Source organism: Mesorhizobium silamurunense (assembly GCF_014843905.1).
In the GTDB taxonomy this organism is placed as follows: domain Bacteria; phylum Pseudomonadota; class Alphaproteobacteria; order Rhizobiales; family Rhizobiaceae; genus Mesorhizobium; species Mesorhizobium silamurunense.
Genome location: NZ_LPVS01000102.1, coordinates 1 through 55,111 on the forward strand (window position 1 = coordinate 1; position 55,111 = coordinate 55,111).

General features: G+C 63.6%; 56 protein-coding genes and 3 pseudogenes (1 of these 59 cut by a window edge). 34 read left to right on the forward strand and 25 right to left on the reverse strand.

Features of this window, described 5'->3' with window-relative positions; all coding sequences use genetic code 11:
- The first annotated feature begins 288 nt into the window (after window positions 1–288).
- The gene (locus tag AU465_RS29950; RefSeq protein WP_059186884.1) at window positions 289–501 is read left to right on the forward strand and encodes a cold-shock protein; all 213 of its coding nucleotides are present in this window, start codon (window positions 289–291) and stop codon (window positions 499–501) included.
- A 239-nt stretch (window positions 502–740) separates the two neighbouring features.
- On the forward strand, window positions 741–941 hold the full coding sequence (locus tag AU465_RS29955) for a hypothetical protein (protein ID WP_192256114.1): 201 nt from the start codon (window positions 741–743) through the stop codon (window positions 939–941).
- A gap of 19 nt (window positions 942–960) precedes the next feature.
- Here AU465_RS29955 and AU465_RS29960 read toward each other — a convergent pair whose 3' ends face one another.
- From AU465_RS29960 to AU465_RS29970, 3 genes are all read right to left on the reverse strand, one after another.
- A complete protein-coding gene (locus tag AU465_RS29960; protein WP_192256116.1) occupies window positions 961–1,569 on the reverse strand; it encodes a glutathione S-transferase family protein in 609 nt (202 codons plus the stop codon).
- 87 nt (window positions 1,570–1,656) lie between these two features.
- Entirely contained in the window at window positions 1,657–2,517 is an 861-nt protein-coding gene (locus AU465_RS29965) for an EAL domain-containing protein (protein ID WP_192256118.1), read from the reverse strand.
- Window positions 2,514–3,413, reverse strand: coding sequence for an EAL domain-containing protein (locus tag AU465_RS29970; RefSeq protein WP_192256120.1), 900 nt, complete (start codon window positions 3,411–3,413; stop codon window positions 2,514–2,516). The genes AU465_RS29965 and AU465_RS29970 overlap by 4 nt, the downstream gene beginning before the upstream one ends.
- Window positions 3,414–3,618: 205 nt before the next feature.
- On the opposite strand from AU465_RS29970, the gene AU465_RS29975 reads away from it, so the two are divergent.
- The gene (locus tag AU465_RS29975; RefSeq protein WP_192256122.1) at window positions 3,619–4,821 is read left to right on the forward strand and encodes a pyridoxal phosphate-dependent aminotransferase; all 1,203 of its coding nucleotides are present in this window, start codon (window positions 3,619–3,621) and stop codon (window positions 4,819–4,821) included.
- A 60-nt stretch (window positions 4,822–4,881) separates the two neighbouring features.
- Here the strand turns inward: AU465_RS29975 and AU465_RS29980 are convergent, their stop codons facing one another.
- Window positions 4,882–5,277 carry a (R)-mandelonitrile lyase gene (locus tag AU465_RS29980; protein ID WP_192256124.1) on the reverse strand — a complete coding sequence of 132 codons (396 nt, stop codon included), beginning with the start codon at window positions 5,275–5,277 and terminating at the stop codon, window positions 4,882–4,884.
- Window positions 5,278–5,584: 307 nt separating this feature from the next.
- Between AU465_RS29980 and AU465_RS37250 the strand changes: the two are divergent.
- The 3 genes and pseudogenes from AU465_RS37250 (at window position 5,585) to AU465_RS29995 (ending at window position 10,563) form a co-directional block, all read left to right on the forward strand.
- A pseudogene (locus tag AU465_RS37250) lies at window positions 5,585–7,124 on the forward strand (putative bifunctional diguanylate cyclase/phosphodiesterase).
- 221 nt (window positions 7,125–7,345) lie between these two features.
- Window positions 7,346–9,397, forward strand: a complete 2,052-nt coding sequence (locus AU465_RS29990; RefSeq protein WP_192256126.1) for an elongation factor G — start codon at window positions 7,346–7,348, stop codon at window positions 9,395–9,397.
- A 668-nt stretch (window positions 9,398–10,065) separates the two neighbouring features.
- Complete coding sequence (locus AU465_RS29995; RefSeq protein WP_192256129.1) at window positions 10,066–10,563, forward strand: methyltransferase family protein; 498 nt, start codon at window positions 10,066–10,068, stop codon at window positions 10,561–10,563.
- Window positions 10,564–10,750: 187 nt separating this feature from the next.
- On the opposite strand, the gene AU465_RS30000 is transcribed toward AU465_RS29995, so the two are convergent.
- Entirely contained in the window at window positions 10,751–11,647 is an 897-nt protein-coding gene (locus AU465_RS30000; protein WP_192256131.1) for a LysR family transcriptional regulator, read from the reverse strand.
- 72 nt (window positions 11,648–11,719) lie between these two features.
- Window positions 11,720–12,694, reverse strand: coding sequence for a thioredoxin-disulfide reductase (gene trxB, locus AU465_RS30005; protein ID WP_192256133.1), 975 nt, complete (start codon window positions 12,692–12,694; stop codon window positions 11,720–11,722).
- Window positions 12,695–12,917: 223 nt separating this feature from the next.
- On the opposite strand from trxB, the gene AU465_RS30010 reads away from it, so the two are divergent.
- A complete protein-coding gene (locus tag AU465_RS30010) occupies window positions 12,918–13,400 on the forward strand; it encodes an Lrp/AsnC family transcriptional regulator (RefSeq protein ID WP_192256135.1) in 483 nt (160 codons plus the stop codon).
- Here AU465_RS30010 and AU465_RS30015 read toward each other — a convergent pair.
- The 4 genes from AU465_RS30015 to AU465_RS30030 form a co-directional block, all read right to left on the reverse strand.
- Entirely contained in the window at window positions 13,397–14,047 is a 651-nt protein-coding gene (locus tag AU465_RS30015; RefSeq protein ID WP_192256137.1) for an HAD-IIIA family hydrolase, read from the reverse strand. The genes AU465_RS30010 and AU465_RS30015 overlap by 4 nt on opposite strands.
- Window positions 14,040–14,612 (reverse strand): D-sedoheptulose-7-phosphate isomerase, encoded by a 573-nt coding sequence (locus tag AU465_RS30020; protein ID WP_192256139.1) that lies wholly within the window; start codon window positions 14,610–14,612, stop codon window positions 14,040–14,042. Before AU465_RS30020 ends, AU465_RS30015 begins: the two co-directional genes overlap by 8 nt.
- An 8-nt stretch (window positions 14,613–14,620) precedes the next feature.
- Entirely contained in the window at window positions 14,621–16,111 is a 1,491-nt protein-coding gene (rfaE1, locus tag AU465_RS30025; protein ID WP_192256141.1) for a D-glycero-beta-D-manno-heptose-7-phosphate kinase, read from the reverse strand.
- A 149-nt stretch (window positions 16,112–16,260) separates the two neighbouring features.
- Window positions 16,261–16,893 carry a LysE family translocator gene (locus AU465_RS30030; RefSeq protein WP_192256142.1) on the reverse strand — a complete coding sequence of 211 codons (633 nt, stop codon included), beginning with the start codon at window positions 16,891–16,893 and terminating at the stop codon, window positions 16,261–16,263.
- 192 nt (window positions 16,894–17,085) lie between these two features.
- Here AU465_RS30030 and rfaD point away from each other — a divergent pair, with 192 nt between their 5' ends.
- The 3 genes from rfaD to waaC are packed head-to-tail and all read left to right on the forward strand — an operon-like array spanning window position 17,086 to window position 19,987.
- Window positions 17,086–18,036 carry an ADP-glyceromanno-heptose 6-epimerase gene (gene rfaD, locus AU465_RS30035; protein WP_192256143.1) on the forward strand — a complete coding sequence of 317 codons (951 nt, stop codon included), beginning with the start codon at window positions 17,086–17,088 and terminating at the stop codon, window positions 18,034–18,036.
- Window positions 18,009–19,016: a lipopolysaccharide heptosyltransferase II gene (gene waaF / locus AU465_RS30040; protein ID WP_192256145.1), complete on the forward strand. Its 1,008-nt coding sequence runs from the start codon at window positions 18,009–18,011 to the stop codon at window positions 19,014–19,016. Before rfaD ends, waaF begins: the two co-directional genes overlap by 28 nt.
- Entirely contained in the window at window positions 19,013–19,987 is a 975-nt protein-coding gene (waaC, locus tag AU465_RS30045; protein WP_192256147.1) for a lipopolysaccharide heptosyltransferase I, read from the forward strand. Before waaF ends, waaC begins: the two co-directional genes overlap by 4 nt.
- 2 nt (window positions 19,988–19,989) lie before the next feature.
- On the opposite strand, the gene greA is transcribed toward waaC, so the two are convergent.
- Together greA and AU465_RS30055 are read right to left on the reverse strand one after the other, a co-directional pair.
- Window positions 19,990–20,463, reverse strand: coding sequence for a transcription elongation factor GreA (gene greA / locus AU465_RS30050; RefSeq protein ID WP_040970906.1), 474 nt, complete (start codon window positions 20,461–20,463; stop codon window positions 19,990–19,992).
- Window positions 20,464–20,732: 269 nt separating this feature from the next.
- Window positions 20,733–21,266: a tetratricopeptide repeat protein gene (locus tag AU465_RS30055; protein WP_192256149.1), complete on the reverse strand. Its 534-nt coding sequence runs from the start codon at window positions 21,264–21,266 to the stop codon at window positions 20,733–20,735.
- A 182-nt stretch (window positions 21,267–21,448) separates the two neighbouring features.
- Here AU465_RS30055 and AU465_RS30060 point away from each other — a divergent pair, with 182 nt between their 5' ends.
- The 5 genes from AU465_RS30060 (at window position 21,449) to AU465_RS30080 (ending at window position 26,052) form a co-directional block, all read left to right on the forward strand.
- Window positions 21,449–21,874: a DUF3775 domain-containing protein gene (locus AU465_RS30060; protein ID WP_192256151.1), complete on the forward strand. Its 426-nt coding sequence runs from the start codon at window positions 21,449–21,451 to the stop codon at window positions 21,872–21,874.
- A gap of 124 nt (window positions 21,875–21,998) precedes the next feature.
- Window positions 21,999–22,871, forward strand: a complete 873-nt coding sequence (locus AU465_RS30065) for an extensin-like domain-containing protein (protein WP_376774920.1) — start codon at window positions 21,999–22,001, stop codon at window positions 22,869–22,871.
- Window positions 22,872–22,973: 102 nt separating this feature from the next.
- Entirely contained in the window at window positions 22,974–23,798 is an 825-nt protein-coding gene (locus AU465_RS30070) for an extensin-like domain-containing protein (protein WP_192256155.1), read from the forward strand.
- 71 nt (window positions 23,799–23,869) lie between these two features.
- Window positions 23,870–24,577, forward strand: a complete 708-nt coding sequence (locus tag AU465_RS30075) for an LssY C-terminal domain-containing protein (RefSeq protein WP_192256157.1) — start codon at window positions 23,870–23,872, stop codon at window positions 24,575–24,577.
- 161 nt (window positions 24,578–24,738) lie between these two features.
- Complete coding sequence (locus tag AU465_RS30080; protein WP_192256159.1) at window positions 24,739–26,052, forward strand: hemolysin family protein; 1,314 nt, start codon at window positions 24,739–24,741, stop codon at window positions 26,050–26,052.
- A 9-nt stretch (window positions 26,053–26,061) separates the two neighbouring features.
- On the opposite strand, the gene AU465_RS30085 is transcribed toward AU465_RS30080, so the two are convergent.
- A complete protein-coding gene (locus AU465_RS30085; protein WP_192256162.1) occupies window positions 26,062–27,039 on the reverse strand; it encodes a quinone oxidoreductase family protein in 978 nt (325 codons plus the stop codon).
- On the opposite strand from AU465_RS30085, the gene AU465_RS30090 reads away from it, so the two are divergent.
- Window positions 27,038–27,529 (forward strand): winged helix-turn-helix transcriptional regulator, encoded by a 492-nt coding sequence (locus tag AU465_RS30090; protein WP_376774921.1) that lies wholly within the window; start codon window positions 27,038–27,040, stop codon window positions 27,527–27,529. The genes AU465_RS30085 and AU465_RS30090 overlap by 2 nt on opposite strands.
- A gap of 117 nt (window positions 27,530–27,646) precedes the next feature.
- On the opposite strand, the gene AU465_RS30095 is transcribed toward AU465_RS30090, so the two are convergent.
- On the reverse strand, window positions 27,647–28,252 hold the full coding sequence (locus AU465_RS30095) for an NADPH-dependent FMN reductase (RefSeq protein ID WP_192256166.1): 606 nt from the start codon (window positions 28,250–28,252) through the stop codon (window positions 27,647–27,649).
- A gap of 90 nt (window positions 28,253–28,342) precedes the next feature.
- Here AU465_RS30095 and AU465_RS30100 point away from each other — a divergent pair, with 90 nt between their 5' ends.
- Window positions 28,343–28,711 carry a winged helix-turn-helix transcriptional regulator gene (locus AU465_RS30100; RefSeq protein WP_192256168.1) on the forward strand — a complete coding sequence of 123 codons (369 nt, stop codon included), beginning with the start codon at window positions 28,343–28,345 and terminating at the stop codon, window positions 28,709–28,711.
- A gap of 170 nt (window positions 28,712–28,881) precedes the next feature.
- On the opposite strand, the gene AU465_RS30105 is transcribed toward AU465_RS30100, so the two are convergent.
- On the reverse strand, window positions 28,882–29,085 hold the full coding sequence (locus tag AU465_RS30105) for a hypothetical protein (RefSeq protein ID WP_192256298.1): 204 nt from the start codon (window positions 29,083–29,085) through the stop codon (window positions 28,882–28,884).
- Window positions 29,086–29,201: 116 nt separating this feature from the next.
- Window positions 29,202–29,597, reverse strand: coding sequence for an acyl-CoA thioesterase (locus AU465_RS30110; RefSeq protein WP_192256292.1), 396 nt, complete (start codon window positions 29,595–29,597; stop codon window positions 29,202–29,204).
- A gap of 192 nt (window positions 29,598–29,789) precedes the next feature.
- Between AU465_RS30110 and AU465_RS30115 the strand changes: the two genes are divergently transcribed.
- The 3 genes from AU465_RS30115 to AU465_RS30125 are packed head-to-tail and all read left to right on the forward strand — an operon-like array spanning window position 29,790 to window position 33,534.
- Complete coding sequence (locus tag AU465_RS30115; protein WP_192256170.1) at window positions 29,790–31,406, forward strand: GMC family oxidoreductase; 1,617 nt, start codon at window positions 29,790–29,792, stop codon at window positions 31,404–31,406.
- Window positions 31,403–32,614 carry a mandelate racemase/muconate lactonizing enzyme family protein gene (locus AU465_RS30120; RefSeq protein ID WP_192256172.1) on the forward strand — a complete coding sequence of 404 codons (1,212 nt, stop codon included), beginning with the start codon at window positions 31,403–31,405 and terminating at the stop codon, window positions 32,612–32,614. Before AU465_RS30115 ends, AU465_RS30120 begins: the two co-directional genes overlap by 4 nt.
- The gene (locus tag AU465_RS30125) at window positions 32,611–33,534 is read left to right on the forward strand and encodes an NAD(P)-dependent oxidoreductase (protein ID WP_192256174.1); all 924 of its coding nucleotides are present in this window, start codon (window positions 32,611–32,613) and stop codon (window positions 33,532–33,534) included. Before AU465_RS30120 ends, AU465_RS30125 begins: the two co-directional genes overlap by 4 nt.
- 71 nt (window positions 33,535–33,605) lie before the next feature.
- On the opposite strand, the gene AU465_RS30130 is transcribed toward AU465_RS30125, so the two are convergent.
- Window positions 33,606–34,544, reverse strand: coding sequence for a diacylglycerol/lipid kinase family protein (locus AU465_RS30130; RefSeq protein WP_192256176.1), 939 nt, complete (start codon window positions 34,542–34,544; stop codon window positions 33,606–33,608).
- 849 nt (window positions 34,545–35,393) lie between these two features.
- On the opposite strand from AU465_RS30130, the gene AU465_RS30135 reads away from it, so the two are divergent.
- Window positions 35,394–35,915, forward strand: coding sequence for a hypothetical protein (locus AU465_RS30135; protein ID WP_192256178.1), 522 nt, complete (start codon window positions 35,394–35,396; stop codon window positions 35,913–35,915).
- 33 nt (window positions 35,916–35,948) lie between these two features.
- A pseudogene (locus tag AU465_RS30140) lies at window positions 35,949–36,185 on the forward strand (DUF2314 domain-containing protein); the annotation flags it as partial.
- Window positions 36,186–36,292: 107 nt separating this feature from the next.
- Here the strand turns inward: AU465_RS30140 and AU465_RS30145 are convergent.
- Complete coding sequence (locus AU465_RS30145; RefSeq protein ID WP_192256180.1) at window positions 36,293–37,264, reverse strand: DUF3137 domain-containing protein; 972 nt, start codon at window positions 37,262–37,264, stop codon at window positions 36,293–36,295.
- Between the two features lie 82 nt (window positions 37,265–37,346).
- Window positions 37,347–38,390 (reverse strand): CapA family protein, encoded by a 1,044-nt coding sequence (locus AU465_RS30150; RefSeq protein ID WP_192256182.1) that lies wholly within the window; start codon window positions 38,388–38,390, stop codon window positions 37,347–37,349.
- Window positions 38,391–38,555: 165 nt separating this feature from the next.
- Here AU465_RS30150 and AU465_RS30155 point away from each other — a divergent pair, with 165 nt between their 5' ends.
- The 5 genes from AU465_RS30155 (at window position 38,556) to AU465_RS30175 (ending at window position 45,731) form a co-directional block, all read left to right on the forward strand.
- Window positions 38,556–39,812, forward strand: coding sequence for a hypothetical protein (locus tag AU465_RS30155; RefSeq protein WP_192256293.1), 1,257 nt, complete (start codon window positions 38,556–38,558; stop codon window positions 39,810–39,812).
- Between the two features lie 115 nt (window positions 39,813–39,927).
- Window positions 39,928–43,191, forward strand: coding sequence for an excinuclease ABC subunit UvrB (uvrB, locus tag AU465_RS30160; RefSeq protein ID WP_246506555.1), 3,264 nt, complete (start codon window positions 39,928–39,930; stop codon window positions 43,189–43,191).
- A 99-nt stretch (window positions 43,192–43,290) separates the two neighbouring features.
- A complete protein-coding gene (locus AU465_RS30165) occupies window positions 43,291–43,569 on the forward strand; it encodes a hypothetical protein (protein WP_192256184.1) in 279 nt (92 codons plus the stop codon).
- 339 nt (window positions 43,570–43,908) lie between these two features.
- Window positions 43,909–45,435: an ABC-F family ATP-binding cassette domain-containing protein gene (locus AU465_RS30170; RefSeq protein ID WP_192256186.1), complete on the forward strand. Its 1,527-nt coding sequence runs from the start codon at window positions 43,909–43,911 to the stop codon at window positions 45,433–45,435.
- 137 nt (window positions 45,436–45,572) lie between these two features.
- The gene (locus AU465_RS30175; protein WP_192256188.1) at window positions 45,573–45,731 is read left to right on the forward strand and encodes a hypothetical protein; all 159 of its coding nucleotides are present in this window, start codon (window positions 45,573–45,575) and stop codon (window positions 45,729–45,731) included.
- 66 nt (window positions 45,732–45,797) lie between these two features.
- Here the strand turns inward: AU465_RS30175 and AU465_RS30180 are convergent.
- A pseudogene (locus tag AU465_RS30180) lies at window positions 45,798–46,384 on the reverse strand (glutathione S-transferase).
- A 226-nt stretch (window positions 46,385–46,610) separates the two neighbouring features.
- Between AU465_RS30180 and AU465_RS30185 the strand changes: the two are divergent.
- Together AU465_RS30185 and AU465_RS30190 are read left to right on the forward strand one after the other, a co-directional pair.
- Window positions 46,611–47,027: a VOC family protein gene (locus tag AU465_RS30185; protein WP_192256190.1), complete on the forward strand. Its 417-nt coding sequence runs from the start codon at window positions 46,611–46,613 to the stop codon at window positions 47,025–47,027.
- Window positions 47,028–47,110: 83 nt separating this feature from the next.
- On the forward strand, window positions 47,111–47,464 hold the full coding sequence (locus AU465_RS30190; protein ID WP_192256192.1) for a DUF1428 domain-containing protein: 354 nt from the start codon (window positions 47,111–47,113) through the stop codon (window positions 47,462–47,464).
- Window positions 47,465–47,703: 239 nt separating this feature from the next.
- Here the strand turns inward: AU465_RS30190 and AU465_RS30195 are convergent, their stop codons facing one another.
- Together AU465_RS30195 and AU465_RS30200 are read right to left on the reverse strand one after the other, a co-directional pair.
- Entirely contained in the window at window positions 47,704–49,338 is a 1,635-nt protein-coding gene (locus AU465_RS30195; RefSeq protein WP_192256194.1) for a tetratricopeptide repeat-containing sulfotransferase family protein, read from the reverse strand.
- 188 nt (window positions 49,339–49,526) lie between these two features.
- Window positions 49,527–49,928 carry a Kazal-type serine protease inhibitor domain-containing protein gene (locus AU465_RS30200; protein WP_192256195.1) on the reverse strand — a complete coding sequence of 134 codons (402 nt, stop codon included), beginning with the start codon at window positions 49,926–49,928 and terminating at the stop codon, window positions 49,527–49,529.
- 461 nt (window positions 49,929–50,389) lie between these two features.
- Between AU465_RS30200 and AU465_RS30205 the strand changes: the two genes are divergently transcribed.
- The 3 genes from AU465_RS30205 (at window position 50,390) to AU465_RS30215 (ending at window position 51,658) form a co-directional block, all read left to right on the forward strand.
- Window positions 50,390–50,602, forward strand: coding sequence for a cold-shock protein (locus AU465_RS30205; RefSeq protein WP_006202520.1), 213 nt, complete (start codon window positions 50,390–50,392; stop codon window positions 50,600–50,602).
- Between the two features lie 238 nt (window positions 50,603–50,840).
- Window positions 50,841–51,053, forward strand: coding sequence for a cold-shock protein (locus AU465_RS30210; RefSeq protein ID WP_006202521.1), 213 nt, complete (start codon window positions 50,841–50,843; stop codon window positions 51,051–51,053).
- 194 nt (window positions 51,054–51,247) lie between these two features.
- A complete protein-coding gene (locus AU465_RS30215; RefSeq protein WP_192256196.1) occupies window positions 51,248–51,658 on the forward strand; it encodes a BA14K family protein in 411 nt (136 codons plus the stop codon).
- 67 nt (window positions 51,659–51,725) lie between these two features.
- On the opposite strand, the gene AU465_RS30220 is transcribed toward AU465_RS30215, so the two are convergent.
- From AU465_RS30220 to AU465_RS30230, 3 genes are all read right to left on the reverse strand, one after another.
- Window positions 51,726–52,367 carry an MBL fold metallo-hydrolase gene (locus AU465_RS30220; RefSeq protein WP_192256197.1) on the reverse strand — a complete coding sequence of 214 codons (642 nt, stop codon included), beginning with the start codon at window positions 52,365–52,367 and terminating at the stop codon, window positions 51,726–51,728.
- 170 nt (window positions 52,368–52,537) lie between these two features.
- Window positions 52,538–52,855, reverse strand: coding sequence for a hypothetical protein (locus AU465_RS30225; RefSeq protein ID WP_126081674.1), 318 nt, complete (start codon window positions 52,853–52,855; stop codon window positions 52,538–52,540).
- A 146-nt stretch (window positions 52,856–53,001) separates the two neighbouring features.
- On the reverse strand, window positions 53,002–53,895 hold the full coding sequence (locus tag AU465_RS30230) for a branched-chain amino acid aminotransferase (RefSeq protein ID WP_192256198.1): 894 nt from the start codon (window positions 53,893–53,895) through the stop codon (window positions 53,002–53,004).
- A gap of 262 nt (window positions 53,896–54,157) precedes the next feature.
- On the opposite strand from AU465_RS30230, the gene AU465_RS30235 reads away from it, so the two are divergent.
- Both AU465_RS30235 and AU465_RS30240 read left to right on the forward strand, forming a co-directional pair.
- The gene (locus AU465_RS30235) at window positions 54,158–54,691 is read left to right on the forward strand and encodes a MarR family winged helix-turn-helix transcriptional regulator (RefSeq protein ID WP_192256199.1); all 534 of its coding nucleotides are present in this window, start codon (window positions 54,158–54,160) and stop codon (window positions 54,689–54,691) included.
- On the forward strand, window positions 54,678–55,111 hold the 5' portion of the coding sequence (locus AU465_RS30240; RefSeq protein ID WP_059188911.1) for a response regulator. 286 nt of this gene lie beyond the right edge of the window; 434 of the gene's 720 nt are visible here — the first part of the coding sequence; its start codon is at window positions 54,678–54,680; the stop codon falls past the right edge of the window. The genes AU465_RS30235 and AU465_RS30240 overlap by 14 nt, the downstream gene beginning before the upstream one ends.

Consider the following 55,111-nt stretch of genomic DNA (forward strand, 5'->3'; position numbering starts at 1 on the left):
ATGGGCCAGAACGAACTTCAAACCGGATTAGATCAAAGGGGCAAGGTCACCTAGAACGCACGCCTGGCCGCAAAACTTCCACGCGGATTGGGGCCGTTGCACGCTATCGCGGCACATGCCGGTAACGCCATCTTGTTTTCGTCCGCGAACCATACTATATCCGACGCATTGAATTTGGCCGATCGATCGGGCCTCGCGATCTTCGCGTTTGCTGACGTCTCCAAAATTTCGATACCGCCGGCCGGGCTTTGGTCCGGTCAAACGAAGCAAATGTGAAGGATATTCTAAATGGCAACTGGTACGGTCAAGTGGTTCAACGCCACCAAGGGCTTCGGCTTCATCCAGCCCGACAGTGGCGGCGCGGACGTTTTCGTCCACATCTCCGCCGTCGAGCGCGCTGGCATGACCACCCTCGTTGAAGGCCAGAAAATCAACTTCGAGATCGAGCAGGACCGCCGCACCGGCAAGTCCGCTGCTGGATCTCTGAGCAAGGCAGCCTGATTTTTGCGAATGGCGCGCGCCGGACGAAGGTTCGGGGCGCACGGCAAGTCACGGATGTACTGACGGTCGCGCGATAAGCGCGCCGGAGCGGAAGGATCCGACAAGCCGAAGCAGCAGATTGCTGCCGGCCCGGCTCCGACGTTCCCGATCAGGCTACCGGCATAGGAAGGCGGGCATTGTCCCGCCTTTTTTGTTGTCTGTCTTTGGCAGCGCTCTCCCGCGCATGTTAGAGTCGCCACATGACCAAGCTCGAGCAAATCCAAGCACTCGTCACCGATCTTGATCCAGGGGAATTCAAGGCGTTTGCTGCCTGGTTCGAGGCGCTTCAAGCTGACTTATGGGATAAGCAGATCGAAGCCGACGCCAAGGCCGGTCGGCTGGATAAGCTTGCCGAGCAGGCGTTGGCTGAAATTCGGGCCGGAAAGCTTCGACCTCTTTAGTTTCAGCCGCGAGACCTGCTCAGGCCTGCCACTCGATCGGCACATGCCCCTTATCCGCCTCGACGCGATTCAGCCACTCCACCACGGCCGGATAGGCGTCAAGCTGGAAGCCGCCCTTCTCGGCGGTATGGGTATAAGCATAGAGCGCGATGTCGGCGACGCTATAAGTGCTGCCTGCGAAAAAGGCGTTCTGCTCCAGATGCTTGTTCATCACGTCGAGCGCCTTGTTGCCGCGCTCCAGCGTCAGGGCGAGCCGTTCAGGCGTCGCATCCTTCGCCCTTTCCGGAAATGTGCGCAGCGCCTTGCGCACCGCGATATAGGGCTCGTGGCTGTACTGCTCGAAGAACAGCCATTGATAGGCCAGCCCGCGCTCGTATCTGTCGGCAGGCAGGAAACGCGTGCCTTCGGCGAGATAGAGCAGGATGGCGTTGGATTCGGCGATGCGCCGGCCGTCGTCGAGCTCGAGCAGCGGCACCATCGCGTTTGGGTTCTTGGCGACATAGTCGGCCTTGCGCGTCTCGCCGGTATGTGAGCTGACCTCGACACGGCTGAAGGGAATGCCGAGCTTTGCCATCAACAGACGCGGCTTGTAGCAATTGCCGCTGTCGATCATGTCATAAAGTATCATGGCCCTCTCCTCGAGCATCGAGCGATCGAGAAGCCTCTAACCCGCTTGCGCGAGTCTCATCCAGTGATTTGTTTTTGGGTCAAAACATCAGCGGCGCTGATGCAATTGCACGACCTTGTTGTCCGTGGCGAGCAGCGCATCGATCGAAAGCGGCTCTTCGTTGAAGATCGTGCCGGCGAGCGCCGGGCGGGCGAGGTGGAACCCTTGCAGAAGGTCGACGCCGCCGTCGAGCGCGACGCGCAGATGCGTGGCCTGCTCGATGCCTTCGACCAGCACCTTGGCGCCGCGGTCGTGCAGCATCGAGACCAGCGGCCGGAAGAACCGCTCGGCAGCGGCATGGCGGCAGAACTCGGCGAACCAGCCGCCGTCGATCTTGACGATGTCCGGCAAAAGCAGGCTCATGCGCGTTTCGGTCGAATGTCCAGTGCCGAAATCGTCGATGGCGATGCGGATGCCGTCACGCCTCATCTCGCGCACGATGCCGGCGAGCCGATGCTCGTCGGCCGCCTGTTCGGTGATCTCGCAGACCAGCCTGGTCGGCTCGAGGCCGAAATCGCCGAGATGCCTGGTCATGAGGCGGATCTCGGCCAGCGCCCGCCCGAGGTGATCGTTGATCATCGGGTTGTAGTTGAAGAACAGGGTAAGCCCATCGACGCCGATGTTGCGGTAGTTGCCGAGATGCAGCATCCGGCACATCGTCTCGACGAACAGGCGATCCGATGCCGGCACACCGTCGAAGAACACCGGCGGCGCCACGGGCCTCGCCGCGCGGCGCGGCTCGATCAGGGCTTCGACGGCGACAGCTTTCAGCGTCCTGCCCTGCGGCGCGAAGATCGGCTGGTAGGCGCTCCACAGCCGGAACTCGCCATAGACGCCGAACTGGAGGCCGATCTCGTCGGCGAAGATTGCCTCGGCGGCATTGCGCCGCCTCTCGGGCCCCGCGGTCATGGCCTCCCCTTGCGCCCGAACACCCTCGGCGGTCGCGACGGCGGCACGGGAGCGGAATTGGTTGCGACCGAAGTCTTGCTCTCTTCAGCTTCGGACACCCGCGTAGTCTTGCCGAAGACGCGAAAACTGGTCGGCGCCAGTTCCGGCCGGGCGAGCACATAGCCTTGCACCATGGAGGCCCCGGATTTCTCGGCGAGCTCGAGCTGCCAGCCTTCCTCGATGCCTTCGAAGACCGTGCGGATGCCCTGGCTTTCGAAACTCTTCACCATCGCGGTAAGCAGCGCGAATCCGGCCCCGGACTCCATCAGCTGCGTGATCCAGTGGGCATCGAACTTGACGATGTCGGGCTTGAGCTCCTTGATGCGGTTGATGTCGGACTCGTCGGCGCCGTAATCGTCCACGGCGATGCGGAAGCCGTTGCCCCTCAGCGCTTCGACAAAGCTGTAGAGCGTCTCCTGCGAAGCCGATTTCTGCTCGGTCACCTCGCAGACGATGCGGCGCGGATCGATGCCGGCCTCGTGCAGCACCAGGCGCATGTCGCGCAGCGCCTTGTCGACAATGGCGCGATCAGTGAACACAGACGGATCGAAATTGATGAAGATGGATGCCTCTTCCGGCAGGCAGGCACCGGCGTTGAGCAGATGCAGCGTCCTGGTCAGCGCCTCGATATGCAGCCGGTCGCCCGCCGGGCAGGTGCCGAAGAAACTCATCGGCGACTGCGGCTCACCATCGCGGAACGGCCGGATCAGGCCCTCGAAGGCGACGAGCGAAAGCTTGCCTTCATTGAAGGCGAAGATCGGCTGGAAGGCGCTCTGCAGCGTGTAGATGCCCCAGACACCGCTCGAGGTGCCGTCATCATGACGGATGATATGGGCAAGCCCGATGCTGCGCGACAAAGGTCCCTCGCTCCGCGAAATCAGCGGAATTCAATCAGCCATCCTGCCAGCCAAGGGTTTACCGGTCGTTGATGAATTTATAGTTGCCGGTCACACCACCTTGACCGCTGGATCATCCGACAATGCTTGCGCTTGGGCCGATCATGCGACATGAGAGGCGCCGCGGCCGCTCCTGGCCGCGCCATTCTCTTGGAGACGCTCTGTCATGGCCTTTCTTGCCGACGCCCTTTCCCGCGTGAAGCCTTCCGCGACCATCGCGGTGACGCAGAAAGCGCGCGAGCTGAAAAATGCCGGCCGTGACGTCATCGGCCTCGGCGCCGGCGAACCTGATTTCGACACGCCCGACAACATCAAGAACGCGGCGATCGACGCGATCCGCCGCGGCGAGACCAAGTATCCGCCGGTTTCCGGCATCGCGCCGCTGCGCGAGGCGATCGCGAAAAAGTTCAAGCGCGAGAACAATCTCGATTACCGGCCGGAGCAGACCATCGTCGGCACCGGCGGCAAGCAGATCCTGTTCAACGCCTTCATGGCGACGCTGAACCCCGGCGACGAGGTCATCATCCCCCGCCCCTATTGGGTGAGCTACCCGGAGATGGTGGCGATCTGCGGCGGCACGTCGGTTTTTGCCGATACCTCGATCGACAACGGCTTCAAGCTGACGGCCGAGGTGCTGGAAAGGGCGATCACGCCGAAGACGAAATGGCTGCTGATGAACTCGCCGTCCAACCCGTCCGGCGCCGCCTACACCGAAGCCGAGCTTCGCGCTCTGGCCGACGTGCTGCTCAAGCACCCGCATGTCTGGACATTGACCGACGACATGTACGAGCACCTGACCTATGGCGACTTCGTCTTCAAGACCATCGCCGAGGTCGAGCCGAGCCTCTACGAGCGCACGCTGACCATGAACGGCGTGTCGAAAGCCTATGCCATGACCGGCTGGCGCATCGGCTACGCCGCCGGCCCGGTGCCGCTGATCAAGGCGATGGACATGATCCAGGGCCAGCAGACTTCGGGCGCCTGCACCATCGCGCAATGGGCTTCCGTCGAGGCGCTCAATGGCCCGCAGGACTTCATCGCGAAGAACAAGGCGATCTTCCAGGGCCGGCGCGATCTTGTCGTCTCGATGCTCAACCAGGCGCGCGGCATCACTTGCCCGTCGCCGGAAGGCGCCTTCTATGTCTATCCGTCTTGCGCTGAGCTGATCGGAAAGAAAACGAAGAGCGGCAAAGTCATCGACAGCGACGAGGCCTTCTGCTCGGAACTGCTCGACGTCGAAGGCGTCGCGGTGGTGTTCGGCTCGGCCTTCGGCCTCGGCCCGAACTTCCGCATCTCTTACGCCACCTCAGAGGCGCTGCTGGAAGAAGCCTGCACCCGCATCCAGCGCTTCACCGCATCGCTGACCTGACCGGCAACGCGGCCGGCCGATGAGAAAAACCCGGCTTCGCGCCGGGTTTTTTTGGACTTCTCAGCCGCCATATTGCTCGTCGGAGACCGCCTCCAGCCACTCGGCGTGGACGCCGTCCAGCGCTTCCTGCATGGCAACATGCGTCATGGTGGTTTTCGGTCCAGCGCCGTGCCAGTGCTTCTCGCCCGGCGCGAAGGAGACGACGTCGCCCGCCCTGATCGCCTCGATCGGCCCGCCCCATGTCTGCGCAAGCCCGGCGCCCGAGGTGACATAGAGCGTCTGGCCGAGCGGGTGCGAGTGCCAATGGGTGCGGGCGCCCGGTTCGAAGCTGACCAGCGTCGCCCTCAGCCGCGCCGGCGCCTCCTTCTCGATGATCGGCGTCTGCAGCACCTTGCCGGTGAAATACTTTTCAGGCGCGATGACCGTCGGCACGCTACCGCACGCAATGATCTTCATCGTAGAAATCCTCAATCGTTGACGAACCGGCAAATCGCTAGCGCGGCATCTCGCAGTCTAGTTTCACCCCGGCACGGGGCCAGTGCAACCGGCCTTTCCGATTGTCGACCTCGACGGCACCGAAACATGCTTCGGCGCTGCTTCAACTCATTTTATTAGCCATTTAAAATACTGTCATAAATTGTTGCTTTTTAACCATAAAATGAGGCGCCGGGCCGCGCGCCTGGGAACCGGGCAAGGCAGCGGCCATGCTCAATGTCTTTTTAACGGCTGGGCTCTAGCCATGGCCGTGCTGTGGGGCACGGACATGAGCATCTCAGCGACAATCGAGGGTCATAGCGGCAGGATTTACCGCGGCATTCAGGCGCTGCTTGTGGCGAGCATCGCCGCCACCGCTACTGCCGTCTTTGGCCTGACCGAAAATGCCTCCCGCGCCACCGCTCTTACGATGGCCGCGACATCGACCAGCCTGGCGCTCCTGGTGCTGATGTAGCTGATGTATATGCGCTCGAGCATCGTCCAGCGCCTGCAGTCGGCGGCGGACGCTGAAGCCGAGAAGCACCGCTTTCTCAGCATCGACGCCATGACCGGCGCCATGACCCGACGCTATTTCCTCGAGGCGCTGAACGACAGGCTAGGCGCCTTGCGCAACGGGCGGCAGGCGAGCCTTGTGCTGATCGACCTCGACCATTTCAAGCAGCTCAACGACACTTTCGGCCACCAGTTCGGCGACCTTGCCCTCGCCTATCTGGTCAAGGAGGCGGAGCGCATCTTTGCCGATAGCATTGTCGGACGGCTGGGCGGCGACGAGTTCGGCGTCATTATCCCGCATGGCGACGCGGCCGCGCTCGACAAGGATGTGCGCCGGCTGCTCGACGCGATGCGGGCCGGAAAGCGGCATGAAGGCAAGATCATTCCGCTGTCGATCTCGCTGGGGGTTGCGCTTGCGCCGCTGCACGCCTCCAACCCCACCGAGCTGATGTTGCTTGCCGATCTCGCGCTCTACGAAAGCAAGGCGGCAGGCCGGGGTCGTGTCACCGTCTTCGACGAGGAGATGCTGTCGGACAAGCGATACCGCCGCCTCGTGGAGCGCGAGTTGCGCGCCGCCGTCTATCTTGGCGAGCTGGAGCTCCACTACCAGCCGATCGTCGGCGCCGAGGGCTCCATCGACGCGCTCGAAGGCTTGATCCGCTGGCGCCATCCCGTCCGCGGGCTGATCTCGCCGGCCGAATTCATCCCGATTGCCGAGCGTTCTGCCCTCATCGACATGATCGGCGAGTGGGTCTTCAAGCGCGCCTGCGCCGATATCGGTCACTTTCCAGGGCGGCGCATCTCGATCAACGTCTCGGGCGAGCAGCTGAAGCAACGACGAGATCGTGACGATGTGCGAGCGCATTCTGCGCGAGACCGGCCGGTCGGCATCCTCGTTCATCATCGAGATCACCGAGACGGTTGCGACCGCCGCGACGCCGGAAATCCTCAGGCGCCTGGAAGCCTTGCGCGGGCTCGGCTTCCATATCGCGCTTGACGACTTCGGCACGGGTCACTGCGGCTTCAACTATCTGAAGACCTTGCCCATCGACAGCGTCAAAATCGACCGATCCTACATCCGCAGCCTCGCCCACGATCAGGTGGCGCAGATCTTCGTTTCCGCGCTCGCCCAGATCGCGCGCATCCAGGACATCACCATCGTCGCCGAAGGCGTCGAAACGTCGGAGGAGTTCACCTTTGCCCGCACCGCCGGCTGCAGCCGCTTCCAGGGCTATTTCTTCGGCAAGCCGGCGCCGCGCGACAAGGCGAGCGTGCTCTGCGCTGCCGATAGCAAGCCACTGGCGCTCAGCGCCTGACAAACTGGGCGCCTGACAGACCAAAGCCGGCGCACTTCCTATTTCTCTTGCCCTCTCCGCGAACCCGTGTGACGATGGCCTTGGGCAGGTGGTGAGCAACAGCCCCGTCCGCGACGGCCGAACAGGCCGGCCGCCGCTCTTCACAGAGTGCGATCGGACGCAAAACCGGTTTCCACTTTTGCTGATCGCTCTCTTGGGAAACGCCTGAGTGGAGGTCAGCCATGGGTACTCGCGCCGGAGGACGACGCACGGGACCGAAATGCATTGCCATAGTCGGTCCCTTCGCAAGCGGTAAGACGACACTTCTCGAAGCAATCCTGGCCCGCACGGGCGCCATCCCCCGCCAGAATCCCGTCTCATCGGGCAACACTGTTTCTGATCATTCGCCAGAAGCCCGTGCCCACGCCATGAGCGTCGAGGCGACTTTCGCCACCACGGAGTTCATGGGCGAGCAGTTCACCTTCGTCGACTGCCCCGGCTCCATCGAATTCGCCTTCGAGGCTGAGCCGGTGCTTGCAGCCTGCGATGTCGCAGTTGTCGTCGCCGAAGCGGACGAAAAGAAGATCCCGGCGCTCCAGCTCATCATGCGCAAGCTCGACGATCTCGGCGTGCCGCGCATCCTGTTCCTTAATAAAGTGGACAAGGCCATCGCCGGCGTGCGCGAGACGCTCAAGATGCTGCAGCCGGCAAGCTCCGTGCCGCTGCTGCTGCGCCAGATTCCGCTGCGCAAGGACGGCGTCGTCATCGGCTCGATCGATCTGGCGCTCGAGCGCGCCTATGTCTACCGCGAATATGCCGAAAGCCAGGTCGCCGAGATTCCGGACGACGACAGGGCGCGCGAGCTCGAGGCCCGCTTCTCGATGCTGGAGACGCTGGCCGACCATGACGACCAGCTGATGGAGCAGTTGCTCGATGAGATCGAGCCGCCGAAGGATGCGGTCTTCGACGATCTTGCCGCCGACCTCCGCGCCGGCACAGTGACGCCGGTGCTGATCGGCACCGCCGAGAAAGGCAATGGCGTGCTGCGCCTGTTGAAGACGATCCGCCACGATGCGCCGGACGTCGAGGCGACCCGCAAGCGCCTTGGCGCGCCAGACGGCAACCAGACGGTCGTGCAGGTGATGAAGACCATCCACACCGCGCATGGCGGCAAGCTGTCGGTGTCACGCGTGCTTTCCGGGCAGTTGGCCGATGCGGCCGAGCTCTTCCTCTCCAGCGGCGACACGACGAAGGTCTCCGGCATCTACAAGATGCTTGGCAAGGACCAATTGAAGCTGTCATCGGCCAAAGCCGGCGACACCATCGCGCTCGGCAAGCTCGACAATGTCAGGACCGGCCAGACGCTGAGTTCCGCAAAGGGCGGCATCAGCCCGCTGCTCGCACTGGAGCCGCCACAGCCGGTATTCGCCTTCGCGCTTCGCCCCAAGGAACGCAAGGACGAGGTCAAGATGTCGGCGGCGATCCAGAGGCTTGCCGAGGAAGACCCCTCGCTCAGCCTGCACCACAACCAGGACTCCGCGGAGACCGTGCTGTCGGGGCATGGCGAAATGCACCTGCGCGTGGTGCGCGAACGCCTGGAAGGCAAGAACCAGATCCCGATCGAAGGCCACTCGCCGGCGGTGCCCTATCGCGAGACGATCCGCAAATCCGCACAGCAGCGCGGCCGCCACAAGAAGCAGTCCGGCGGCCATGGCCAGTTCGGCGACGTGGTGATCGAGATCAAGCCGCTGCCGCGCGGCTCGGGCTTCCAGTTCACCGACTCCATCACCGGCGGCGTCGTGCCCAAGACCTACATCCAGTCGGTGGAGACGGGCATTCGCGACTATCTGAAGAACGGCCCGCTCGGCTTCCCGGTTGTCGATGTCGCCGTCAACCTGTCGGACGGCTCCTACCATGCGGTCGACTCTTCCGACATGGCCTTCCAGATGGCGGCGAAGCTGGCGATGAAGGAAGGCATGGCGGCCTGTTCGCCGGTCCTGCTGGAGCCGATCATGAAGGTCGAGATCGTCACGCCCTCGGATGCAACCTCGAAGATCATCGCTCTGATCCCGCAGCGGCGCGGCCAGATCCTCGGCTATGACGCGCGGCCCGACTGGCCGGGCTGGGACGTGGTCGAGGCGACCATGCCCCAGGCCGAGATCGGCGACCTGATCATCGAGTTGCGGTCGGCGACGGCAGGCGTCGCCAGCTACAAGGCCGCTTTCGACCATATGGCCGAACTGACCGGCCGCCTGGCCGACGAGGCGATGAACGCCAACGGCAAGGCTGCCTGACCGATTTTGGCTGAAGATGCGAAAACGGCGCCCGGATCATCCGGACGCCGTTTCTTATTGCGGACCGTCTTCCTGGAAGGCAACGGCAGGTCCGCCGCATCAGGAAATGGTTCGGACGCGGTAGCTGCCTGAGCCCGGCCTGTCCGGGTGATGCCCCCATCTCCCGAACCGACCAACCGCGTCCTATGATTTACTTAATCGATAGAGTGCGTCTGCGACATGTTACCCGATGTTACATGTCACTGTTACGTGGCTCCCGTGCACGCATTTCCGCTACCGGCGTGACCCCAGCGCAACAAAAAAGCCGGATCAATAAAGATCCGGCTGAGTTTGATTGGAAGTGCCGATTAGGGCTAACCTCCAGAGGGGAACACTCGAGGGCGCTAATGGGAGGAGAACGCGCCCTGGAGATGAACTATATATGTGCTCATCATGCCCAAGAAACAAGCATCTATTTTGCAACACACGCATGCAAAAAGACGCAGGCTGTGGTCTAACCCTTTCCGAGTACCGATAGGACCAGAAAAAATCGCCGAATCCGGAGCCGTTCCGGACTGAAAGCGATCGCTGATATGCAAATCGGGTCAGATTCCGGCCGCGAAATACGCTAAATTCAAAATGATGCGAACTCGGGCAGGTCGCGTTTATTTTTGCGGCAGGAGAGCCTGATGCGAACTTTTTCGGCAATTGCCGGCAGCGCCGTGTTCTTTGTTGCCGCCCCCGGCGTCGTCGCCGGGCTGCTCCCCTGGTTGCTGAGCGACCGCTATCGCATGCCGCAGTCCACCGTGCCGGGTTTTGTGCCGGCTGGCTGGATCCTCGTCGTCGGCGCCGCGGCGGTCCTGCTTCATTCCTTCGCGCGCTTCGCGCTTGAGGGCCTGGGCACGCCGGCCCCTGTCGCACCGACCGAGAAACTCGTTGTCGGCGGTGTCTATCGCCATGTGCGCAACCCCATGTATGTGGCGGTGCTGTCGATCATCCTCGGCCAGGTGCTCATCTTTTCGAGCTGGGCGACGCTCGTCTACGGCCTGATCGCCGCGTCGGCGATGATCTCCTTCGTCAAATTCTACGAAGAGCCGACGCTCGCCCGCCGCTATGGCGCCGAATACGAAACCTATCGCCGCGCCGTTCCTGGCTGGCTGCCGCGCATCACACCGTGGCGCGGGTGACCCGCCCTTCCTCAGGGAGCGCCAATATTCAGGTCAGGCTGAGTCGAGAACGGTAGGTTCCGAGAACCGGAACGGAGCGACTTCAACTACGTGAGTACCGGCCTACGCCGGCCGTAGCCTTAACTGCACGGCGATACATGAGTGCTTCGGCCGGCGAAGGCCGGAAGCGCAGGAACCCGCCGTTCGCCTAGTAGGACCAGCTACGGGCCTTGGCGATGATAAAGTCGCGGAACACATGTAGCTTCGCCTGGTTCTTCATTGCGTCGGGATAGGCGAAATAGGTGTCGAAGGACGGCACCTCGGTCTCAGGCAGCAACTGAACCAGGTTCGAGTCCTTGTTGATGACGTAGTCGGGCAGCATGGCGATGCCGGCGCCGCCCTGGACCGCGCGCTTGATCGACAGGATGTCGTTGATCTGCAGCGTCGGCACTCGTTGCCCGCCTTCGAAATCGCCGACCGTTTCCAGCCAGTTCAGTTCCGACAGATGCGAGGGCACCGGCACGCCGAAAGTGACGATCCGGTGGTTCCTGAGCTCGGCGATCGAGGCAGGCTTGCCGAATTTCGCTACATAGGAAGGCGCCGCGTAGAGATGGAAGTGCACGGTGAACAGCCGGCGCTGGATGAGATCCGGCTGCTGCGGCTGCCTGAGGCGGATGGCGCAGTCGGCCTGGCGCATGGTGAGGTCGAGCTCCTCATTGGCAAGGATGAGCTGCAGGCTGATCTCGGGATAGAGCTCGATGAATTCCTGCACGCGCTCGGTCAGCCAGCCGGCGCCCAACCCTACCGTGGTCGTCACCCTCAGCACGCCGGATGGGCGATCCTTGGTCTCGGTCAGCCGCGACTTGATCGTCTCCAGCTTCATCAGCACGTCATGCGCCGTGCGGAACAGCATCTCGCCCTGCTCGGTCAGCACGAGGCCGCGCGCGTGGCGATGAAACAGCGCCACGCCGACATCATGCTCCAGCGCGCTGACCTGCCGCGAAATCGCCGATTGCGACAGATGCAATGTCTCGGCGGCATGGGTGAACGACCCAGCCTCCGCCGCAGCGTGAAACACGCGTAGCTTGTCCCAGTCCAGCGCCATGATTCCCCTCGTGTTGTCTTTGGCGTCTGAATGAAAAATCAGGCTTTTAAACGGCTTCTCGCAGCCGATAGCTTATTCCGCCGCTTCGCGCTGAACTTCGATCCCCGCCAGATATTTCTCCGCCTCGAGCGCGGCCATGCAACCCAGTCCCGCCGCCGTCACCGCCTGCCGGTAGACGTCGTCGGTGACATCGCCGGCGGCAAACACGCCGGGAACGTCGGTGCGGCTAGAATCGGGCGCCGTCCACAGATAGCCGTTCGGCTTCTGTTTGAGCTTGCCGACGAAGAGCTCGACCGCCGGCGCGTGGCCGATCGCGACGAAGACACCATCGACCTTCAGCCGCGACACTTCTCCTGTCACCACGTTGCGCAACTTCAGCCCGTCGACCGAAGGCGGCAGCGGCGCCTTGCCCGGCTGCCCGGTGATCTCGTCGACGACAGTGTCCCAGATGACGCGGACATTGTCCTTCTTGAACAGCCGCTCGCGCAGGATGCGCTCGGCGCGGAAATCGGCGCGCCGGTGAATGACGGTGACACTCTTTGCAAGATTGGCAAGGTAGAGCGCCTCCTCGACCGCCGAATTGCCGCCTCCGACCACCGCGACATCCTTGCCGCGGTAGAAGAAGCCGTCGCAGGTGGCGCAGGCCGACACGCCGAAGCCCATGAAGGTCTGTTCCGATGGGATGCCCAGCCACTTGGCCTGCGCGCCGGTCGCGATGATCAGCGCATCTGCCGTATAGACAGTGCCGGAATCGCCGGTGGCGCGGAATGGCCGCACATTGAGGTCGACCTCGGTGATGATGTCGTTGACGATCTCGGTGCCTACATGCTCGGCCTGTTTGAGCATTTGCTCCATCAACCAGGGGCCCTGGATCGGATCGGCGAAGCCCGGATAGTTTTCGACATCGGTGGTGATCATCAACTGGCCGCCCTGCTGCAGTCCGGCGACGAGCATCGGCTTCAGCATGGCGCGGGCGGCGTAGATCGCCGCCGTGTAGCCGGCCGGACCGGAGCCGATGATGAGAACGGGCGCGTGTTTGGTGTTCATGAAAAAAGTCCCCTGCGGCACGAGGCCGTGGTTTGTCGCCGGTAATGTAAGTGTTGCCCGGCAAGCCAGCAAGGCAGCTTGGCCTTCGTCCCCGGAAAGCTTCGAGGCACGGCATACAGGACCATATCCTCACCTTGAAGCAGAAAAATCATCGCAAAGGGGATGGCCTCCCGCACGAAACCAAATTACAAAATCGCGAAAGATTCTTGCGCGAAAGCCATTCATGCCGCTCAAAGCCGATCTCGACGCCATCGACTGGAAGATCCTGCGCGAATTGCAGAACGACGGCCGCATGACCAATGTTGAGCTGTCCAACCGCGTCGGCATCTCGGCGCCGCCTTGCCTGCGCCGCGTCCGGCGGCTGGAAGAGGCCGGCATCATCCGCGGCTATCGCGCGCTCCTCAACGCGCCGGCGCTCGGCATGGATGTCGTTGCCTTCTGCCTGATCGGCCTGCATCACCAGGCCGATGCCGAGCTAAAATCCTTCGCCGAGCGCACGCGCGGCTGGCCGATCGTGCGCGACGCCTGGATGGTGTCGGGCGAGTCCGATTTCCTGCTGCACTGCGTGGCGAGCGATCTCGGCACCTTCCAGACCTTCGTCATCGAGGAGCTCGCCTCTGCCCCCAACGTCGACACCGTGCGCACCGCGCTGACCATCCGCCGCGTCAAGGACGAGGGGTTGGTGGCATTCGAGGGGAAGTCCTAACCCCTGCCAAGCCCGGCGATAAAATCGCAAAGCCTCCGATGGTCGTTGCCTGTTGTCAGCTTGCGCGCGATGAAGGCGCCGTCGCCAAGTTTTCGGTTGACCCGGCTTCCGACTTGCCAGCCTTCCACCAGCCCGCCCCGCCGCCCCGCCTCCATGTCGTCGGCCTTGTCGCCAACGATGATCGAGCGACCCGTGTCCAAGTTCAAAAGATCGCAGGCGCGCAAGAGCATTCCCGGATTGGGCTTGCGCATCGGATGATCGCCTACCGCTAGAACACCCGTGCCGCTTGAATGATAGGCACAGGCTAGCACTAGATCGATCTTGCATTCTTCCGCTTCGAGAAGCTCCAGGAGTCGGCCATTGACTGCCGCGAATTCCGACCAGCCGAAATAGCCGCGTGCGATGCCCGACTGGTTCGAGACAATGACTGCCGGAAGCCCGACAAGATTGGCGGTTCGGATGACCGGCAGCATCTCCGGCCGCAGCACGATGTCTATAGGGTTGCTCGGGTAGCCGGTGTCGACATTGATGGTGCCGTCGCGGTCGAGGAAGAGCGCCGGCAGACCGGCCGGAAAGGCTCTGGACCCAATCCGCTCGACCCACAGGCCGGGCTCGGCGAGCGGAAAATCTCCCTCGCGGTCAGCCATCGCTGAGACGCGCTTCCACCGCCTCGCACAGATGGTGGTAGAGGCAGAGGTGCCCTTGCTGGATGATCGGCGTCGAGGTCGAGGGCACGTTGAGCAGGATGTTGGTCAGCGGCTTCAACTTGCCGCCGGTGTCGCCGGTCAGGCTGATCACCGTCATGCCCATTTCCCGCGCCTGCTCGGCGGCGGCAAGGATGCTCGGCGAATTGCCGCTGGTGGAGATGGCGAGCAGCACCGCACCCTCCGATCCATGCGCCTCGACCTGGCGCGAGAAGACGGTGTCGAAGCCGTAGTCGTTGCCCCAGGCGGTCAGCACCGCCGCATTGGCCGGCAGCGCGATGACATTGTAGGCCTTGCGCTCCTTGAGGAAGCGGCCGACCAGTTCGCCGGCGATGTGGATGGCATCGCTCGCCGAGCCGCCATTGCCGCAGATCAGCAGCGCCTTGCCCTGCGAAAGCGCCGTCACGACCGTGCTCACCGCGCGTTCCATCTCGCCGGTGAGGTCGCGCTCGACCATCGCCGAGATCGCCGCCGCGGAGCGGACCAGATAGTCGTTCAAGTCGGACATGGAAACCCTCAATTCGTGCCGCCGGCGCGCAGCTTGCCGATGGTGCTGGTCGTGCTCTTGCCGGCGACGAGGTCGACCAGCACCACGCGCCCGCCTGCCTTCTGGACCACGTCGGCACCGACCACGGTCTCGATCGTGTAATCCGCGCCCTTGACCAGGATGTCGGGCTTGAGCGCCTCGATCAGCTTGAGCGGCGTGTCCTCCTCGAAGACGACGACGGCATCGACCGAGGCAAGGGCCGCGAGCACGCAGGCGCGGTCATGCTGGTCGTTGACCGGGCGTCCGGGCCCTTTCAAGCGTCGCACCGAGGCATCGCTGTTCAGGCCCAGCACCAGCCGGTCGCACTGGCTGCGCGCGGCATGGAGCAGGCTAACATGGCCGGCATGCAGGATATCGAAGCAGCCATTGGTGAAACCGACGGTCAGCCCCTCCTCCTTCCACGCCGCAACCATCCTGGCCGCCGCATTGGCGTCGAGAATGGCGTCCTGGTGGGCGACCGGTCCATGCGAGCGGAACAGCGCGCCGGAGAGCTCCTCGACGGTCAGCCGCGCCGTGCCGCGTTTTCCCACCACGACGCCGCCGGCGGCGTTGGCGATTGTAGCGGCCTGCACGCGGTCCGCACCGGCGGCGAGCGAAAGCGCGAAGGTCGCGATGACCGTGTCGCCCGCGCCCGAGACGTCGAACACTTCGCGCGCCTGCGTGGAAATGTGACGGGCATCCTCGGAAGTGACGACGCTCATGCCCTTTTCGCTGCGCGTGGCGACGATGAAGTCGAAATCATGCGCTGCGATCAGGTCTCGTGCCGCAGCGACGATCTCCTCGTCGCTGAACACGGCGCGTCCAACCGCCTCGCCAAGCTCCTTGCGATTGGGCGTGACCGCCGTCGCCCCCGCATAGCGCGCATAATCGCGGCCCTTCGGGTCGACCAGCACCGGCTTTCCGGCATCGCGGCAGATAGCAATCAGTTCGGCCGCCACGCCGTCGAGCAGGATGCCCTTGCCATAGTCGGACAGGATGACGATGTCGGCGCGCGCAAGCGCTGCCTGGAAGTGCTCGACGAGCGCTGCCCGCTCGCTGCGGGCAAGCGGCTTGATCTCCTCCTCGTCGAACCGCAGCACCTGCTGGTTGAGCGCGCTGAAGCGGCTCTTCGACGAGGTCATGCGGCCTTGCCGCTGCACCATGCCATCGGTATCGGCACCGAGATCGCCGAGCATGCGCAGGAGATTGTCGCCGGCCTTGTCGGCGCCGATCACGGACACCGGGATCGCGGCGCCGCCCAGCGAGACGATGTTGGAAACGACGTTGCCGGCGCCGCCCATGGCCAGCATCTCGCCCCGGCCGTGCAGCACCGGGATCGGCGCTTCCGGCGAGATCCGCTCGATGACGCCGCTGACGAAGCGGTCGAGGATGAAGTCGCCGACCACCAGCGCGGTGACCTCGCTGAAGCGGGCAATAGTGCGATGCAAGGGCTCCGGGGAAGGCAAATGGTGCTTGATCATCTCACTGGCACACGCCGAACAGGCTGGTCTTGATCAGGGTTGCGGCGTCGGAAATCCGGCGCCCTTCATTCTTCGCGATGCCGATATACCGCAATTGGGGCCAGCGCAACGGCGGGCCGACGCGCGCACGGCCAAGGCCGGCGGACGGATCAGCTCTTTTGCAAGGCAACATGGACACCGAGACCGACAAGCACAGCGCCGCCCGCGCGCTGCATCAGGCGCTGTGCGCGGCCCGAGCGGCGCAGCCGCACGATCATCGTGCCGGCCAGCAAGACGCAAACGATGTCGGACGACGAGAACATCAGATTGACGATGGTTCCCAGCACCACGAACTGCAGCCAAACCGGAAAAGTCGCCGAGGCATCTATGAACTGCGGCAGGAACGCCATGAAGAAGATCGCTGTCTTGGGATTGAGCACCTCGACCGTGATGCTCTCGAAAAAGGCGCGGCGGGCCGATTTTCGCTCGATGACCGGGAGCGTCCCGTCTCCTTGGGTCTTGGCGCGGAACAGCGAGACGCCGAGCCAGATCAGGTAGAGCGCGCCGACAAGTTTGACGGCCAGGTAAAGCGGCGGCACGGCGTGGAACAGCACGGACAGGCCGGTCGCGGCAGCAAGAACATGCACATAGCCGCCAAGGTGGATGCCGAGAGCAGCGGTGAGCCCCGACCAGCGTCCGCGCGCAATGGTCTGCGCCGCCGCATAGAGCATGGCCGGACCAGGAATGTAGGCAAAGATCGCCGTGGTGACGAAAAAGGCCACAAGCAGTTCGGTCGATGGCATTGCCTTGCTCCTGTCGCGACCCCGTCGGTTGCCGGCACTTCGCCCGGGTGGCCGGCTCGCGCGAGGAAGCGTGAGCTTTGCGGCGCGACTGTGGCCGAACGGATGCACTGCAGGTGTTTGACCTGCTTTATCGACACTCCTGCCAGCCTCCCCTATAAGGACCGGAATCGATAAGCGAAACCAGAGGCCTTCATGATCATCGTCACGGGCGGCGCCGGCATGATCGGCTCCAACATCGTCGCCGCGCTCGATGCCGAGGGGCATGACGATATCGTGGTCGTCGACGATCTCACCGACGGCCACAAGATCGCCAACCTGGCCGACCTTCGGATCGCCGACTATCTCGACAAGGACGAATTTCTGGCTCGGCTAGAGGACGGCGGAATCGGCCGCGTCGAAGCCGTTTTCCATCAGGGCGCCTGCTCGACCACAACCGAATGGAACGGCAAGTTCATGATGGACGTGAACTATGCTTATTCGAAGCGCCTGCTGCACGCCTGCCTCGCGCTGCGCGTGCCTTTCCTTTATGCCTCGTCGGCCTCGGTCTATGGCGGCGGCAGCGAGTTCCGCGAAGAGCCCGAATTCGAGCGGCCGCTCAACGTCTATGCTTATTCGAAGAAGCTGTTCGACGACTATGTCCGCCGCAACGTCTTCGATACCGATCATTCGCAGGTTGCCGGCCTGCGCTATTTCAACGTTTACGGGCCGCGCGAGTCGCATAAGGGCGCCATGGCCTCGGTCGCATTCCATCTGTTCAACCAGGTGGCGCGAGGCGAAAATCCGAAGCTGTTCGGTGCTTATGGCGACTTCGGCCCGGGCGAACAAAGCCGCGACTTCATCCATGTCGGCGATGTCGCCGAGGTCAATCTGTGGCTTTGGAAGCGGGGCTTGAGCGGCATATTCAACTGCGGCACCGGCCGGGCCCAGCCGTTCCGCGCCATCGCCGAAACGGTGATCGACACGCTGGGCCGAGGCCAGATCGAGTTCATCCCCTTTCCCGACCATCTCAAGGGCAGCTACCAGAGTTTTACGCAGGCTGATATGTCCCGCTTGCGCGCGGCCGGCTACAATGGCCAATTCCGGACCGTCGAAACCGGCGTTAGAGACTATGTCCAATGGCTGAAAGCCCAACGATCCTCGTGATCGGCCCACGCTGGGTGGGCGACATGGTCATGGCGCAGTGCCTGTTTGCGGCACTGAAGGAAAAGCATCCGAACGCCGCCATCGACGTGCTGGCGCCCGCCTGGGCAGCGCCCCTGGTCAAGCGCATGCCCGAAATACGCTGCCAGATCGATTTCCCGCTGATGCCCGGAGCGCTGGAATTCGGCAGCCGCAGGCGCTTCGGCCGCTTGCTGCGCGGCCGCTACGACATGGCCTATGTGCTGCCGGGGAGCTGGAAATCGGCGCTGATCCCGTTCTTTGCCCGCATTCCGCGCCGTGTCGGCAATTTGCGCGAAATGCGCTACGGCTTGCTGACCGACATCGTTCCGCTGCCCGATGCGGTGAAGCGGCGCACGGCACGGGCCTATTTCGGGCTTGCCCGCGGCGGCACGTTTCGCGCGCCAAAACTCACGGTCGATGCGGCCAACCAGGCCGACCTGCTGGCGCGGTTCGGGCTCGACGCGAAGCAGTTCATCGCCTTGATGCCGGGCGCCGAGTTCGGCCCGGCAAAACGCTGGCCGAGCGAACACTATGCCGAGCTTGCCCGCGAAATGATGGCAAAGGGCCTGGGCGTTGCCCTGCTCGGCTCGAAGAACGACGCCGAGGTTACCGGCGAGATCGCGAGGCTCGCGCCGGGCGCCATCGACCTTGCCGGCAGGACAAAGCTCGAGGACGCCATCGACCTGATCGCCGCGGCGAAGCTTGCCGTTTCGAACGACAGCGGATTGATGCATGTCGCGGCCGCCGTCGGCACGCCGATCGTCGCCGTCTACGGCTCGACGTCGCCCGAGAACACGCCGCCGCTGACCGATCGCTCGGAGCTGATCTGGCTGCATCTTTCCTGCTCGCCCTGCCACAGCAAGGTCTGCCCGCTCGGCCATCTCAACTGCCTGAAGACGCTGGACGTCGCGCGGGTCGCTGCCGCGGCCGACCGGTTGCTCAAGGTTCCGGCAGCCGCATGAAGGTGCTGATCGTCAAGACATCGTCGATGGGTGATGTCATCCACACGTTCCCGGCGGTCGAGGATGCGCTGCGCAATCGCCCCGGCATAAGCTTCGACTGGTGCGTCGAAGAAGCGTTTGCGGACATCGTCGCCTTGCATCCGGCAATAAAGTCCATCCACAAGGTGGCGATCCGGCGCTGGCGCAAGAAACCGTTCGACGGCGGCACGTGGCGCGAGGTGGCCGGCCTGCGCCGCGGCTTGCGAACCGGCCACTATGACCTGGTCATCGACGCCCAGGGGCTATTGAAATCGGCAGTGGTCGCCAGGCTGGCCGGCGCGCCGATCGCCGGTTTCGACCGTTCCAGCGCCCGAGAGCCCTCGGCGACGCTGTTTTATCAGCGCACATACGCGGTGCCGCGCGACCTGCATGCCATCGAGCGCACGCGGCGGCTGTTCGGCCTGGCCTTGGGTTATCAGCCTGATCTTTCGGTCCTCGACTCCGGCATAGTGCCGCCGGCAGATGGACTTCCCGGCGTCGAAGGCAGAACCGCTTTCCTGCTGCACGGCACCAGCCGAGAGGACAAGAAATGGCCGGTTGAGGATTGGATCGAGACCGGGCGCCGGCTGGTGTCCAGGCAATTCACGCCGGTCGTCACCTGGTCGAACGAAGCGGAAAAGCGGCTCGCCGAAGCCATCGCCGGCGCGGTGCCGAAAACGGTGCTGATCCAGAAATCGCCGCTCGCGGAGATCGCCGCGATACTCGGCCGGTCGACGCTCGTCATCGGCGCCGACACCGGCCTCAGCCATCTCGCCAGCGCCTTCGGCCTGCCGACCGTCGCCATCTTCCTGGCGACGGAACCCGGCCTGACCGGCCCACGCGGGCCGTTTTCCTCGACCTTGCTGGCGCCTGCCGGCGGCAATGTCACGCCGGCTGAGGTGATGACTGAAGCGGAACGGCTGCTGGCGCTTAGATCGGAAGCGCCAGTCTAGGCCTAAATAAACTGCACCTGGACGATCTCATACCCCCGCGCTCCGCCGGGGGCATTGACCTCGATGGCGTCGCCGACTTCCTTGCCGATCAGCGCGCGCGCGATCGGCGAGGAGATCGAGATGCGGCCGGACTTCACATCCGCTTCCTGGTCTCCGACGATCTGATAGGTCTTCTTTTCCTCGGTGTCCTCGTCGACCAGCACGACGGTGGCGCCGAACTTGACCTTGTCGCCGCTGAGCTTCGTGACGTCGATGACCTCGGCCCGCGCGATCAGGTCCTCGAGCTCGTTGATGCGGCCTTCATTGTGGCTCTGCGACTCTTTCGCCGCGTGGTACTCGGCATTTTCAGACAGGTCGCCATGCGAGCGCGCTTCGGAGATCGCCTCGATGATGCGTGGACGCTCTTCCTGCTGGCGCCAGCGCAGTTCTTCCTTCAATGACGCGAACCCCTCGCCTGTCATCGGGACCTTGATCATGATGCCTGACCTTTCCTGCCGCCATCCCCGCTTTTCGGGGATAGCCTTGTCGTTGGGTACAAAAAGAAAACGGTCCGGCAGCCTCGGGCTAACGGAACCGTTTCACCACAATTTCCCTGAATATAGCGATCTTCGCGCGATTTTCACGTCCAAAAATGAAGTTCGGCAAAATGATCACTGCTTTCGCTTGATCGCCTGGCGGCGAATGCGGCAGCAGCAAAAAACCGGCTGCGATTGTTCGCAGCCGGCTTGGGAAGCTGGTCGTCGGATCAGCTCCTCAGGAAATGATCGATCTGCTCCGATAGCATGCCGTATTCGCGCGAGCCTTTGCCGGTCCGCTTCTCGATCTCCATCAGCTGCTGCTGCGCGCCGGCAAGATCGCCGATCTGCAGGTGAGCCTCGCCGAGATATTCGCGCACCAAGGTGTAGTTCGGGTCGATGCGCAACGCTTCCTCGTAGTAGCCCAGGCCGACCGTGACGCGACCGGAATGGCGATGCGAATAGCCGAGATAGTTGAGAATGCGCGGATCCTGCTTGTTGGCGGCGAGCGTCAGCACCGAGATCGCCTCGTCGTAGCGTCCTGCCATCGCCAGATCGTGGCCCGCCTCGTAGATGCTGTCGTCATCCAGCATGCCATATTGTGGCGTTACGCATTTCTTCTTCTTCTTGTCCCAGACTTCGCCCTTCTTGCACTGCGTGGTCTTACCGCCGCTGCCGCCACCCTCGCCGGCGGTGAAGGCGGGCGCCACAAACAGCGGCAGGGCGGCAACAGCCAGTACCTGAATAAGCAAACGTCTGCGCATTTAAGCCTCCTTGAGCGTGACAATGGCAGACTAACGCCACCTCGATACGGTTTCATCCCGAAAAGCTGGCGGCGGCCAAACTATTTGGACTTTCGGGAGCGCGTCCTGTTCCTTGCGAACGGACGTGACGCGGGCCGCAAATTCGCTATCATCAGTCGAGCGCACCACGAGGAGAAAGGGCAGTGCAGCAGCGCCTCGAGAAGGAATGGGATCTTTCGATCGACCCGGACACGGTGCGCCTGTTCATCCTGAAGGCCAAGGCGCTGAGTGCCGCCGTCAACGAGGACTATGACGACGGCACCGAGCACGAGGTCGAATTCGACGGCGACAGGCATGACAACCATCACCATGACGGCCTTGTCGAGGAAGCCTCGGAAGACCTCACCGAGGAGGAATTCCGCGAGCTGATCAACGACCTCAACGTCGATGAGGCGGCCGAACTCGTGGCGTTGGCCTGGGTCGGCCGCGGCGACTACGAAGCTTCCGAATGGATCGACGCGGTTGCGGCCGCGCGCGAGCGCGCCAACAAACGCACCGCAAAGTACCTGCTCGGACTGCCGCAACTCGCAGACTGGCTGGAGGAAGGCCTGGAGGCGATCGGCGCGTAACGGGCCGGTAACCGATTTTGATCGCAGCGCCGGGGCTTCCAAAGCAACCTTGCATTGCCGGCGCCGTTTCCGGCCGATGGCAACGCTGAGCTTTTCCGGATTTTGCAGACTGGTGCTGCCTTTGGTGGCAGCAACCTTGCTGATCACGCCGGCGATGGCCCGGCACCACCATCACCGGCCGCATAAGAGCCATTTGGCGCCGGCCAGCGAAAGTGCGACGCCGTCGCCGGAGGCGCCGGCATCGGCGCCGATTCCCGAGCCGCGCCCTGCTGAAGAGCCTGATCGAGATTCCGAACTCGAACCGCAGACGCCGGCAGCCGTCCCGACGCCACCGGAAAAGCCGACCGAAGTGGCGCCTGAACCGCCTGCCACCGCACCGAAGCCGCCGGAGAAGCCCGCACAGGCGGAAGTGCCTCCCGATCCGCGTTCCGCTGAACTGCCAGCCGACAAGATGCCGGAAGAAGAGGTGGCCTGCCGCACGCGGCTGAAGGCGCTCGGCGTCGAATTCGAAGAACACAAGGCCGAGCATGATGCCGCAATCGGCTGCTCGATCCCCTACCCGATCGTTCTGAAAACGCTGGGAAAATCGATCGGCATCGGTTCCGGCACTGAGCTCAATTGCCGGATGGCCGAGGCTGCGGCGCGCTTTGCCGCCGATGTCATCCGGCCGGCCGTCAAGGCCGAATTCGGCGCCGATCTCAAATCGATCACCCAGGCCTCCGCCTTCGTCTGCCGTCCGCGCCACGGTGGCGAAAAGCTGTCGGAGCACGCCTTCGGCAATGCGCTGGACATAGCTTCCTTCACGCTGACGGACGGCAAAAAGATCGAGATCGGACCGGCGCCGCCCGAGAAGGATGCAAACTTCCTGAACACGGTTCGCAAGGCCGCCTGCGGACCGTTCAAGACGGTACTCGGTCCGGGCAGCGATCCCGACCATGCGCTGCATTTCCATCTAGACCTCGAGCCGCGCCGCCACGGCGGGACGTTCTGCCAATAAGAACAGATGCCGCAATTCGGCCCCAGGCGTGAATGCCGGCGCTGATCTTTCCTTTACTCTTGCCGACTAGACTTGTGCCATCCGGGGACAGGATGCCTTTCGATGGCTCGAATATTTGGCGCCAGCCTCGCCTTGGCGCGACTGAACACTCGTGCGAGCTTCGCCGCCGCCAGGTTGGCGGCAGGGCTCGCGATCACAGCAGTCTCGGCCTGCACCACCGGCGACGTCTTCTCGCTGCAGCCTGCTGTCGATGTCGGCAGCCAGACCGCCGCCGTGCCCGAGGCTCCGCAATATTCCGGCATGCAGAGGCTTGTCCCGTCCAACCCCTACATGACCCAGGCCGCCTATCCGCGCATGGATGAGCCGATGTCATCGCCCGAGCAGATGCCGGCGAGCGAGATCGACTGCCGCAATGAGCTGAAACGGCTCGGCGTCGTTTACCAGGACATTCAGCCGATCCACGAAGGCCAGTGCGGCATCGACTTCCCGGTGAAAGTTTCGGCCATCGGCAGCGTCGAGATGAAGCCCGCCGCCACGCTGACCTGCAACATGGCCGCAACCTTTGCCGCCTGGACTAGGAACGAGCTCGTGCCGGCCGCCCGCTGGCGCTATTTCTCCGGCGTCAAGGCCATCCACCAGGGGTCGAGCTATTCCTGCCGCAACATCGCCGGCGAGGGCGTCTTATCCGAACACGGCAAGGGCAACGCGCTCGACGTCATGAGCATCGAGCTCAACAATGGCGACGACATCGACGTGCGCAAGCCAGGCCTGTTCGCCTTCCGCACCCGCGGCTTCCTCAACAATGTACGCGCCGACGGCTGCCAGTATTTCAACACGGTGCTCGGCCCGGGCTACAATTACGACCACCGCAACCACTTCCACTTCGACGTCAAGAACCGCAGGAGCGGGTACCGCGCCTGCCGCTAACTGGCATCCTCTGCCCAATCCGCTGAACGCCGCGTAGAGTGGCCTGATACAAGCTTGGGGAGCGGTCTCTCGTGAGTGAGCGAAGCCTTCGGCGGCGCGCGGCGATCTGGCTGGCGGCTTTCTGCGCCTTCTATCTGGCATTTGCCTATCTCGCCGCGCCGGAATTCTGGACCTGGCGGGAGCGCGGCTTCCGCACGCAGCGCTTCGAGATGGTGACGCATACGCCGCAGGGGATTCCGGGCGACCCGATCAATGTCGGACTTGTCGGCACCGAGAAGGAAGTGGTCCACGCCTTTGCCGTCGCCGGCTGGGACACGGCCGATGCCGTCACTTTGCGGACCGCGATCGACATCGGCGAAAGCGTCTTGTTTTCCCGTCCCTATCCCGATGCGCCGATGAGCCGCCTGCTGTTCGAAGGCCGCGCCCAGGATCTCGCCTTCGAAAAGCCGGTCGGCGACAGCGCCGACCGGCGCTACCACGTCCGCTTCTGGCAGACAAATACGGTCGGCGACGATGGCCGCCCGCTCTGGCTGGGCGCCGCAAGCTTCGACCGCGGCGTCGGCCTCAGTCACGACACCGGCGCGATCACCCATCACATCGGCCCGGACATCGACGCCGAGCGCGACTTCCTGATCGGCGACCTCGATGCTGCCGGCATGCTGGTCTCGACCAGCGAGATACCGGGGATCGGCGCCACGAAAGACGGCAGGAATGGCGGCGGCGATCCCTATTTCACCGACGGCATGGCGGTAATCGGCGTGTTGAGGAGGCTGCCCTGACCGAGGCTGTAAGACTCAGGCCATTGTGATGACGATCTTGCCGAACGGCTGGCGCCGCCCTGGGATGTCGCCTGAAACCGCTGTGCTTGAAAAAATTGTCATGCTCCAAAAATAGCGGCGGACTATTTTCGAATGCGCTGCAGCAATGCTATTGACCGCCTATGCTTTATGTTGAAATCGCCGTCGTGGCCGTCCTCATCTTGGTGAACGGCCTTCTGGCAATGTCCGAACTTGCGATCGTCTCGTCGCGGCCGGCCCGCCTCAAGGCGATGATCGACCGCAACGTCAGGGGCGCCGGTCGCGCCCTGGCGCTCGGTTCCAACCCCGGCAAGTTCCTGTCGTCGGTGCAGATCGGCATCACCTTGGTCGGCGTGCTGTCCGGCGCCTTTTCCGGCGCCACGCTCGGCGAGCGGTTGGCGCAGTATCTGGTCTCGACCGGCATCCGTGAGAACATCGCGGATCCCATCGGGGTCGGCATCGTCGTCGCTATCATCACCTATGCCTCGTTGATCGTCGGCGAGCTCGTGCCGAAGCAGATCGCGTTGAGGGATCCGGAGCGGGTCGCGGTCCGCGCCGCACCGGCGATGACCATCCTTGCCACCGTTTCGGCGCCGCTGGTCTTCCTGCTCGACATTTCCGGCCGCGCCATTCTCTGGCTGCTCGGGCAGACCGGCGAGACGGAAGAGAAGGTCACCGACGAGGAGATCAAGATGCTGGTCGCCGAGGCCGAGCATCACGGCACGATCGAATCCGACGAGCGGCGCATGATCGCCGGCGTCATGCGGCTTGGCGACCGCGCGGTGCGCGCCGTGATGACGCCGCGCACCGAGGTCGACTGGATCAACCTGCAATCCGACGAGGCGGCCATCAGGCGGCTCTTGATGGAGACGCAGCATTCGCGGCTGCCCGCAGGCGACGGCAATGTCGACGCCATGATCGGTGTCGTGCAGACGCGCGATGTGCTGGCCGCCCTTCTCGCCGGCAGGGTGTTGGATCCGCGCCAGCATGTGCGCGAGGCGCCTATCGTGCATGACCAGGCCGACGCGCTCGACGTGCTGGCGAAGCTGAAGGAATCGGACGTGCCGATGGCGCTCGTCCATGACGAATACGGCCATTTCGAGGGCATCGTCACGCCGGCCGACATGCTGGAAGCGATCACCGGCGTCTTCCGCTCGGACCTCGAGGCCGGCGAGGAAGAAAACGCCGTCAAGCGGGAGGACGGCTCATGGCTGCTCGCCGGTTACATGCAGGCCGACGAGATGGCCGAAACACTCGGCATCGATCTGCCGGAGAACCGCGACTATGAGACGGTGGCCGGCTATGTGCTGTCGCATCTGCATCACCTTCCCACCACCGGTGAATGCGTCGACGCGCAAGGCTGGCGCTTCGAGGTGGTCGACCTCGACGGCCGCCGTATCGACAAGCTGATCGCAACGCGACTGCCCGACGGCCATCGCCCGATCGCGCGGCGATAGATTCAAACCTTATGGAATGAGCACGACCTTGCCCGTCGAACGGCGCTCCTCGATCAAGCGATGCGCGTCGCCGGCCTCGTGGAGCGAAAAACGGCCGCCGATTGTCACCCGCAGTTGGCCACTCGCCGCCAGTTTGAAAACTTCGGACTGGCTCGCCTTCAGCACGCCGGGAGTCAAAAGCGGCAGCAGCGCGAAGCCCTTGAGCGATTGGTTCCGGCCGATCATCGCTTCCAATTCAGCGACCCCAAGCGCGAGACGACCGAGCGCCGCGAACACGAGTTCGCCGCCGGGTGACAGCACGTCCAGGAAATCCTCGGTTATCGCACCGCCGACAGTGTCATAGATCGTATCGACGCCGCCCTTCGCGACATCTCCGACCTCGGCCGCCCAATCCGGCACCTGATGATCTATGGCGGCATCGGCGCCAAGCGACAGGACGAAGTCACGCTTGGCTTTGCCGCCGGCCAGCGCGATGATCCGGCGGGCGCCCTGCCCTCGCGCCAGTTGGATGAGCAATGAACCGACGCCGCCCGCGGCGGCTGGAATGAGCACCGCTTTGTTCGCGGGCGGGCTTTGCCTGAGCTGATGGAAGGCCGTCAGCCCTTGCACCATCAAGGCCGTCGCCTCCTCGAAGGACAGCGTATCCGGCAACGGCACGGCCAGGCTGGCGTCGATCGTCACATACTCGGCATAACCGCCGAGAGGCCGCTCCGAGACAAAGAGCGGCGCCGCCACGCGGCTTCCCAGCAATCGCGGGTCCACGCCCTCGCCGACAGCCTCGATGGTGCCGGCGGCCTCGACGCCGGGGAACATCGGCAGGCTCGGCGTGACCGCGTAGCGATCCGCCCGCATCAGCACCTCGAAGAAATTGATGCCGGCGGCTGCAACCTTGACCAGGACCTCCCCGGCGCCAGCGGACGGCTCCGGAATGTCGACGACTTGCAGCACTTCGGGACCGCCGAAGCGGCTGAACTGAACGGCTTTCATGGCAGGCTCCGATCGCTATGGCATCGGGCGCGCTTTGCCACTATCTGCGTTCTCGCCGCTACACACAGATTTGTCCGCTGCTCACCAGGAGGTGACCATGGCCCGCACAATCAAGAAACTGCCGATGCTGCCGGCGGAGCGTGCCCTGAAGGTGATCTCCGGCCGCTGGAAAGCGGTGATCCTCTACTATCTGTTCGACGGCCCGCGCCGGCTCTCGGCACTGAAGGCGCTTATGCCCGGCATCACCCAGAAGGTGCTGATCGACCAGTTGCGCGAGATGGAGGAGCACGGTCTGGTCAGCCGCGAGATCTTCGCCGAAATCCCGGCGCGCGTCGAATATTCCGCGACGCCTCTCGGCCTCAGCCTCGAGCCGATCCTTTTGGCGCTTTGCGAGTGGGGGCAGCACCATGCGGACGAACTGAACGAGCGCGAGCGCCTTGCCGACTGCATCATCAGGCCAAGGCAGGCGGCTCAGGCTTCCGCAAATTGAAAAGGGCGGCGCAAGCGCCGCTCAAGCCTCCGCGAATTGAAAAGGGCGGCGCAAGCGCCGCCCTTGGGAAATGATCTTGAGAGGATAATCTCGGGAGGATGATCCTGCTGCGACGGCTCAAGCCGCCTTGGCTTCGGCGTCAATCGCATCGGCGGCGCGAGCCGCCTTCAGGACCTTCGCCCACCAGGCGACATCATTGATCAATGCGGCAGCAGCCTGGTTGAGGTGCTCGATGTCCTCGAGCTTCTTCTCGCCCTGGCGCACCGCCAGGAAATCGCCCCAGGCGATGTGGACGGCCGACTTGACCGGCGCCATCTGCAGCTCGACGGCATGCAGCCGGAGCTGCTCGACGGCCCGCGAGCCCCCGACGCTGCCATAGCCGACGAAACCTGCCGGCTTCTTGTTCCATTCGTTGGCAGCGTAGTCGATGGCGTTCTTCAGCACCGCGGTCGGGCCGTGATTGTATTCGGCGGCGGTGAAGATGAAGCCGTCGAACTCGGCGACCTTCTTCTGCCAGCGCTGCGCCACCTCGTTCTGCGACGGCGCCCAGGCGGACGATGCGACCTCGTCGAAGAAGGGCAGCGGGAAGTCACGCAGATCGACGACTTCGACATCGATGTCGGCATGCGTCTTGGCGATCTTGGCGATCCACTGCGTCGGCACGTCGGCGAAGCGGGCGGCGCGCGTCGAACCGACGACAATGGCGATTTTGGGCTTGGACATTGGGCTCTCCTTGCGGGGGAATTTCTGGTATCGTTTGGATACCGGCGCTATATGTGATACTGACAAAGCCGCACGCAAGGAGGCACGTTTTTGTTACTGAGGCACCCCCACAACACCGAGGACTGCCGCGCCGTGTCGGAGATCCTGCAACGGGTCGGCGACAAATGGACCGTTCTGGTGGTCGGCAAGCTGGGCGGCGGAGCGATGCGCTTCAACGAATTGCGCACGGCCGTCGGTGGCATTTCGCAGAAGATGCTGACCACCACCTTGCGCGGCCTGGAGCGTGACGGCTTCGTGACGCGCAAGGTGTTTCCGACCATTCCGCCGCGCGTCGACTACGAGCTTACCGAGCTCGGCCACGAGTTGCTGGTGCCAGTCGGGGCGCTCGGCGAATGGGCGCGCAAGAACACCAGTCGAGTTCAAGCAGCGCGCGCGAAATTCGACGGCCAGAAGGCCTGAAATCCTTGCGACGCAAGGGATTTCGGGTTCTCGCGGAAAGGCAACCCGCTCGCGTCAGGCCTGCATCCTGCATTCAATTTTGATGGCGTCCGCCGATGTTCGGCTGCCGTGTCATGCCCACTGCGGCGGCGCCGCCGTTCGGCCGATGATCGTCTGCCGCCGGTAGTCCGTCAGGCGCTTCGGCTCGTACTGCTGCAGCACATGGTGGGGCAGAGATCGAGCCCCGCTGCCCGGTTGCCGAGGGGCGTCTGGCCATATGTGCAGGCAACGCACGGAATATCTTTTTTGACCTCGGCATAGGCGGTTATGCCGAGCAGGCAGACCAGAGCGACGAGGGCTGCCACAAGCCAGCCGTTCAGCATGTGTTGACGCATTGTCTTTCCTCCAACGCCCGCAAAGTGGAGCGTGAAGGCAACCACTGGATGTCGCGACGTGCATAACCCGCGCGGGCGTTGTTACAAATGTCCTGGAATTGGAGAATCGGCTTGCGTCAGCTTTCGGCCGGAACCGGCTTCGGCTTGCCCTCGCCGTCGAGCGCCACCATGACGAAATCGGCATGGGTGACCTTCTCCATCAGGTCGGAGAGGTAGCGCTGCGCCCAGGCCTCGACCTTGAGCGTCATCGAGGTGCGGCCGACGCGCTCGACATGCGTGTAGATGCACAGCGTGTCGCCGATCTTCATCGGCTTGGCGAAGGACATCTCCTTCACCGCGGCCGTCACCACGCGGCCCTTTGCGCGCTCGGCGGCCCGGATGCCGCAGGCAAGGTCCATCTGCGCCATCACCCAGCCGCCGAAGATGTCGCCGGCGGCGTTGGCGTCGGACGGCATGGCAAGCGTCCTCAGCGTGAGATCGCCGAGCGGCTTTCCGTCCGCGTAATGCACCATGAGGAGGTCCTTCAACAGCTGCTCTGCCTGCACCCGTACCAACGCGGCTGCCATGTCGCAAGCTTTGCTGAAAGCGAAAGCAGCGCCGCTCAAGCGGTCGCTTTTTTCACAAGCCATGCCGGAAGCCCCGGCGACGCGGTGAGCCGGCAGTGTCTAGGGTAAGCGCCGGATTTCGGAGCCCGCCCGCGCATCATGCAGACCTATGATTTCATTATCGTCGGCTCCGGCTCGGCCGGCTCGGTCGTTGCGGAAAAGCTTTCGGCCTCGGGCCGCTATTCGGTCCTGGTGCTGGAAGCCGGTGGCACCGATCGCAGGTTCTATGTCCAGATGCCGCTCGGCTATGGCAAGACCTTCTTCGACCCCGCCGTCAACTGGAACTACAAGGCCGAGCCCGACCCCGGTCTTGCCGGCAATGCCGACCACTGGCCCCGCGGCAAGCTGCTCGGCGGATCGAGCTCGATCAACGCCATGGTCTTCATCCGGGGCGCGCGCGAGGACTTCGACGCCTGGGCCGCCGCCGGCAATCCGGGCTGGAGCTATGACGCACTGCTGCCAGCCTTCAAGGCGCTGGAGGACAACGAGGCCGGCGCCAACCAGTGGCGCGGTGTCGGCGGCCCGTTGCGCATCACCGATTGCTCGAACGCCGTGCATCCGCTGACCAAGCGCTACCTGGCCGCCGCCGAGCAGGCCGGCCTGCCGTTCAATTCGGACTTCAACGGCGCCACCCAGGAAGGCGTCGGCGTCTACCAGATCACCACCAGGAACGGCCGCCGCATGTCCACCGCTCGCGCCTTCCTGCGCCCGGCGATGAAGCGCAGCAACATCCGCGTCGAGACCAACGCGCTGGCGACGAAAATCCTGTTCGAGGGCAAACGTGCGGTCGGCATCGAATACGAGCAGAACGGCGAGACAAAAACGGTACGCGCCGGCCGCGAGGTCATCCTGTCCGGCGGCTCGATCAACTCGCCGCAATTGCTGCAGCTCTCCGGCGTCGGTCCGTCGACGCTGCTCACCGGTCTCGACATCCCGGTCATCCATGCCAATGAGAATGTCGGCGCCAACCTGCAGGACCACGTCGGCATCAACTACACTTTCAAGGGCAAGCTGCCGACACTCAACCAGATCCTGCGCCCTTGGTGGGGCAAGCTGCTGGTCGGCATGCAATACATCCTGCTGCGCTCGGGTCCGCTGTCGCTGTCGATGAACAATGCCGGCGGCTTCTTCCGCACCGACCCGTCGATGGCGCGGCCGAACATGCAGCTTTATTTCCAGGCCTTCTCGACCGTCATTCCGAAGAGCGGCGAGCGCCCGATCCTGACGCCTGATCCATGGCCGGGCTTCTCCGTCGGCCTTTCCAACTGCCGACCGTCGAGCCGCGGCGAGATCATGATCCGCTCGAGCAATCCGCGCGACTATCCGAGGATCACAGCGAACGCCTATTCCACCAACGCCGATGTCGACGAGATGCTGGCGGCGGTGAAGTTCGTGCGCAAGATCGCCGCGATGCCGGCCTTGGCCGAGATCATCGAGGAAGAGGTTTTGCCTGGTCCGTCGATCACTTCCGACGCCGATCTGATTCAGGATTTCAGGAAGCGCTCAGGCACCGTCTATCACCCGGTTTCGACCTGCCGGATGGGTCCGGACGCCTCGCGCGCCGTCGTCGATCCAAGGCTTCGGGTGCACGGGTTAAGCGGTCTGCGCGTCATCGACGCATCGATCTTTCCCGACAACATCACCGGCAACACCAACGCCGCCTCGATCCTCACCGGATGGAAAGGCGCCGAACTGGTTCTGGAGGATCAGAAATGAAAGTCACCGACGTCAAGACCTGGGTTGTCGACAACCCGCCGCCCGGCATCGGCGGCAAGTATTTCATTTTCGTCAAGCTCACCACCGACGGCGGCGTGGTGGGCTACGGCGAGGCCTACAACGCCACCTTCTCGGCGCATATCACCGCCAGGATGATCGAGGACATGGCCGAGCGTTACCTGATCGGCCGCGATCCGCACGATGTCGAAAACCTCTTCCGCCGCGTCTATTCCTCCGGCTTCACCCAGCGTCCCGACGTTTCCGGCATGGGCTGCTTCTCGGCGCTCGAAATGGCTTGCTGGGACATCATCGGCAAGGAGGCGGACAAGCCTGTCTACAAGTTGCTCGGCGGCCAGGTGCACGAGACGCTGCGCTCCTACACCTACCTCTATCCGCACACCGGCAGCGTCCATTCGGAAGATGCGCGCGGCAAGAACGTCTACAACGATCCCGACATGGCCGCGGCCTGCGCGCTGGAATATGTCGAGCAGGGTTTCAATGCCGTGAAGCTCGACCCTGCCGGCCCCTACACCGCCTTTGACGGCCACCAGCCGCGCCTCATCGACATCGACCTTTCGGCGCGCATGATCAAGGCGATCCGCGAGGCTGTCGGTAACAGGGCGGACATCCTGTTCGGCACGCATGGCCAGTTCACCGCCTCCGGCGCGCTGCGCATGGCACGTGCCATCGAGCCCTATGATCCGCTGTGGTTCGAGGAACCGGTGCCGCCCGACATGCCCGAGGTGATGGCGCAAGTCGCCCGCGCGACCTCCATCCCGATCGCCACCGGGGAGCGGCTGACCACGAAATTCGAATTCGCCCGCGTCATCGAGAACCGCGCCGCCACCATCCTGCAGCCGGACCTCGGCCGCTCCGGCGGCATCCTGGAGACCAAGAAGATCGCCGCCATGGCCGAGGCCTACCACATCCAGGTCGCGCCCCACTGCTATTGCGGGCCGATCGTCGGCGCCGCCAACATCCAGCTAGCGGTGACGCTGCCCAACTTCCTCATTCTGGAATCGCTGAAGCAGTGGGATGGTTTTCACGCCACGCTGCTGAAGAAGAAGATCGAATGGCAGGATGGCAACGTCATCCCGTCGAAGGAGCCTGGCATGGGGGTCGAGCTCAATGAGGAGGTCTGCGACGCCCACCCCTATAGCGGCAAGGACCTGCATCTGCAGATGATGCAGACGCCGCTGATGCCGTGACCGCGCGCCTCGCTTACGCCTTCATCGGCCTTGGCCATCTCGGCGGCAACCTTGCCGCCAGCGTGCTGCGCAACGGTTTTGCCGTCACCGTCTTCGATCGCGACCCCGCGGCGATCGAGCGGCTTGTGGCGCTCGGCGCAACGGCGGCAACAAGTCCTGCGGAGGCGGCCGCGCGAACCGGCAATGCCATCACCTGCCTCCCCTCGCCGAAGGTGAGCGAAACGGTGCTCGCCGGTCCCGACGGATTGCTTGAAGGCCTCCCCGCCGGCGGCGCCTGGGTCGAGATGTCGACCAATGGCCGCGACGAGATCCTGCGACTCGCCGCAATCGCTTCAGCAAGGGGCATCGAGACGCTGGAATGCCCGGTCACCGGCGGCGTGCATCTGGCGGCGGCGGGAAAGATTACGGCACTCGTCGGCGGCGACGCGGCGCTCTACGAACGGCACCGGCCGGCGATCGAAGCGATGTGCGCGAGGTCGTTCCTGATGGGTGCGGTCGGCTCGGCGGCGGTGATCAAGGTCATCACCAATATGCTGGCATTCATCCATCTCGTCGCCGCCGGCGAGGCGCTGATGCTGGCCAAGCAGGGCGGGCTCGACCTTGCCCAGGCCTATCACGCGATCGTCGCCTCCTCCGGCAACAGCTTCGTGCACGAGACCGAAAGCCAGCTTGTCCTCAACGGCTCCTACGACATCGGCTTCACCATGGATCTGGCGCTGAAGGACCTCGGCTTCGCGCTTGCCATGGGCAGGGACTTCGGCGTGCCGCTCGATCTCGCCGCCCGCGTCAACGCCATCTTCGAAGAGGGCAAACGCGCCTATGGCGGCGACGCCTGGTCGACGCAGATCGTCAAGTTGCTTGAGGATGCTGTCGGAACCGAGCTTCGCGCCCAGGGCTTCCCGGCCAGGCTGAAGGCGTAGGGGCAAAAACTTTAGCCATCTGTTTCAGATGGTTAGCTCCGCCTGCGGAATCAGATGTTGAATCCGTTGATTCAACATCTCAGCGTCAGCGCCCCCGGCAGGATTTCGAAAGTCGCAGGGATCCGGCCCGGCGACTCGCCGTCTATGTCGACCAGCGCCCCGTTCTTCTCGCCATCGCCCAGCGGCTCGACCAGCACCTTGCGGCCGCGCAGGATGGTGATCGCCGGGTGGTTGCGGTGAAGCCCGCCATAGAGCAGCCGGATATCCCGGATCAGCCCGAGCTTGTTGGCGGCTCGCAGGATGACGATGTCGAACTGGCCGTCGTCCAATTCAGCGTCCGGCGCGATCATCATGCCGCCGCCGAAGAATTTTCCGTTGGCCACCGCCACCAGCGCCATGCGCGCCTCGACCGGTTCGCCGTCGTCGATGGTGATCCTGACGTCCTGGAAGCGGTAGCGGATGAATTCGAGCACCGTGCGCCAGAAGAACAGCGCCTTGACCGAGACCTTGCCCTTGCGCTTGTCCGCATTGACCGCGCGATCCGTGGCGCCGGAGAGGCCGAGGCTGGCGATGTTGATGAAGTGACGGCTGGCCAGCGCGCCGTGGTCATCGATGTAGCAGATGCGTCCGGCATCGACCTTGCGCGCGCTGCCGCCGGCGATGCGCGCCAGCGCTTCCTCGATTCCGTCCGGCAGGCCCAACCCTCGCGCGAAGTCGATACCGGTGCCGCAAGGCAGAAGCCCGAGTTCGCTCGCCCGGCCGGTCTCGTGCTTTGCCTGCAGCAGCCCATCCGCCACTTCACTGGCCGTGCCGTCGCCGCCGGCGGCAATCACCAGGTCGCAGCCATCGGCGGCGAGGTCGATCGCCAGCCGCTCGGCATCGCCGCTGGTTTGCGTCTCGCGCAGATCGAAATCGCCGAAATGCTTCTTGAGCGCTGCGGCGACCTCGGGCCAATGACGCTTGAGCTTGCCGCCTCCCGCAATCGGATTGAGAACCACCCCGACCTTCAATCCGACCTCCCCCGAGGCATGCCGCCCAACCTGGGCGGCGGTTTTGGACAGCGACATAGATCTGACAAAGAACCGAGCAGCCGCCCGCAGTCCTTTGCCGGCATTGAAACGCGGGCCGAGTGGCGGGGCAAGGCTCATCGTCCAAAAGGCCTCAGAAATACGGCGCAGGCTGTCTAAGGGGTTTGGGCCGGCAAATTCCGAGCCTTGTCGCATCGGTCCCCGATAATCCCGCTATCCACAGGTCCGGGTCTATTCCGCAAACCCCTTATCCGGCGTACGTTGAACCCATCTCAGGCGGCTACCGAACGCCCTAGCCGAAAGGCAAAAGCGCAAAGGCGGATTTCCTGAGGCCCGTACGGCCCGGAACGAGAGCAGGTTCGCCTGTTGGAGGGACGGATGTCGGCGGGGCCGCGGAAAGCGTGCGAACGCCGACGGCGGACCGATGCTGCCATGAAGGCCGGTGAAAACCTTCGATGGCACGCTGGGCGAAGCCCGCAAGGGTGGAGAGCGGCGTGGTCTGGAACGGGCGTTACCTTCGGGTGGCGACTGGCAGGACCGTCAAAATCAAGGCTGGCCTGGCGCGACGACTTTACGGAAGTTGCTGCCGTAACCGGTTCCTGATCTGACAGGGAGGCGCTGGGAGAAATCCCGGCGCCGACTGTCCTTTTGGGCCACCGCTTCGTCGGCTTTTTCGCCGCCCTGCGCACGCTGCTGATGCTTTCCCGCCACAGTCGCAAGCCAAGCAACCTTCAGCAACACGCTGACATGCACAATTCACAATCGCGGCCAAATCCCGCCTTGTTCCCCGGCGATTGATCGTGCTGGGAACGAATTCGAAGGGACAGGACCGTGATCAAGACCGCCCTTGTCGCCATGACCATCGTCGGCTGCGACTGTGATGCCAAGCTCTGCGAGTATATCGGCGAGACGCCGGCCAAATGGGCGACGATCGCCGACTGCGAAGCGGCGATGAAGAGCCAGATGCTGCACCAGCGCAATTTCAACTATCCGCTGGTGTCCGGCATCTGCCGCACCAAGGGTTCGGCATCGACCTCGGAGCTCGCCGCGAAAGCATCCGGGCCGGAGCTGAAGCCCCCGAACCGCGTCGTCGAAACCATCGCGCCGTTGCCGCCCGAGCTTAGCCATCGCCCAAGCGCCCCGGTCGGCGCAACGGTGACGGCCAGCGAGACGGAAGCCGCGCGACCGGTCGCCTTCGAGGCAGCGGTCGACGGCGGCAGCGCCGTGCTCTACCGCACCAAGGCCGGCTATGCCGTGGTCAAGACCGACCTCGGCCGCGCGGCGACAGCGACGATGGACATGGCGAAGCGGTCGGCCAACTGGCTGGCGGGACTGGTGCCGAGCGGCCTGTAATCCAGTCTAAGGCGTGTTGAGACGGAGCATTTCCGGGTCATCCCCTTCAAGCGGACCGCCACCGGCTTTGTCGGCATATTGGCGAACGAGCCGGAACTCGTCCGCAACGTCGTCTTCGGCCAGAACATCGAATTCACCAGGGACGATATTTCGGACCGGGGATACACCAGGAACGGCCATCAGGTCGGCAGCTTCACCGTCTGCGTGACGTTCAAGAAAATGTCGAAGGAAGAAGCGGATTACATGCGCACCCAATACGGCTTCGACTGATGACGCCCGAGCAATTCCAGGAAAAATGCGCAGCGGTTTTCCGTCCGGAATTGGCGTAAAAACAAACGCTTAGAGCGATCAGCAAAAGCTGGACCGCTCTAAGCCCGTTATTCGGCCGCTTCGTCCTTCGCCCCGATCTTGCGCACCAGTGCCGCCGTCGCCAGCATCGCGCCGAGATCGGCGATCATCGGCGCGACATGCGTGTTGTAGTCGATCGGGGCGGAAATATCCGGCAGCTCGAAGAAGTTCTTCGACCGCGGCATCAAGAGAAAACCGTCGCTGCCGCTCAGCGCCACCCGGGCCTGGTCGTAGGGCCATGTCTCGCCGAGCCAGGTCAGCGCCTGCGCCAGTCGCCCGGTGACCAGCGGCCGGGCCGCCTCGACATTGTCGGTGCGGAACTCATAGGTGGCGTCGAGTTCGGCGACACCGGATGACAGCTCCTGCATCTTGCTGATGAACATGCCGCGAAAGAAATGCACCACCTTGCCGGCCTTGCGCGCGGCAACCAGTGTACCCGGGAACGGCTCGATGGTTTCGAACGCGACGATGACGCCCTTGAAGGCGGTGGTCTCGCTCTTACCGGAGCCTTCCCACAGCCTCGCCTCATAAAGCTCGAAGGGAAAATCCTCGTAGCGTCCCGATATCGTGTCGTCGAAACTCTGCCGGCTGAAAGCGCCGACGGTTTCACGCGGCATCCTGTCGAAGGAATTCGGCCGCGCACCGTGCTGGTAGCGCACGTCGCGCACGAAGCCGAAGACGATCGGCAGGAGCGTGTCGCGGAAGGATTGCTGCAGCCGGTTTGCCGGCCTCAGCGCCTGAAAATAGAGCAGCACCGCGACGATGAGGCCGCCAAAGTAGAGGAAGACATGCGGCGTCGAGAACCACTGTTCGTTGGGATCGGCGGCGCTGTTGAACAGCCAGGCGACGAGCCCGACAAAGACGATTACCAGGCCGACAAACAGCGGCACCCGCCAGCGGACCTGTTTCCGGACCGACGCCCGCTTCGCCTCGTAGGTCTCGATGTTGTGCCTGATGCCGGCGATATCGGCTTCGCTCGGCATGAAATCCGCTGCTTCCATGGCCACCCCCGGCCGCCGCTAGATGCCCCCCATGATAGCGGCTTTTGCGAGAAAGTCGCCACCGGTCGCGGGTGATCATTTGTCAGTCCTCTTGGCCCGGGAAAATCGCAGCCAGGCGAGCCACAACCCGCTGCCCCGTCATTCCACTCAGTGCCCCCACCGGCACCAGCCGCTCATGGCCGCCTTTGGCGAGGCGCATGAAGAAATGCAGCCGGTAGGCGGCAACCATGCCGCGCGTGGCGGCATCGGCGCTGACGTCGACAACGAGGATCGAGCCGATCCGACCGGGCCATGGCTGCCTGGCAAAAGCCGTGCCGAGGAAATCGCCAAGACCGTAGGCAACGAGCGTGTCGCCGATGCGCTCGACCGGCTGCACGACATGGGCGTGATGGCCGGCGACCAATCGGGCGCCGTGGCCTGCCAGTCGCCGCGCCAGCGCCCGCGTCGCCGGTCTCGGAAAGTGCCGGAACTCCCAATCCCAATGCGGCACGGCGCACAAGAGATCGACGCCTGCGCCGCGCAACCATTCAGCCGGATCGCTTCCCATGGAAACCCGTGCTCGAAATTCGGCTTCACCGACATTGCGCCAAAGCGTGAAGGCGGCGAAGCCGATCGTCAGCGGCCCGGCTGCGTGATGTTGGACGGGTCCACCCCTCACAGTGCCGATGGTGCGGATGCCGAGCCGCCCCAGCGCCGCGACCGTCTCGTCGAAGCCGGCAACGCCCTGGTCGAGCACATGATTGTTGGCGAGCGACAGCACCAGCCTGTCGCGAGCGATCCCGACGGCCGTCAGCGCGTCCGCCAGGAAGCGTTCGGTCATCGCATGATGCGTGCCGAGCCGCGTGCCCGCAACCGCGCTCGGTCGCTCGACGATCGGGCTTTCGCAGTTGCCGACCACGAGATCGGCGGAGGCGAGCAAAGCCGCAATCGCCGGATCGCATTCGGGAACCGCGCGATTGGCGACCGCCGAAATGTCGCCGACGAAGGCAAGCCGCACCGTCTGCTCCGGCGGCGGATTGATCAACGTCGCCGCCGGCGCCGCAAAACCGTCCCTGTCGCCGCCAAGCGACGGTTTCAGGAAACGCGGCAGCCAAGACAGTTTGTAGGAAATCGGATAGTTCGACACGCGATGCCCAATCATTTGCCCTGTGTGTAGACCGTTCCTCGGACCGGTTGAAGCCGGTCCCATGGCTGGCGACCGGTTGATCGCCAGCCGCAACTCCACTGCCGCCAGGCGGGCGTCGTCGGCCAAACAGGTGTATGGTCGCCGCACTGGGAGTGGAGAATGACTATGACGCGCATTGCCGGCCTGATTGCTGCCGCCTTGTTTCTTTGCCTGCCGATTTCGTCAGTCGCGGCGGAAATGCCGGTAGCTGCAAAAACCCTGTTCGAGGCCAAATCCGTTTCGGAGCGGAACACCGCCTTATCCGCGCTCGAGGCAGCGGCATCGGGCGATCCGGGATCGGCCTATGCGGCCGGCGCCGGCGAATTCTTCACCGCCCTGGAAATCCTCGCCGGCGGTCTCCACCGCCACGGTTTCGAGAGCCCGCAATCCTTCATGCTGCCGTTGATGCGGCTGCCGGTGCCGGACAATCCCAACCCCGAGCCGCTTACCTATGAACAATTCCGCGCCATCCTGGTCGCCTTCCGCGACCGGCTGGAGAAATCCGCCGCCACGCTCGGCTCCGTGCCGGGCGATGCCGATATCGGCATGGTGGTCGACCTCACTCATGCCGGCATCGATCTCAACGAGGATGGCAACATCGCGCCCGACGAAAGCATCGCCGCGATCATGGCCTCGCTCTCACGCGGCAGCGCCGACACGAGCGATGCCGCGCCGCAGCTTACCGTCCGCTTCGACCGCGCCGACGGCTTCTGGCTGCAGGGCTATGCCGAGTTCCTGATCGCGCAGGCCGACTTCTGGCTGGCGCATGATTTCAGGACCATGTTCGACGGCTCCTTCCATATGCTGTTCCCGCGCGCGAAACTTCCGTTGCAGGACACGCTGGTGCCGCCGGACGGCGGCATGAGCGGCAGCATTTTCGCCTCGGAATGGCGCTTCGCCGACTTCATCTCGCTGGTGCATCTCGTCAACTGGCCGGTGATCGAGCCGGAGCGCCGGCAAGCCGCGCGCCGCCACCTCCTGGAGATGATCCGGCTGTCGCGTGAGGACTGGAAAGCGATCCTCGCCGAAACAGACAACGACCGCGAATGGCTGCCGGGACCGCAGCAGAAAGGCCTCAATCCGCTCACCGGCCTCGAGGTAGGCGAGGACCAGGTGCAGGCCTGGCTCGCCGCGTTGGCCATGGCCGAGGACCTGCTGGAAGGCCGCACGCTGCTGCCGCATTTCCGCATCACCGGCAAAGGCATCAACATGAAGCGCTTTTTCGACGAGCCGAAACCCTTCGACCTCGTCCTGTCGATCACCGGCCCCGCCATCGCACCTTATCTCGAAAGCGGAAAAATCCTCGCCACCGACGACTTCGACCAGATCCAGCGCGAATTCGGCGGCGCCGGATTTTTGACTTTCGCGTTGTGGTTCAATTGAGGTGAAGCGCGCGCGACATGCCACCTGACAGCCTTCTGTCAGCAGCGTCCGCGGGGCATGCCTGCCATTTCACTCCGCTCTTTCCATTTCGGCCGAGTCCTCCCATATTCGGGCCATGGCCAAACGTACCGACAAGAAAACGCCCTCGCCGGCGCAAGAGGGCGCGCCGAAACGGCGCAGCCCGCTGACCGAATTCCTCGACGCCGCCGAGCCGCTGCAGCCCGGTGGCTTTGCCGAAGCGCCGCAGAACGAGTTCTCCGGCGCGCCGCTGACCGGCTCGATCTCCGATTGGGCCGGGCAGATCGAGCGCGAGGCGAAGCGCCAAATCTCCCCCCCTGAAGGGGAGATGTCGCCGAAGGCGACAGAGGGGGGCGCCGGAGGCAGCGCGAGACGTAAGGAAACGAGTCCGGACGTACCGACCCCACCTGGCGGCTCCGCCGCCACCCTCCCCTCAAGGGGGAGGGAAGGCGCTAAGCCGAAGAAGATCCCCGAACGCTCGTCCGCGCCCGGTCGCACGGCGCGCGGCACCTCGATGGGCGGCGCGGCGTCGGCAAAGGAGCGCGCGGCCGCCGGCCTCAACCCGGTGGCCGGCCTCGACATCAGCCTTGAGGACGCCGAGTCGGTTTCCTCTAGCGGTGTCACCGCCACGGTCGCGGCGCTGTCGGCGCTGATCGAATCCGGCAATCCGCTGCACAAGGACGGCCAGCTCTGGACGCCGCACCGTCCGGCCCGTCCGGAAAAGTCGGAAGGCGGCATCGCTATCAAAATGGTGTCGGATTTCGAGCCGGCAGGCGACCAGCCGACCGCCATCAAGGATCTTGTCGAGGGCGTCGACCAGAGCGACCGAACCCAGGTGCTGCTTGGCGTCACCGGCTCCGGCAAGACCTTCACCATGGCCAAGGTGATCGAGGAGACGCAGCGCCCTGCCCTGATCCTGGCGCCCAACAAGACGCTGGCCGCGCAGCTCTACGCCGAGTTCAAGAAATTCTTCCCGGAAAACGCGGTCGAGTATTTCGTCTCCTACTACGACTACTACCAGCCCGAGGCCTATGTGCCCCGGACCGACACCTATATCGAGAAGGAATCCTCGATCAACGAGCAGATCGACCGCATGCGCCACTCGGCGACGCGCTCTCTGCTGGAGCGCGACGACGTCATCATCGTCGCCTCAGTCTCCTGCATCTACGGTATCGGCTCGGTCGAAACCTATGCGGCGATGACCTTCCAGATGCAGGTTGGCGACCGGCTCGACCAGCGCGCCTTGCTCGCGGACCTCGTCGCGCAACAGTACAAGCGCCAGGACATCAACTTTGTCCGCGGCTCGTTCCGCGTGCGCGGCGACACGATCGAGATCTTCCCCGCCCACCTCGAGGACCGCGCCTGGCGCATCTCGCTGTTCGGCGACGAGATCGAGGCCATCACCGAGTTCGACCCGCTGACCGGCCAGAAGACCGGCGAGTTGAAAAGCGTCAAGATCTACGCCAACTCGCACTATGTGACGCCGAGGCCGACCTTGAATCAAGCTATCAAGTCGATCAAGGAAGAATTGCAACACCGCCTGCAAGAGCTTGAAAAGGCTGGCCGTCTTCTGGAAGCGCAGCGTCTCGAGCAGCGCACCCGCTTCGATCTCGAGATGCTGGAGGCGACCGGCTCCTGCGCCGGCATCGAGAACTATTCGCGCTATCTCACTGGCCGCCAGCCGGGCGAGCCGCCGCCGACCTTGTTCGAATATGTTCCGGACAATGCGCTGATTTTCATCGACGAGAGCCACGTCACCGTGCCGCAGATCGGCGGCATGTATCGCGGCGACTTCCGCCGCAAGGCGACGCTGGCCGAGTACGGCTTCCGCCTGCCATCCTGCATGGACAACCGGCCGCTGCGCTTCGAGGAATGGGACGCCATGCGTCCGCTGTCGGTCGCCGTTTCGGCGACGCCAGGCGGCTGGGAACTGGAGCAGTCCGGCGGCGTCTTCGCCGAGCAGGTCATCCGCCCGACCGGCCTGATCGACCCGCCGGTCGAGGTGCGCCCGGCCAAGAGCCAGGTCGACGATGTCGTCGGCGAGATCCGCGAGACCACGAAGCTGGGCTATCGCACGCTGGTAACGGTTCTCACCAAGCGCATGGCCGAGGACCTTACCGAATATCTGCATGAGAACGGCATCCGCGTCCGCTACATGCACTCCGACATCGACACGCTGGAGCGCATCGAGATCCTGCGCGACCTGCGCCTCGGCGCCTTCGACGTGCTGGTCGGCATCAACCTGCTGCGCGAGGGCCTCGACATTCCCGAATGCGGCTTTGTCGCCATCCTCGACGCCGACAAGGAAGGGTTCCTGCGTTCGGAAACCTCGCTGATCCAGACCATCGGCCGGGCCGCCCGCAACGTCGACGGCAAGGTTATCCTCTATGCCGACCAGATCACCGGCTCGATGGAGCGGGCGATGGCCGAGACCAACCGCCGCCGCGAGAAGCAGATGGAGTGGAACGCGGCCAACGGCATCACACCGGAATCGGTCAAGTCGCGCATCGCCGATATCCTCGACTCGGTCTACGAGAAGGACCACGTGCGCGCCGACATCTCGCAATTCACCGACGATGCCGGTGCGATGATCGGCAACAATCTGAAAACCCATCTCGAGGCGCTGGACAAGCAGATGCGCGACGCCGCCGCCAATCTCGACTTCGAGAAGGCGGCCCGCATCCGCGACGAGATCAAGCGGCTGCGCGAGATGGAGCTCGCGATCTCCGACGACCCGCTTGCGCGCGAGGTGGAAAGCCAAAGCCCTGCCTCAGGCCGCGAAAAGGGCAAGCACAACAAGGGTGTGGCCAAACATCGTACGGCCGAGGAACAGGAGCGTTTCCGCAAGCTCGATGAAGCACGTGCCGCCGAAGAGGCGGCCAAGGCTGCCCGGCCGAACCTCTTCCGCAAGCCACATCTCGACGAAATGGGCGCCGACGGCGCCGTGCCGGCGAAGAAGCCGCTGTTCGCGAAGCCGTCGATCGACGACATGGGACCTGGCACCGATATGCCGACCCCTGCCGGCGCGGTGTCGCGCTCGCTGTTCAAGAAGCAGTCGGCGCATGAAGCGCACGGCTCCGACTTCGGCATTCCCGGCGAGGCCACCAAACCGCTGTTCAAGAAGAACTCGCTCGACGAGATGACGGTGCGGCGGACGGAAAAGCCGGTGGAAGGAAAGAAGCCGGCAAAGCCACAGCCGATCTCCCCGCATGTTGGGGAGATGTCTGACAGGACAGGCGCGAAGGATCGCGACGACAAACCAATCGTCCGTCAGCGCGCCGGCATTGGCTCCTACGAGGACCCTGGCGACGCCCGTCGGGAGAAGGGCAGGCCAAGCAAGACCGGGCGGCCGGGACAGTAGCGCGCTGTTGCGAGCATTCTCAACCGGCGGCTAGAACGCGCGATGGTCGCTACTCGAAGACTCCAGGAAGACGAGTTCAAAGCTTGCTTTGCAGAGCCCATGACGGACGTCACCGCCACGGCGGAGGCCGCTGTGGACATATGGCCATATGTCGATGCGCTGAACTTGGATGAGATTGGCCTGCCCTATTTAAACGACGTTCACTACGTCTACCGGGACGCCCTAAACCGCTTCGATCAGGTTCTGATTGGTACCGGCCGCTTTAACACCCTTCTGGTCATCGTCGTCGATCTCGCCAAAAGCTCGGTCTTCGGGCATTTCTTGCTGGACTTGAACGAGGAGTACGGGGTGAGCGGTGGCCATTTGAGGTCTGTCTGACCTGTCGCCCGCCGACCCTTGCCATCTGCCCGTCCCCGGTGTAGCCAGTCCGCGCACTCGAACGTCTTGAAAGGAGGGCTCACGTGTTCACGTTCTATCGTCACCATCGTCAGCGTGGCCCGATTTCCGCCCTGCGAGCTTGCTTGCAGGGCTGACCGGACGGTCCGGGTTTTCCCGTTTCGATTTTTTGGTCTGCCCTTCGTGGTGCGCTATTCCGAGCATGAAGCCGGCACGCGCACCGTCAGAGTGCATCGAGCCGCTAGAGCATGATCCCGAAAGTGGGAACCGGTTTTCGAGATCATGCTCCACAAAGAGTCGGCCAAGACCAGAGAAATCCAAATGGCCCTGATCAGCCTGAAATCCCTCGGCGTCACCATGAGTGCGCCGCTCTTCTCCAACCTCGACCTCACCATCGGCGCTGGCGATCGGCTGGGTCTTGTCGCGGCCAATGGCCGTGGCAAATCCACGCTTCTCAAATGCCTGACGGGTGAACTCGAACCAACCACCGGCGACATCACCAGGTCGCGCGGCCTGCGTGTCGGCCATGTCGAGCAGTCCGTTCCCGAGGCGTTGCTCGACCGCAGCTTCCACCAGATCGTTGCCGATGCCTTGCCGGTCGAGCAGCGCGACAGCGAGCTTTGGCGCGTCGACGTCGTGCTGGATTCCCTCGACGTGCCGGAAGAAATGCGCGGCCGGCCGATGCGCGCCTTGAGCGGCGGTTGGCAGCGGCAGGCGCTGATCGCCCGCGTCTGGGTCACCGACCCGGACGTGCTTTTGCTCGACGAACCGACCAACCACCTCGACCTTGCCAAGATCAGCCAGTTGGAAACCTGGCTCAACGCGCTGCCGCGCGAGGTGCCGGTCATCATTGCCAGCCACGACCGCGCCTTCCTCGACGCCGTCACCAACCGCACGCTGTTCCTGCGCCCGGAAGAATCCCCGGTGTTTGCCCTGCCCTATTCACGGGCGAGAGAGGCTCTCGACGAGCTCGACGCCTCGACGGCGCGCAAGTTCGAACGCGACATGAAGGTCGCCCAGCAATTGCGCAAGCAGGCCGCCAAGCTCAACAACATCGGCATCAATTCCGGCAGCGACCTTTTGACGGTGAAGACCAAGCAGCTCAAGGAGCGGGCGGAGAAACTGCAGGATGCGGCGGTAGCGGCGCATCGCGAGCGTTCGGCCGGCGCGATCAGGCTGGCCAACCGCGGCACGCACGCCAAGGTGCTGATCACGCTGGAGGACCCGGCCGTGGAGACGCCCGACGGTACGCTGCTGTTCAGGACCGGCAAGCGCCACATCTGCCAGGACGACCGCATCGTGCTGCTCGGCCGCAACGGCGTCGGCAAGTCGCGCTTCATTGCGATGATCCGCAGCGCCATCGCCGAGCCAGGGTCGGTGGAGAACATCAAGGTGACGCCGTCGACCGTGCTTGGCTACAGCGACCAGGCGCTGTCGGGCATCGGCGGCGACGACACGCCGCTGGCGATGGTCTCGCGCCGCTTCGAGGCCGGCGAGCAGCGGGCGCGCTCGCTTCTCGCCGGCGCCGGCGTCGCTATCGAGATGCAGGAGAAAAAGATCGGCGCATTGTCGGGCGGGCAGCGGTCGAGGCTGATGATGCTGGTGCTGCGGCTGATCAACCCCAACTTCTATCTCCTCGACGAGCCGACCAACCACCTCGACATCGACGGCCAGGAAGCGCTGGAGGAGGAACTGTTGAAACATCAGGCGAGTTGCCTGCTCGCCTCGCACGACCGCTCCTTCATTCGCGCGGTCGGCAATCGCTTCTGGCTGATCGAGAAGCGGCGGCTGATCGAAGTCGACGGTCCGGAGGAGTTCTTCCGCGCGGCCGCCGAAACGGAGCGCTGAGACCACCGCAAAGCCCGGCCTTCTGCAAGCCGGCTTTCGGGCGCAAAAAATTCACGCGATCTGTCGGATCGCCGCAGCACCCTCCGTCCTTGGGATGCCGACACGATGATGCCGGCATCAACCAGGGAGAATTGATCATGTCGGTACTGTCATCCATCGGACGCATAGCAACCCGGTATGCGGCGGCACGCGCCCGCTACCGCAGTGAACGCATCTTGCTCTCTCTACCGGCCGCGCTGCGCAAGGATATCGGCTTTCCGGAAGCCTTTGACGCGCAGAACAACTCTCGTGTCTGAAAGGCGCTTCGATATTTGCAGCCCGGAGTCCGCCATTGACGGCGGCCGTCAGAAGGCGACCGCCGCTCAATCATGCGTATCGCCCGAAAGTGGCGTTGCCCGCATTGATGCGCGCTTTTCGAAAGCCTCGTACCAGCGCGTCAACCTTCCGCGCAAACGAAAAGACGGAAGGTGACGGAACTCCATCCACGACAGCGTGGTGGCTAAGGCTATGTGACCGACGTCAGGCAACACCTCATCGTCGAGGGCGCTTTCGATCCAGTCGTAGCTCGCCTCGATCTTCTCCCGATATCCGTCGGCAAGAGCACCAACTCCCAACGCAAGGCAATGCCAGTCTGCGCCAGGTCTTGGGCGACCGACTGCAGCCTCAACGCCTGCCAGCGTCCCTCCCCGTCCTGCGGCAGCAGCTTGCGACCGTCATGCAAAGTGTCGAGATAGGCGCAGATCACGTCTGAATCGAAGATCGGCGTCGCATCGGGTCGCAACAGCACCGGCACCTTGCCGAGCGGGTTTTCAGCGTAGACGCGAGCATTGCGCAATGTCGGGCTGGTCTCGTGATGAATGACCTCGAGCCGGCCGGCAATGCCGACCTCGTGAGCGAAGACGAGCGTTTTGCGCGCGAAGGGAGAATGTGTTTGATAGTAAAGGATCATCGTAGCCTCGGAGCGGCGTCTGGTTCCGCCTTTTCTAGCCCGCAAGCCGCGAGAATTGCGCTCTGAATGGGGCCAGCCGATGCAAGTTCGTTTCACGGCCTTTCATTCAACCACTGGTGCCCAGGGCCCGGCCCTCTGAAAAAATTTCCGCGACCGTGTAGGATTGCTGTCGCCTCGTCCGTCTTTGATCGCAAGGCCCAATCAACCCGTGAAGAGGAACACGCAGATGACCGACCAGACCCCACCCCGCGCCAAGGTGCTTGGCGGACTGACCCCCTATCTGCAGGTCGACGGCGCCATCAAGGCGGCCGAGTTCTACAAGAAGGCTTTCGGGGCCGAGGAGGTCTTTGCCTATCCGCCGGACGACAAGGGCCGCACCATGCATATCCATCTCTATGTCAACGGCTCGACGCTGATGCTGGGCGACGCCTATCCCGAACACGGCCATCCGCATCAGGCGGCGCAGGGCTACGTGCTGCAGCTCCATCTCGGCAGCGAAGACATCGATGCCTGGTGGCAGCGCGCCGTCGACGCCGGCTGCGAAGTCGTCACGCCGCTGCAGGTGATGTTCTGGGGCGACCGCTGGGGCCAGGTGAAGGATCCGTTCGGCGTCGCCTGGGCGATGAACGCGCCGGTGAAATAGGTTTCCTAGCGAGCAAGCGTCGCCCACCGCGCCGGGTCGTATCCGCGCCGACCCGGCGTCCGTTTTCAGCAAAGGAGTACACCATGTCCTATGTCGATGGTTTCGTGCTTGCCGTGCCGAAGGCAAATCTCGATGACTACAAGAAAATGGCTGGCAATGCCGGCGCCGTCTGGATGGAGCACGGCGCGCTCGCCTATGTCGAATGCATTGGCGACGACGTGCCTTACGGCGAGCTGACCTCGTTTCCGCGCGCCGTGCAGGCGAAGGACGACGAGGTCGTCATCTTCGCCTGGGTCGTGTACGGCTCCAGGCAGAGCCGCGACGCGGTCATGGCGAAAGTGATGGCCGATGAGCGCCTCAAGATGGACTGGTCGACAATGCCGTTCGACGGCAAGCGCATGATCTTCGGCGGCTTCCAGCCGTTCATCGAGCTTTGAGTAGCTTGACCCCAAGGTAGGCTGAGATTGAGGTCAGGCCGAGCCGAGAAAGGTGGTTTCCGAGAACCGAACGGAGCGTACGTTAAGTACGTGAGTACCGGCCTATGCCGGCCGTAGCCTTAACTGCCACGCCACTCTCATGTCATGATGCTTCGGCCGGCTCTCATGTCATGATGCTTCGGCCGGCGAAGGCCGGAAGCGCAGGTAACCACCGTTCGCAGGCCGGCCTCACCTTAATATCAGCCTAGCTTATCGAGCAGCGGCTTCAGCCTGTCCCCATAGCGCTTCCACAGATCGACCGAGCCCTGATACATCGGCTGGCGCACCTGCGCGGCCGACGCCGTGCGCACCGGCCGGTCGGTCTCGTGGAACGCCAGCACCTTGTCGTCCCAGGGCAGGCCGAGATGCGCCATCAAGGCGCGTGTCTGCCCTTCCTGGTCGGCGACGAAATCCTCATAACGGACATCGTGGACGACGCCGGGCAGCACCTTGTGCCAATGCGCCATGATGTCGGCATAGAGGTTGTGGAAATCGGCGAGCTCGCCGAGATCATAGCCGTAGCGGTGGCTGTCGCCGCGGAAATGCACCTTGAAGATCGACAGACACGTGGCCGCAGCGTCGCGCGCGCAATGCACGATCTTCGCCTTCGGCAGCATCATGTGAAGGAAGCCGACCAGCAGGAAGTTGCCCGGCATCTTGTCGGTGACGTGGCGGAAGCCCGGATAGCGGGTATGCAGCATGTCGAGATAGGCCTGCCCCGCCTCGGCGAAGGCCTTGTCCGGCATGTCGGCGATCCCCCAGGGAAAGCCGCCCTGCATGCTCATCGGAAACTGCTTGCCGACCGCCGTCTTCAGGATGCTGAGCTCGCCGGCGCCGAAAACCTGGGGATGGCTGGCGATGATCTGCTCGACCAGCGTCGTGCCGGAACGCGGCATGCCGACGACGAAGATCGGCGCATCGTCGGCAATGTCGCTTGGTTTGTGCTTCTCGAAGAAGGCCTTGTCGAACACCGCCTTCATCGCCTCGAACTCGTCGCGTGTCCTCACCGGATCGTAGTCGATGCCCTTGCGGCGGATCGCGTTGCCCTCGGCGAAATAGTCGAAGGCGCGGCCATAGTCCTTCAGGTCGTCATTGGCCTTGCCGAGGCCGAAGGAAAGCTGCATGCGCGCGAGGCTGTCCTGCGGCGCCTTGGCGTGCTCGGCCTCCATGCTCGCAAGCTCGGGGTCGCGCTCGGACTGGCGTTTGACCTGGGTCAGCAGAAGCCAGGCCTTCGCCATGGCGGGAGCGATCGCCACCGCCTGGCGGGCAAGATCGGCGGCTTCAGTGAGCTTGCCCTTCTCCATCATGGCGACGCCGAGCCCATAGAGCAGCTCCGCATCCTTGGGCCGGATCGACAGCGACTCGCGAAACAATGCAATCGCCTCGTCCAGCCGCCCGGCTTCCTGTAGCGTTTCGGCAAGGCCGATGCGGGCGCGGACATGGAACGGGTTGCGGCCGATCGTGCCGCGGTAGATCTCCTCGGCGCCCTCGAACTGGCCGAGCTGCTTCAGCGACGAGCCGAGATTGTCGCGCGCTGCCAATTGGTCCGGTCGGATGTCCACAGCACCGCGGAAGAAATCGACAGCGGCGGCGACGCGACCGAGGTCGCGCATGACCGTGCCCATATTGTTGAGGAAATCGGCATTCCTGGGCTGCAGCGTCACCGACTGCTCGATCAGGTCGAGCCCTTCCTCGCTGCGGCCGGTCTGATGCAGGAGAAGCCCGAGGAAATGCAGTGCAGCGGCATGGTTCGGCTGCTGTCCCAGCACCTGCCGGTAAAGCTGCTCCGCTTCCTGTCGGCGCCCTGCCTGGTGCAGTTGCAGCGCCCGCTGCACATGAGGATCGAGCGGGCTCGCCGAACTGGCCTTGCCACTCGCGCCCGCCGCTCTTCTCTGATCTCTGTTAATGGGAAACCTGCCGTGTTTGTCCGCCCGCCGGACCTAAGCCAAGCGGACGGGAGATGCAAGTGTGTGCGTAGCGCTCCGACGAGCTGCCCGCGACGCGGAACGCAAACCGGGCCTCGCTAGCAAGGTCCATCGCCGACGATGCGGTAGTCCGCCGCGCGGGCTTCGCATGCATTCGGGAAAGTGCGCAATTCGCCGCGGCGCCTGGCGCAGACCGGCGCGTATTCGCGCGTGCAGAAGGTTTCTCCGTCGCCGGCCCCACCGCCACCATCCCGGCAAGGGCCGTCACGCACGATACGATACCCTGCCCTCTCCGCCTGGCAGGCATTGGCGAAGGTCTGGCGGTCGCCGCCGCGCCGTGCGCAGACCGGTTCGTATTGCATGGTGCAGAGCTGCGGATGCGGCCTCGGCGGGCGTGGACGCGGTCCTTCGTCGACGACCACCGTACAGGCCGCCAGCAATGCCGACAGAAGCAGGGCGACAAGGCCCTGCCCCGAAACGATTGCCGCAAGAAATCGCATCGGGTTCCCTCCTCGGCTGCCAAAAACCGGCATCAACTCGCGCAATCCTCGCTATTCCGGCATCAAAGGCAACCCCGGTCGGTGATTTGGCCTGACCGAATGAACCCGGCGCCGCAGAGCCTTCGCGCTGGCCTATGCCTGGCTTTTCTCTGGCCGATGACCAGTCAAGACGCCGGGTCTATCGATGCCCTGCGTTGGGCGCGCCAAGGGCCGCCCGCGGCGCCGTCTTGCAACCATCACGTTTCCGTGTAATAAATTTGGCGTTCGGGCATTTGCGACCCGGAGAGCGGCACGTTTTGGACGACCTTTCCCCGATAGTGTGAATCTCTGACGGCCCCGTTTTTCGGCGGGGGCTTTGACCATGCGCGAATGCATGACAGCCGAAGCAACCACCGGGACTTGCCCAAGCCACCAGACAGCGGGCAGGCCCCCGAGACTGATACGGGTGAAGGAGTTTCCCCATGGCCCAGACCGGCACCGTAAAGTTCTTCAACGCCACCAAAGGCTTCGGCTTCATCACGCCTGACGGCGGCGCCAAGGACGTGTTCGTCCACATCTCCGCGATCGAGGCCTCGGGCCTGCGCACGCTCGTCGACGGCCAGAAGGTCACCTTCGACGTCGAGCCGGACCGCATGGGCAAAGGCCCGAAGGCGGTCAACCTGCGCGCCGCCTGAGCAGGCAAAGCTGCCTGTTCTGAGCTGATGAACGGCGTGGCAGGATCATGAGCAGGCTTCGCAAGAAGCTTGAGTTTTCGAGGGCGCGACGGTTCCGTCGCGCCCTTTTTTGTCCGGCAAATGGTTGGATTGGCAGGCGAAAACTTTCTCTTGCCGATAGCGCTAAAATAAAGGACAAATTTCCTCTCGGGCAGTTTGCCGGCCCGAGACTGACTTGATGGGATCAAAGGAGCTTCCCATGCCGCAGACCGGCACCGTCAAATTCTTCAACCATGCCAAGGGCTTCGGCTTCATCACGCCCGACGATGGCGCGAAGGATGTCTTCGTCCATATTTCGGCCGTGCAGGCGTCGGGCCTTCCCGGTCTCGAGGATGGGCAGAAAGTGACATTCGACACCGAGCCGGACAAGCGCGGCAAGGGTCCGAAGGCCGTCAATCTGTCTATCGGCTGAGCCGGCTCAAGACAGATCCGACGGAGGCTGAGCAGGCGGGACGCCCCCGCAGAGCTCGGAATTTTGTTCGAGCCGCGAAACCGTTTCGACCAATTTCGTTCAGCCTCCGTTCAGCCACGGTCTCCTATTAACCTTTGCTAAAGCCGATCCGCATCCCCTGAAAAATACGCGGGCCGGCGCGAAGGAGACCGAAAATGAACCGATTTCTCAAGACCGCCATCCTGACCGCCGGCATTGCCGCGACCACTTTGGCCACCTTCTCGGCGGCCAATGCTGACGATTGGCGCTGGCGTCGTCATCATCACAATGGCGGCGACGCCCTCGCCGCCGGCGTTGTCGGCCTCGCGGCAGGCGCCCTGATCGGCAGCGCGCTCAGCAATCCCGGGCCGAGGTACTACGATCCGGCCTATGAGGACGGCTATTATGTCGACCGGCCCGTTCGCCGCTACTACGTTCAGCCGCGTGTCGTCTATGCCGACCGCTATGCCGAGCCGTGGACCCGCGACTGGTACGAGTACTGCTCGGACCGCTACCGCACCTTCAACTCGCGTACCGGCACCTTTACCGGCAATGATGGCGAGCAGCATTTCTGCGTCGCCAACTAACAGACTTAGGGTTCCCTGCCCCGAGCAAAGCGCCGCCTCTCCGCGGCGCTTTTGTTTTGTATGCAGGTCAGACCAAAAATGGATTGGTCCGGCGCTCCTCGCCGAAGCGGCCGCCCGGACCGTGGCCGCAGATGAAGCCGATATCGTCGCCGAGCGGCAGAAGCTTGTCCTTGATCGAGGCGATCAGCGCGGCGTGATCGCCGCCCGGCAGATCGGTGCGGCCGATCGAGCCGCGAAACAGCACGTCGCCGACATGGGCGAACTTGGCCGCGCGATTGTAGTAGACGACATGGCCCGGCGCATGCCCCGGACAATGCAGCACCTCGAATTGATGCTCGCCGAACGAGACCGTGTCGCCTTCGCTGAGGAAACGGTCCGGGATGCAATTTCGCACCGGATCGGCAAGGCCGAAACGCCTGGCCTGGTTCTCGAGATTGGCAAGCAGCGGCCGATCGGCCTCATGCGGGCCGATGATCTCGATGCCGAGCACGTCCTTCAGTTGCATCGCTCCGCCGGCATGATCGATATGGCCATGGGTGATCCAGATCGCCTCCGCGGTGATCGCGTTGTCCTTCAGCGCTGCCAGTATCTTGTCGACATCGCCGCCTGGATCGACGACGACGCCGTTCCTATGGTTCATGTCGAACAGGATGGTGCAGTTCTGCTGGAAGGGCGTGACCGGCACGATGCCGGCATTGAGCTGACCCATGACTTTCCTTTCGAAGTGTCGTCCTGATGTAGAGACCGCGGCGGACTGCGTCCACCGTCACCTCGGGCGAATGATCCTCGAAAAGAAATGGGCGGCCGTAGCCGCCAGCAATAGTTGAAAAGAAATGGGCGGCCGTAGCCGCCCATGCGCAGGTCCGAAAGGTATCTGACCTATTTCTTCATCGCGCCCATGACCGCGCCGATGATGGCGGTTAGGATTGCGCCGCCGCCGGCGCCGCCGACGATGTTCTGTACGTTCAACGCGCTGCCCAATCCGCCCGCCGCTGCCGCGGCCGCCGCCGGATCGACCGTGCCGCCGCCGAGCAGGCTGCCGAGAATGGCCGCGCCGCCGACGCCGCCGATGGCGCCACCGAGGATCTTGGGAAGCTGACCCAGTGCCGCCTGTTTCAACGCCGCGCCGACTGCCTGGCCGCCAATAATACCCGTAATCACCTGAATAACGATCGCAACGAGCGTGTTCGTATCCATGTACCTAGTCCCTCCATAGCCGCCAGCCTCCTCGGGCCGACGCCATCATGAGACGCCGAATTGTTCGAAAGTCAAATGCGCACACGCTTAAATAAAAGAGGCGGCTCGAAAACCGCCCCTATTGCACAAAAAAGCTGTGACTATCTCTATTCTGCGGCAATCGCGTGCTTTGGTTGCACTGCAGCAGAATAGTCGTTCATCAACGTCTTTGCGATCTCGCCGACCTCGAATCGGTACGGACCGATCTCCGAAACCGGAGTGACTTCAGCAGCCGTGCCGGTGAGGAAGCACTGCTCGAAGCCTTCGAGCTCTTCCGGCATGATGGCGCGCTCGATCACCTCGAAACCGCGCTCCTTGGCCAGGCCGATCACGGTGCGGCGGGTGATGCCGTCGAGGAAGCAGTCGGGCGTCGGCGTGTGGACCTTGCCGTCCTTGACGAAGAAGATGTTGGCGCCGGTGGCTTCCGCCACCTGGCCGCGCCAGTCGAGCATCATGGCGTCGGCATAGCCCTTGGCCTCGGCGGCATGCTTGGACAGCGTGCAGATCATATAGAGGCCGGCGGCCTTGGACTTGGACGGCGCGGTGCGCGGGTCGGGCCGGCGCCATTCGGCGATATCGAGACGGATGCCCTTCAGCTTCTGCGCCGGGTCGAAATAGCTCGGCCACTGCCAGATGGCGACGGCGCAATTGATGCGGTTGTTCTGCGCCGAGACGCCCATCTGCTCGCTGCCGCGCCAGGCGATCGGGCGCACATAGGCGTCCTGGAAACCCTGCTTCTTCAGAAGCGTGCGGCAGGCCTCGTCGATATCGGCGATCGAATAGGGAATCTTAAAGCCGAGCAGGCGCGCCGATTCATGCAGGCGCTCGTTGTGCTCGGTCAGCTTGAAGATCTGGCCGCCATAGGCGCGCTCGCCCTCGAAGACGGCGCTGGCATAGTGCAGGCCGTGGGTCAGCACATGGACCTTGGCGTCGGCCCAATTGACGAACTCGCCGTTCATCCAGATGAAGCCGTCCAGTTGGTCGAAGGGAACGGATGCCATGGAAACCTCCCGCGGGCGGGCGCCCGCAAATCGTTGTGTCATATGGCGTTTCGTGTCAGCCGCGCGACAGGTCCGAAAACGCCGGCCGGTGCCTGGAAACGTAGGCGGATATTCAATCCATGGCAAACTCAGGAAGTTCCGGAAAAACGGCTTCCGCTTGCCTTTTCGTTCGCAATCCGCCGAAAAGCTTGTCAAAAATTATCATTGCGGGGAAATTACGTCAACAGTACTGACGTAATCCTCGCTTGGGCATGGAGAAATGATGACGGATCGAAGCCCCGCAACCGGAAAACCGATCAGGACGGCGATCTCCGACGACGACGGCATCGACTTTGCCATCATCGAGCTGTTTTTCTTCGCCTATCGCGACTTCACCTCCGATCCCGACCAGATCCTTGCCGATTACGGCTTCGGCCGCGCCCATCATCGCGTGCTGCATTTCGTCAACCGCAGGCCTGGACTGACGGTTGCCGAGCTGCTCGACGTGCTGAAGATCACCAAGCAGAGCCTGGCGCGGGTGTTGAAGCAGCTGATCGACACGGACCATATTGTCCAGGTGCAAGGTCCGCGCGACCGCCGGCAGCGCGAGCTCTACCCGACCGCCAAGGGCCGCGCGCTGGCACTGGCGCTGGCACGGCCACAGTCGCGCCGCATCCGTGCTGCATTGGAAGATTCCGGAACCACCGAACGCGCCTCGATCGAAAGATTCCTGGAGGCGATGGTCAATCCGGAACTAAGGGCGCAGATCAACATTGTGCCTGCGCAAACATCGGGGAAGAAAAATGGAGACCACTGAGAAGGTTGATCATCCGGCAGCGCCCGGCGATGATGCGCCGCATCTGCTGGTGGTCGATGACGACACCCGCATCCGCAATCTGCTCAAGCAATATTTGTCCGAGAACGGTTTTCGCGTCACCGTCGCCGGCAATTCCGGCGAGGCCCGGCGCAAGCTCGCGGGGCTCGACTTCGACCTGCTTGTGCTCGACGTCATGATGCCTGGCGAAACCGGCGTCGACCTCACCAAGGCGCTGCGGGCCGAGAAGAACGTGCCGATCCTGATGCTGACGGCGCTGTCGGAGACCGACAGCCGCATCACCGGGCTCGAGGCCGGCGCCGACGACTATCTGCCGAAGCCCTTCGATCCGCGTGAGCTCATCCTGCGCATCAACAACATCCTGCGCCGCGGCGGGCCGGCGGCGACGCCCAAGGTCGAACA

Excerpts from the sequence above, each read along its gene's own strand:
- AU465_RS29950 (WP_059186884.1), top strand. The coding sequence starts at position 289 with ATGGCAACTGGTACGGTCAAGTGGTTCAACGCCACCAAGGGCTTCGGC.
- AU465_RS29955 (WP_192256114.1), top strand. The coding sequence starts at position 741 with ATGACCAAGCTCGAGCAAATCCAAGCACTCGTCACCGATCTTGATCCA.
- AU465_RS29960 (WP_192256116.1), bottom strand. The coding sequence starts at position 1,569 with ATGATACTTTATGACATGATCGACAGCGGCAATTGCTACAAGCCGCGT.
- AU465_RS29965 (WP_192256118.1), bottom strand. The coding sequence starts at position 2,517 with ATGACCGCGGGGCCCGAGAGGCGGCGCAATGCCGCCGAGGCAATCTTC.
- AU465_RS29975 (WP_192256122.1), top strand. The coding sequence starts at position 3,619 with ATGGCCTTTCTTGCCGACGCCCTTTCCCGCGTGAAGCCTTCCGCGACC.
- AU465_RS29980 (WP_192256124.1), bottom strand. The coding sequence starts at position 5,277 with ATGAAGATCATTGCGTGCGGTAGCGTGCCGACGGTCATCGCGCCTGAA.
- AU465_RS29990 (WP_192256126.1), top strand. The coding sequence starts at position 7,346 with ATGGGTACTCGCGCCGGAGGACGACGCACGGGACCGAAATGCATTGCC.
- AU465_RS29995 (WP_192256129.1), top strand. The coding sequence starts at position 10,066 with ATGCGAACTTTTTCGGCAATTGCCGGCAGCGCCGTGTTCTTTGTTGCC.
- AU465_RS30000 (WP_192256131.1), bottom strand. The coding sequence starts at position 11,647 with ATGGCGCTGGACTGGGACAAGCTACGCGTGTTTCACGCTGCGGCGGAG.
- trxB (WP_192256133.1), bottom strand. The coding sequence starts at position 12,694 with ATGAACACCAAACACGCGCCCGTTCTCATCATCGGCTCCGGTCCGGCC.
- AU465_RS30010 (WP_192256135.1), top strand. The coding sequence starts at position 12,918 with ATGCCGCTCAAAGCCGATCTCGACGCCATCGACTGGAAGATCCTGCGC.
- AU465_RS30015 (WP_192256137.1), bottom strand. The coding sequence starts at position 14,047 with ATGGCTGACCGCGAGGGAGATTTTCCGCTCGCCGAGCCCGGCCTGTGG.
- AU465_RS30020 (WP_192256139.1), bottom strand. The coding sequence starts at position 14,612 with ATGTCCGACTTGAACGACTATCTGGTCCGCTCCGCGGCGGCGATCTCG.
- rfaE1 (WP_192256141.1), bottom strand. The coding sequence starts at position 16,111 with ATGATCAAGCACCATTTGCCTTCCCCGGAGCCCTTGCATCGCACTATT.
- AU465_RS30030 (WP_192256142.1), bottom strand. The coding sequence starts at position 16,893 with ATGCCATCGACCGAACTGCTTGTGGCCTTTTTCGTCACCACGGCGATC.
- rfaD (WP_192256143.1), top strand. The coding sequence starts at position 17,086 with ATGATCATCGTCACGGGCGGCGCCGGCATGATCGGCTCCAACATCGTC.
- waaF (WP_192256145.1), top strand. The coding sequence starts at position 18,009 with ATGGCTGAAAGCCCAACGATCCTCGTGATCGGCCCACGCTGGGTGGGC.
- waaC (WP_192256147.1), top strand. The coding sequence starts at position 19,013 with ATGAAGGTGCTGATCGTCAAGACATCGTCGATGGGTGATGTCATCCAC.
- greA (WP_040970906.1), bottom strand. The coding sequence starts at position 20,463 with ATGATCAAGGTCCCGATGACAGGCGAGGGGTTCGCGTCATTGAAGGAA.
- AU465_RS30055 (WP_192256149.1), bottom strand. The coding sequence starts at position 21,266 with ATGCGCAGACGTTTGCTTATTCAGGTACTGGCTGTTGCCGCCCTGCCG.
- AU465_RS30070 (WP_192256155.1), top strand. The coding sequence starts at position 22,974 with ATGGCTCGAATATTTGGCGCCAGCCTCGCCTTGGCGCGACTGAACACT.
- AU465_RS30080 (WP_192256159.1), top strand. The coding sequence starts at position 24,739 with ATGCTTTATGTTGAAATCGCCGTCGTGGCCGTCCTCATCTTGGTGAAC.
- AU465_RS30090 (WP_376774921.1), top strand. The coding sequence starts at position 27,038 with ATGGCAGGCTCCGATCGCTATGGCATCGGGCGCGCTTTGCCACTATCT.
- AU465_RS30085 (WP_192256162.1), bottom strand. The coding sequence starts at position 27,039 with ATGAAAGCCGTTCAGTTCAGCCGCTTCGGCGGTCCCGAAGTGCTGCAA.
- AU465_RS30095 (WP_192256166.1), bottom strand. The coding sequence starts at position 28,252 with ATGTCCAAGCCCAAAATCGCCATTGTCGTCGGTTCGACGCGCGCCGCC.
- AU465_RS30105 (WP_192256298.1), bottom strand. The coding sequence starts at position 29,085 with ATGCGTCAACACATGCTGAACGGCTGGCTTGTGGCAGCCCTCGTCGCT.
- AU465_RS30110 (WP_192256292.1), bottom strand. The coding sequence starts at position 29,597 with ATGGTGCATTACGCGGACGGAAAGCCGCTCGGCGATCTCACGCTGAGG.
- AU465_RS30115 (WP_192256170.1), top strand. The coding sequence starts at position 29,790 with ATGCAGACCTATGATTTCATTATCGTCGGCTCCGGCTCGGCCGGCTCG.
- AU465_RS30120 (WP_192256172.1), top strand. The coding sequence starts at position 31,403 with ATGAAAGTCACCGACGTCAAGACCTGGGTTGTCGACAACCCGCCGCCC.
- AU465_RS30145 (WP_192256180.1), bottom strand. The coding sequence starts at position 37,264 with ATGGAAGCAGCGGATTTCATGCCGAGCGAAGCCGATATCGCCGGCATC.
- AU465_RS30155 (WP_192256293.1), top strand. The coding sequence starts at position 38,556 with ATGACGCGCATTGCCGGCCTGATTGCTGCCGCCTTGTTTCTTTGCCTG.
- uvrB (WP_246506555.1), top strand. The coding sequence starts at position 39,928 with ATGGCCAAACGTACCGACAAGAAAACGCCCTCGCCGGCGCAAGAGGGC.
- AU465_RS30165 (WP_192256184.1), top strand. The coding sequence starts at position 43,291 with ATGACGGACGTCACCGCCACGGCGGAGGCCGCTGTGGACATATGGCCA.
- AU465_RS30170 (WP_192256186.1), top strand. The coding sequence starts at position 43,909 with ATGGCCCTGATCAGCCTGAAATCCCTCGGCGTCACCATGAGTGCGCCG.
- AU465_RS30175 (WP_192256188.1), top strand. The coding sequence starts at position 45,573 with ATGTCGGTACTGTCATCCATCGGACGCATAGCAACCCGGTATGCGGCG.
- AU465_RS30185 (WP_192256190.1), top strand. The coding sequence starts at position 46,611 with ATGACCGACCAGACCCCACCCCGCGCCAAGGTGCTTGGCGGACTGACC.
- AU465_RS30190 (WP_192256192.1), top strand. The coding sequence starts at position 47,111 with ATGTCCTATGTCGATGGTTTCGTGCTTGCCGTGCCGAAGGCAAATCTC.
- AU465_RS30200 (WP_192256195.1), bottom strand. The coding sequence starts at position 49,928 with ATGCGATTTCTTGCGGCAATCGTTTCGGGGCAGGGCCTTGTCGCCCTG.
- AU465_RS30205 (WP_006202520.1), top strand. The coding sequence starts at position 50,390 with ATGGCCCAGACCGGCACCGTAAAGTTCTTCAACGCCACCAAAGGCTTC.
- AU465_RS30210 (WP_006202521.1), top strand. The coding sequence starts at position 50,841 with ATGCCGCAGACCGGCACCGTCAAATTCTTCAACCATGCCAAGGGCTTC.
- AU465_RS30215 (WP_192256196.1), top strand. The coding sequence starts at position 51,248 with ATGAACCGATTTCTCAAGACCGCCATCCTGACCGCCGGCATTGCCGCG.
- AU465_RS30220 (WP_192256197.1), bottom strand. The coding sequence starts at position 52,367 with ATGGGTCAGCTCAATGCCGGCATCGTGCCGGTCACGCCCTTCCAGCAG.
- AU465_RS30225 (WP_126081674.1), bottom strand. The coding sequence starts at position 52,855 with ATGGATACGAACACGCTCGTTGCGATCGTTATTCAGGTGATTACGGGT.
- AU465_RS30230 (WP_192256198.1), bottom strand. The coding sequence starts at position 53,895 with ATGGCATCCGTTCCCTTCGACCAACTGGACGGCTTCATCTGGATGAAC.
- AU465_RS30235 (WP_192256199.1), top strand. The coding sequence starts at position 54,158 with ATGACGGATCGAAGCCCCGCAACCGGAAAACCGATCAGGACGGCGATC.